Below are 42,500 nucleotides of genomic sequence, written 5' to 3' on the forward strand. Positions count from 1 at the left end.
TGAGGAGGCCGAGATGGACTTGCGACTGAGATCCTACAAAGGAAAACGCCCACAACTGGGCAAACGGGTATATGTGGACCCCTGCGCCACCCTGGTGGGAGACATAGTGCTCGGCGACGATGCCAGCATCTGGCCCCTAGTGGCGGCACGGGGGGACGTGAACCACATTCGCATCGGCGCCCGCAGCAATGTACAGGACGGCACTGTTCTTCACCTCAGCCGCAGGAGCACCGCCAATCCCGACGGTTATCCCCTGCTGATCGGGGAAGACGTCACCGTGGGCCACAAGGCCATGCTGCACGGCTGCACCATAGGCAACCGGGTGCTGGTCGGCATGGGGGCCATACTGCTGGATGGGGTGGTCGTCGAGGATGATGTGATGATAGGTGCCGGCTCTCTGGTGCCACCGGGCAAGCGGCTCGCATCCGGCTTTCTCTACATGGGGAACCCGGCCAAGCAGGCGCGGCCGCTCAAGCCGGCAGAGATTGCCTTTCTGAAGACCTCGGCCGACAACTACGTCCTGCTCAAGGATGAGTATCTGCAAGAGGCTTGAGACAGACAGAGAACGGAAACAAGAAGCCCGGCATGCTGCCGGGCTTCTCTACTTATATAGCTAGCCAATCACTGTGGTCAGGATCAGTGGGCCTGATCCCAGTTGTCACCGGTTCCGGCTTCCACCACCAGCGGCACATGCAGCTCGGCTGCCGCGGACATCTTCTCCTTGATGAGGGCGATGTACTCCTCCAGCTTCTCCTCGCGGATCTCGAACACCAGTTCATCGTGAACCTGCATCAGCATGTGGATGGAGCCATCGGTAATGCCCCGGATCCAGCCATCGACGGCGATCATGGCGCGCTTGATGATGTCGGCGGCCGTGCCCTGCATGGGAGCGTTGATCGCCGCCCGCTCCGCCGCCTTGCGCAGGCCGGCGTTGCGGGACTTGATGTCCGGCAGGTAGAGGCGACGGCCGAACAGGGTCTCGACATAGCCCTGGGCTTCCGCCTGCTGGCGGGTGCGCTCCATGTACTCCAGCACGCCCGGGTAGCGTTCGAAGTAGAGATCCATGTACTTCTGCGCCTCGGCACGGCCGATCCCCAGCTGCTTGGCCAGACCGAAGGCACTCATGCCATAGATGAGGCCGAAGTTGATCGCCTTGGCGCTGCGGCGCATGTCTGTGGTGACCGCATCGAGCGCCGCGCCGAACACCTCGGCGGCGGTCGCCTTGTGGATGTCCTTGCCCTCGGCAAAGGCGGTCAGCAAGCCCTGGTCACCGGAGAGGTGCGCCATGATGCGCAGCTCAATCTGGGAATAGTCCGCCGCCACCAGCTTGTAACCGGCGCTCGGGATGAAGGCCTGCCGGATCCGGCGCCCCTGCTCGTTGCGCACAGGGATGTTCTGCAGGTTGGGATCGGTGGAGGAGAGCCGGCCGGTCGCCGCCACCGCCTGATGATAGGAGGTGTGCACCCGCCCGGTCTGGGGCTTGATCATCAGCGGCAGCTTGTCGGTATAGGTGGACTTGAGCTTGGCGAGACCGCGGTGCTCCATCAGCAGGCGCGGCAGATCATAGGTCTCCGCCAATTCCGCCAGCACCTCTTCGGCGGTGGACGGGGCGCCCTTGGGGGTCTTCTTGAGGACGGGCAGCCCCAGCTTGACGAACAGTATCTCGCCGAGCTGCTTGGGCGAGGAGAGGTTGAACTCCTGCCCGGCCAGCTCGTGCGCCTGCCGCTCCAGCTCCGCCAGACGTACTTCGATCTCCTGGCTCTGCTGGTGCAGCAACTTGGGATCTATGGTGGTACCCATCAGCTCCATCCTGGCCAGCACCGGCAGCAGGGGCAGTTCGATCTCGGTGAATACCTTGGCAAGCGTGGGCTGTTTGCTCAGTTCGCCCCACAGCGTCTGGTGCAGGCGCAGGGTGATGTCGGCATCTTCCGCCGCATAGGGTGCGGCCTGCTCCAGTTCGATCTGGTTGAAGGTGAGCTGCTTGGCCCCCTTGCCGGCGATCTCTTCGAACGAGATGGTGTCGACGCCCAGATACTTCCTGGCCAGGGAGTCCATGTCGTGGCGGCTGGCGGTGGAGTTGAGCACATAGGATTCGAGCATGGTGTCGAAGGCGATGCCCTGCAGATCGATGCCGTGGTTCTGCAGCACGTTGCGATCGTACTTGAGGTTCTGGCCAATCTTTGGACGAGCAGGATCTTCCAGCAGCGGCTTGAGCTTGCCCAGCACCTGCTGTTCGGTCAGCTGGGTCGGCGCCCCCAGATAGTCGTGGCCGAAGGGAACATAGGCCGCCTTGCCCGGCTCGATGGCGAACGACACGCCGACCACTCGCGCCTCCATGTAGTCGAGACTGGTGGTCTCGGTGTCGAAGGCAAACAGTGGCGCCGCCTGCAACTGTGCCAGCCAGTCGTCGAACTCGGCCTCCTCCAGGATGCAGCGGTAGTCGGTTTCGATGACGGCAACAGGAGCAGCGGCATCATCAGCGACCTCTTCCTGCCCGGCGCCCTCTTCACCACCGGACTCCAGCTCCTTGATCAGGTTCCGCAGTTCGTACTCACGGTAGACCGCCAGCAGGGACTCCTTATCGATCGGGCCCAGCTCCAGCTCTTCGAGACTCTGCTCCAGCGCCACGTCGGTCTTGATGGTTGCCAGCTGGTAGGAGAGGCGTACCTGCTCTTCCTGCTCGCGGAACTTGTCGGCAAACGCCTTGGAGCCACGAAAGCCGAGGGCGGCGACCTTGTCCAGGTTGGCGGCGATCTGATCGATGCTGCCTATCCCCTGCAACAGCGCCTGGGCCGTCTTCTCACCCACCCCTGCCATGCCGGGAATGTTGTCCACCTTGTCACCCATCAGGGCCAGGTAGTCGATGATGAGCTCGGGGGGCACGCCGAACTTCTCGATCACCCCTTCCCGATCGGTCTTCACATCCTTCATGGTGTCGATCAGGGTGACATGGTCGGAGACCAGCTGCGCCATGTCCTTGTCGCCGGTGCTGATGAGCACGGGCAGCTGTTTCTCGGTCGCCTGGCGGGCGAGCGTGCCGATCACGTCGTCGGCCTCGACCCCTTCGACCATCAGGAAGGGGAAGCCCATCGCCTTGATCATCTGGTGAATGGGAGCGACCTGGCTGCGCAGATCGTCCGGCATGCTGGCGCGGGTCGCCTTGTACTCCGGGTAGATGTCGTCACGGAAGGTCTTGCCCTTGGCGTCGAACACCACGGCCACATGGCTGTCGGGGTATTGCTTGCGCAGGCTGCGCATCATGTTGGCCATCACCCGGACGGCGCCGCTTGGCAAACCGGTCGATGTGCGCAGATCGGCCTGCTGGGAGGCGAAGAAGGCGCGATAAAGATATGAAGAGCCGTCGACCAAGATAAGGGGATTGCTAGGGGCCATGAAATCGTCCTGCCAGGAATAAACAGTCGCTAGGATGCCACAGGGCCCGCGGCACACCAAGGGGCTGGCCGCCTCCCATTCGTACCATTAAGCACCCTCCAACCTGTGGATAACTCTGTGCTCAAAAATGGACTCATGGCTGCACCATGGTGGCAAAGCTGTGGATTAAAAACAAAAAGATCATATAAAACAGTGCATTGAGATCGTAAAAACAAACCATGAGGCCTTCATCATGATCTCGATCAATGTGGAAAAAAATTCAAGGGGGTCAACGAGGCAGGATCCAAAACGAAACAATCCTAGCACAGCAAGATGACTTGACCAGTGGAGGGCGAACGATAACCATACAAAAGTACAACAATCTACCCTGGCTCACATTTTCAACAACGAGGAGTCTGCCATGAAAAAAGTGGCCGTGATCTTGAGTGGCTGTGGCGTGTTTGATGGCGCCGAGATCCATGAAGCCGTCATCAGCCTGCTGGCACTGGCCCGTCAGGGCGCCACCACCCAGTGCTTCGCGCCCGACGTGCCTCAATTGCACGTCATCAACCACCTGACCGGCGAGGTGAGCGAGGGGGAGAGCCGCAACGTGCTGGTCGAGGCTGCCCGTATCTGCCGTGGCCAGATCAGGAATGTGGCCGAGCTGGATGCGGCCGATTTCGATGCCCTGCTGGTGCCCGGTGGCTTTGGCGCCGCCAAGAATCTGTGCGACTTCGCCGTCCAGGGTGCAAACTGCCAGATCCAGCCCGATGTGCTGAAGGCGTGCCAGAGCTTTGCCAGGGCCCGCAAACCGGCGGCCTACATCTGCATAGCGCCAGCCATGATACCCCTCATCTATGGCGCCGGCACCCTGGCCACCATAGGCCATGACGAGGGCGCCGCCAACGCCATCGAAGCCATGGGAGGCAGCCATCTCAACTGCCCGGTCAGCGAGTTCGTGGTGGATCAGGAACGCAAGGTCATCTCGACTCCCGCTTATATGCTGGCAAACAACATAGTGGAAGCGGCCGATGGCATAGAGAAGACGGTCAAGCAGCTGCTCACTATGTAGCACCCGGCCGGAAAACAAGCGGGCCGCTCAAAGAGCGGCCCGCTTTCATTCCAGTCAGTCAAGACGGGATCAGATGGCATCGCCCATCTGGTCCATCTTGCCCAGCAGGGCGCGCAGACGTTCCTGCCAGGCAACGTGCTCGTTGCGCAGCTGATGGTTCTCGTCTTGCAGCTTGTTGTTCTGCTCTTTCAGCTCGTCCAGCTCCATTTTCAGCAGGGAGATGTTGTCGACGGCGGATTGTACTTTGGATTCGAGTTGCTCAAGGACTTCTAGTGACATATGCATACCTGTATGTTCAATTGCGATGCCCCACAGGGGGCGATTCAAGCGCGTGAAGCCAGCATACCCTGATGCGCTCGGCACAAACAAGCCAACGCGTTGCAAAATGCGCCCTCCGTGCCGGTATTGCTTAAATATGCGTCGGATTTTCTCGCAGGGGGCAGGAACCGCGATCCGGGACGCCCGCCGCCGCGTCACGGCCCCCAGCGAACCGGATCCTCTCCCACCCTAAGCATCAGCCATGCAGGGCGATGAAGCCCCCCATCAGCAGACAGGCCACCCCGTACATCAGCAGTCCGTAGAGCAGGTTCCAGCGCAGCAGCAGCCCGGCGCTCAGGTTGTAGCGAGAGGCCAGCGCCAGGTTGGAGCCGGACAGCGGGCTGGTGCCGGTGGCGAGCCCCCACCCCAGAAGGAAGCACATGCCGAGCAGGCTGGGATCCGGTGACAGCGGCCACAACAAGGGGGCCACCCCCGAGATGCTGATGAGGGGATGCACGCCTATGATGGCGACCAGGAAGATAAGCAGCAGGGTGAGGGATGCCTCAAGCCAGCCGAAGTGGTTGAACAGCGGCAGACCGTGACCGGCACCGAAGTCGATGACAGAGAGGGCGCTGTTGATGCCGGCAGCCAGCAGGCCAGCCCCCAGAAACAGCACCAGCTGGCCGCCGATGGCGGGGAAACGCTCCACCACCTGTCGCTTGAGGGCCGCCCCGCGTCCCTGGCCTGGCATGAAGAGCAGTGCCAGCAAGGGGGCCACCAGCGCGATCACCGCCAGAATGCTGAGCCCGGGCCAGAGCCTGTGTATCAGCAGCACCAGCAGCGCCAGGGTCACCGGCAACCCCAGGGTCTGCAACCTCAGGGGATAGCCTTCGAAGTCTGCCACCCCGAGCCGCTCCACCTGCCAGGCCGTCAGTCCCATGGCCAGCAGGGCGGCAAGAATGCCAAACGGCAGTATGCTGGCCAGCTGCAGGCCGGGGGCGTAAGTGAGGGCCACCGCCATGGCGACGAAGAAGGGTGACCAGAAGGCAGCGGCGCAGAAGATCCGGCTCAGCACCATGACCTGGCGCCGCTCAAGGGTACCATTGCGCTCCAGCCGATCGCCGATGATGAAGAGCACAGAAAGGTTGATGACGGCACCGAGCAGGTTGAGGCTGGCCATGGTGCTCCACAGCCCCTTGCGACCGGACCAGGAGGCGGCGCCGGTCAGCAGACCCGAGGTGGCGAGGTTGAGGGTGCTGACGGCGGCAAACATGGTGAGCATGTTGATGTTGGGCAGCAGCCAATCCCCGGGACTGAGGCTGGCCCCGCGCCACCAGGAGAAGATCAGCAGCAGCAGTGCCGCCCCATAGAGCGCCAGTGCCTGACGACGGGCGGCGCCCACCAGCCAGGGCCAGGTGAGCAGGGAGGCGGCCCAGGCTGCGACGGCGGCCGGCCAGGGGGAGAATCCCAGATAGAGGTGCAGCAGGTTGAGCAGCCACATCCCCAGGATCAGATAGCCTGACCAGCGCTTGACCATACAACGGCCTCGGTCAGGGGATCAGAGACACTGATCCATGTCCAGGGAGGGTTTGTCGCACTCGGGTCGGCCCACTATCTTGGCGGGCACGCCGGCGACCGTGGTGTGGGGTGGCACCGGATTGATCACCACGCTGCCGGCCCCTATCTTGGCGCCGACCCCCACCTCTATGTTGCCGAGCACCTTGGCGCCCGCCCCTATCATCACCCCTTCGCGGATCTTGGGATGGCGGTCGCCACTCTCCTTGCCGGTGCCCCCCAGGGTCACGCTCTGCAGGATGGAGACGTCGTTCTCGATCACCGCGGTCTCCCCGACCACTATGCCGGTGGCGTGGTCAAACATGATGCCCTTGCCGATCCGCGCGGCCGGGTGCACGTCGACCCCGAACACTACTGAGATCTGGTTTTGCAGGTAGAGCGCCAGCGAGCGACGCCCCTGGCGCCACAGCCAGTTGGCGACCCGGTAGCCCTGGAGGGCATGGAACCCCTTGAGGTAGAGCAGCGGCGTCGAGAAGAGGTCGACGGCGGGATCCCTGTCCTGCACGGCGCAGATGTCGGCGGCCACAGCGGCCAGCAACTCGGGTTCGCTGCGCAGGGCCAGCTCGATCACCTCGCGCAGGGCAATGGCCGGCATTGTGGTGCTGTCGAGCTTGTTGGCGAGCTGGAAGCTCAGCGCCGAGCGCAGATCACTGTGATTGAGAATGGTGGAGTGAAAGAAGCTGGCCAGCATGGGCTCCTGGGCCGCCATGCTCTGCGCTTCCTGCTGAATTTTTTGCCACGTCTGGGCAACCAGATCATCCATGTTGCAGCCTACTGTTGTTCAGGGTGAGTGCCTTGTTGTTCTTTTGTCAGCACCGAGATGGGGTCCATGTGAATGATCACCTCCATCCGCTCAAAGGACTGGCGGACCGCCAGTTCAGCCTCGTCGGCTATCTGATGGGCCTGGACCAGGGGCAGTTGATCATCCAGTTCCAGATGCAGCTGCACGAAGCGGGTCGGCCCGGATTGACGGGTACGCAGATCATGTACGCCATGCACCCCCTCTACGGCACAGCAGAGCGCCATTATTCTCGCTTGTTCTTCCTCTGGCAACTGACGATCGAGCAGGGCCTGTACCGATTCGTAGCCAATATGGGCGGCCCCCCACACCAGGAATAGCCCGATCAGGATGGCAAACAGGCCATCGGCCCAGTGCCACCCCTGCCCCGCCATCACCAGCGCCACCAGGACACCGGCATTGAGCAGCAAGTCCGAGCGGTAGTGCAGCATGTCGGCCTTGATGGCCACGCTGTTGGTCTTGCGAATGACGAGACTCTGGAAGCTCACCAGCAGCAATGTCAGCAGGATGGAGCCGGCACTGACCCAGATCCCGGCCTCGAGCCGCACCACGGGAACCTGGTTCAGCATCGACGAGATGCCATGCATCATCAGCAGCAGGGCAGAGCCCGAGATGAAGGCCGACTGGATCAGACCCGCCAGGGACTCCGCCTTGCCATGGCCGAAGCGATGCTCCTCGTCGGCGGGGGCCAGTGCATACCGGATGGCCAGCAGGTTGATGATGGAGGCGCTCACATCCATGAAGGAGTCGGTGAGGGACGCCAGCAGGCTGGAAGAGTCCGTCATCAACCAGGCGATCAGCTTGCCCAGGATCAGCAGAGTGGCGGTGACGACCGCCGCCGTGCTGGCCAGGGTGACCCAGCGGGAATAGTGTTGGTGGCTCAAAACCGGCTTTCCTCTGACGCGTAAAAACTTATTATACCCTGACCCGAACCTCAGTTTGGCGTGCAAAATCAACGGAGTGACCCGAATGAACAAAATACTCCTGGTCGACGACGATCTCGAACTGACCCAGCTGCTCACCGAAATCCTGACCCTGGAAGGGTTTGACGTCACCGTCGCCGAGGATGGGGAGGAGGGGCTGCTGCGGCTGGCAGAGCAGGCATTCGATCTGGTGTTGCTGGACGTCATGATGCCCAGACTCAACGGGTTCGCCATGCTGACCAGGCTGCGCAAGACCCACGACACCCCTGTGCTGATGCTGACCGCCCGGGGCGACAGCCAGGACAGGGTCAACGGGCTCGAAGCGGGGGCCGATGACTATCTGGCCAAGCCCTTCGACGACAGGGAACTGCTGGCGCGGGTGCGCGCCATCTTGCGCCGCACCCAGAATCCCTCCCCCCAGCGCGGCACCTCCGACGAGCTGCGCTTCATGGATCTGGTGCTGCAACCCGGCCTGCAGCAGGCCCGCTGCGACGATCAGCTGCTGGAGCTCACCGCCACCGAGTTCGGCCTGCTGGAGTGCCTGCTGCGCAGCCCGGGCCAGATCGTCAGCAAGAACCTGTTGTCCGAACAGGTGCTTGGCAAGAAGCTCGAGCCCTTCGATCGGGCCATCGACATGCACCTGAGCAACCTGCGCAAGAAGCTGCCTGAACGCAGCGATGGCCAGCCCCGCTTCAAGACGGTGCGTGGCCGAGGCTACCTCTGGCTGGAGCAGGCATGAAACCGGCCCGCACCTTCAATGGCCTCTCCACCCAGATCTTCCTCTGGTTCTGGTTCATGCTGCTGCTCGTGCTGGCCGCCGTGGTGACACTGCCCACCCTGGATCCCCGCAACACCATCCCCCTGCCCGAGCACGAGATGGCCAGGATGAACAACAACCTGCGAGCGCTGCAGGCCGGTGCCGACCCGAACCAGGATTTCGATCTGCAACAGGCCATCACAGCGGCCGGGCTGTTGCCGGTAGACAACGTCTACCTGCGTGACGCCAAGGGCCAGATGCAATCCACCACCCGGCTGAGCAAGTTCGTCATCCGCTTCATGCTGGACGCCGACAACCCGGCCAAGCCCATGCTGGGCAGCGAACACCAGCGGGCCATCGCCGGCCCCTTCCAGATGCAGCATCACGGCCAGAGCTACCACGTCTACTTCGGGCTCAACGTCGAAAACTCCTATCTGTTCCTGTTTATCCAGATCTTGGATCACCCCATCCAGATCCTGGGCATCGCCATGCTGGTCAGCACCCCCCTCTGTCTGCTGCTGGCCTGGCGGCTGACCCGCCCCATACTGCAGTTGCAGCAGTCGGTCTCCCAGTTGGCGCAGGGCAAGCTGGAGACGCGGATCCCCAACCTGGGGCGGCGGGACGAGATAGGTCAGCTGGCGGATCATGTCAGCCACATGGTGGACACCCTCAAGCGCATGATCCAGAAGCAGAAACAGTTGCTGTCAGACATCTCGCACGAACTGCGCAGCCCCCTCACCCGCATTCAGCTGGCGCAGGCCTTGATCCGCCGCAAGCAGGGGGACAGCTCGGAGCTCGCGCGGATCGAGAGCGAAATCGCCCGGCTCGACAAGCTGATCGGTGACCTGCTGGATCTGTCCCGGGTCCAGCAGCACGTGGAAGCCCCGGTGACCCTGCCCCTGGCGGATCTGCTGGAGCCCATACTGGACGATGCCATGTTCGAGGCCAATCAGAATGGCAAGCAGCTCAGGCTGCCGCCGCTGCCGACCGAGTCGCTGCGGATGTGGCCAGAGCTGCTGGCGAGGGCCCTGGAGAACCCGCTGCGCAATGCGCTCAAGTATGCCCGCGAGTTCATCAAGGTGGATTGGTATCAGGAGGGACGGGAGTGGGTAATGACCATCAGGGATGACGGCCCCGGCGTGCCGGTGGAGCAGCAGCCCATGCTGTTCCTGCCCTTCTTCCGGGTCGACGATGCCCGCAACGCCAAGACAGGCGGCACCGGGCTCGGCCTCGCCATCGCCGCCGAGGCGATCCAGCGCCATGGCGGCACCATCAAGGCCAGCAACAATCACCCGACCGGGCTCGTCATCACCATACGCCTGCCCATGGTGTGAGCCACCCCTTTTCATCGGCACGGGCGCTGGGTATGCTGACGCCCGTTTCGCACCACCCCAGCCCCGCATCAGGATCCCGTCATGCTCGACATAGTGCTCTATCAACCGGAAATCCCGCCCAACACCGGCAATATCATCCGCCTCTGTGCCAACACCGGCTACCGGCTGCACCTGATAGAGCCCCTGGGTTTCGCCTGGGATGACAAGCGGGTGAAGCGGGCCGGACTCGACTATCACGAGTTTGCCGAGGTGAAGCGCTGGCCGAGCTATGAGGCCTTCCTCGCGGCCGTGGCCCCCAGGCGGGTGTTCGCCTGCACCACCAAGGGACGCACCGCTCACTCGGCGGCGCAGTTTGCCCCGGGGGATGCCCTGCTGTTCGGGCCAGAGAGTCGCGGGTTGCCGGCGGAGATCATAGAGAGCCTGCCGTTCGAGCAGCGGCTGCGCATTCCCATGTTGCCCCAGAGCCGCAGCATGAATCTGGCCAACGCGGTCGCGGTCTTCGTCTACGAGAGCTGGCGCCAGTTCGGCTATGAGGGATCCCTCTAGCCTCCGTCGGCGCGGCGACGCAGCCCATGAGACTCCGTCAGGCGGGCTCCCGGCCTTGACCCAGCAGGCGGCCGTCGCGCTCCAGGTGCCAGCATAGCCAGCCCAGGGTCAGACCCCGCCCTGTCATCAGCGCCGCCATGGCGGCCCACAAGGCCGCCACGCCCCATCCCTGGCACAACCACCAGATAGGGAAGAAGCCGGCAAACACCGCCACCAGCATGCTGTTGCGCATCTCCCGGGCCCGGGTGGCCCCGATGAAGACCCCATCCAGCAGGAAGCACCAGACCGCCAGCAAAGGCATGGCGATGAGCCAGGGCAGTTGGCGGTTTGCCTCGGCGATCACCGCAGGGATATCGGTGATATGGGCGATGAGCTGCCGCCCTCCCAGGGCAAACCCCAGGGCGAAGGCGAGCGCGATCAGCAAGGCCCAGCCCAGGTTGAGGACTATGGCCTCCCGCAGCCCCTGCCTGTCCCGCCGTCCTATGGCGCGCCCCACCATGGCTTCCACCGCATAGGCGAAGCCGTCCAGCCCGTAGGAGATCAGCATCAGGAAGTTGAGCAACACCGCATTGGCGGCCACCGCCACGTCCCCCAGCCTGGCACCCTGCAGGGTCATGAAGGCGAAACAGAGCTGCAGGCAGAGGGAGCGGATGAAGATGTCCCTGTTCAGCCCGAGCAGCCGCCGCACCGCAGGCCATCGCCACCAGCGCGACCAGGCGTCCTGCCACACCTCGGCCGAGAGATGGTGCAGGCGGCGGCTCACCAGCCAGAGCCCCACCCCGAGCGAGCTGTAGTCCGCCAGCAGGGAGGCGGCTGCCACCCCCCTGACCTGCCAGCCGAGCCCCAGCACGAACCAGGCATCCAGCACCATGTTGACCAGATTGCTCAGGATCAGCAGCAACATGGGGCTGCGCGCATCCTGCATGCCCAGCAGCCAGCCCATGATGACCAGGTTGCACAGGGCCGCCGGGGCGCTCCAGATCCGCACCGAGACATAGTCTCCGGCATAGCCCTGCACCTCGGGGGATCCCCCGCTGAGCCCTATGATGGCCGGCAAGAAAGGCAGCACCAGCAGCAACAGGGCCAGCCCCAGCCCGATGGCGAGGCCGAGCGCCCGCGCCAGGGTGTCCAGCTGCCCCTCGGCGCTGGCGGCGCCCTGAGCCTGGGCGGTCAGGCCAGTGGTGGACATGCGCAGGAAGCCGAGCAGCCAGAAGAGGAGGTTGATGAGGGTCGCCCCGACCGAGACGCCCCCGAGGAACCAGGCCTGACCAAGATGACCGATCACCCAGGTATCCACCAGGCCGAGCAAGGGGGTGGTGACGTTGGAGAACACCATGGGCAGGGCCAGGGCAAACACGGCCCGGTGGCGACGAGGATCCCTCAGCCAGGACGGCATCAAACCAAGCACGATAGGCGCCGGTGACTCACTCGTCGGCCAGCCGCACTATGCGTGCGAAGTCGGAGACCATGGTCTGCATGTCCACATGAGGCACCTCACCCGGGGCCACCTTGGGACGGAACATGGCCACCAGCTTGCCTTCGGGGCTGATCAGCACGATCGAGGCCGAGTGGTCGATGAGGTAATCCTTGCGCTCGCTCTCCACGATGGAATAGACGAGGCCAAGGTTGCGCACCAGGGGGAAGAGGGCACGGTGGGGGCCGGTCACTGCCTTGAACTCCGGATGGAAGAAGGCGGTATAGCTCTTGAGGCGGGGGCTGTCATCCCGCTGGGGATCCGCCGAGACGAAGACCACCTGGCTGCTGGGCGAGACCTTCTTCAGATCCGGGTAGATGGAACGCAGATCCGCCAAGGCGGTCGGGCAGACATCGGGACAATAGGTGTAGCCTATGAACAGGAAGGTCCAGTGCCCCGCCAAGTTGGCGGCGGTGAAGGGCTTGCCATCCCCATCCGTGAGGGTGAAGGGGTTGATGTCACGCCCTACCGGATAATAATCCGCCTGCGCAGGAAGTGAGGGTTGGCTCCAGTAATAAGCCGCCATTATGCTGCCGACGAAGAGCAACAACAGCAGGGAAAAACGTGGTTTAACCATATAAAACAGAACCTTGCTAGTTCAACCAGCCGGATGGCGGGGCCAATGAGGGGCTATTGTAACCCGCCCGGCCCCGTTCCTGCCTAGTCCTGAGTCCGGATCCCGGGCAGGAAAGGGCCCCGTAGGGAGGAAACTGCAGCTATCTCCGGGCAATGGCGGGGATAAAGAAAAGCCCCACACCGGGTGGGGCTCACACACTGTTCGGGGGACGGGCTCAGGGCCGCAGTCTGCGCTGCCCCTGGGGGCGCCGGATAGTGGCGCGCAGCGGGATGACCGGGGCCGTCCAGGGGGCATCTGGCAAACCTATGTCGTGGTGGCGGCGGAACAGACGAACCAGGCGGACAATCTTGTCCTTGGGGCACCCCAGCCAGATGGTCCAGCCATCGCCCTTGTGATACACCCAGAGCGCATAAAACCACGTCATCCGACTGCCCTTGATGAATCGGGTGATGGAGGATGCGGGGGTTGCGGTTGCGGCCGGACCCGGATCCCACGGCGAGCTTGAAGCCATACCTGTCCTCCTTGCTCAACAGGCCACGCCGACCAGTGCGAATGCCATCGGGATGGCAGACCAGGCACCGTCGCGTACTGACTGTATTGAGTCGTCCTGCTGCCTGACGACTCTCCCTGTCCCGCACCGCCCCAGCCGTGATGCATCCCTGCGATCCATGCTGACCTGGCGGCACACTCAAGGTCATGGCGGTTATCCGGCCATGACACTGCGGGCCTTCTCAAAGGATATATCCGAAATGCATGATCCGTGGCGGTACTGTTTGCGGTGGATCTGGGCGGCGGCAATGGCGGGGATCGGGGAGGAAAGAACGGCGGGAAAAAACGGCACAAACGAAGGGGCCTCCCGCAGGAGGCCCCTCGGCATGTCCGATGCTTACATCCAGTCGGCGTTGCGAATGACCCCGACCGCCAGCCCTTCGATAGTGAGGTGCTGGCTGGAGAGATCCACCTCGATGGGGGAGAGATCCTCGTTCTCCGGCAGCAGCCACACCTGGCTACCCTTGCGCTGGAAGCGCTTGACGGTGACGTCTTCATCGAGACGCGCCACCACCACCTGGCCGTTGCGCACCTCCTGGGTCTTGTGCACCGCCAGCAGATCCCCGTCCATGATGCCGATGTTCTTCATGCTCATGCCCTGCACCCGCAACAGGAAGTCTGCCCGCGGATGGAACAGGGCGGGATCCACCTGATAGTGGCTCTCTATGTGCTCCTGGGCCAGGATGGGCTCGCCGGCCGCGACCTTGCCGATCAGCGGCAGGCCGTTCTCTTCTGGCGCGGCCTCCTCTTCCTCGAGCAGCAGGCGGATGCCGCGGGAGGTGCCGGGCATGATCTCGATGACCCCTTTCTTGGCCAGGGCCTTCAGATGTTCCTCGGCCGCATTGGCCGACTTGAAGCCAAGCTTCTGGGCGATCTCGGCGCGAGTCGGCGGCATGCCGGTCTCGCTCATGTTCGCCTTGATAAGCTCCAGCACTTCAGCCTGGCGGGGGGTAAGGGGTTTCATAGCATTGGCACCTGTCTTTTTATACAGCACACTGGCAGTATATACAGTGCTGTGGCCAAGGCAAGGCGTTGCTGATATTTGTCCCCGCCTTGTCGCAAAAATCCCGCACCTTCTATCCTGAAAAGGCACTCATCCTACCTCTCGGCGACAAGCCGTCGGTGATTTGCTATGCTCACGCCGCATTTTTTTGGAGAGCAGACGCACATGTCCCTTGGACAGAACATTTCCAGAGCCATCCTGCAATGGCCGGTCAGTGGCTTGGTCAATCACAAGAGCCTGCCGGAAAATCCCATCACGGAGCTCAAGCTGGATCCGGCCAGACCCATCGTCTATGCCCTGAAAACCAGCTCGATCACCGACCTGATGACCCTGCAACAGTGCTGCGAGGATCTCGGCCTGCCCGGCCCCTTCACGCCGCTGGAGCTGGGTGGACAGTTGCTGCCGCGCTACGTCTGTCTGGATCGTCCGCCTCCCCTGTTTGGCAAGCGCAACAAGCCGCTGCCCTTCCTGCAGGAGTTCCACCAGCTGCTGGACTTGCACAAGCAGGATCCCGAGCTGGATATCCAGGTGGTGCCCGTCACCCTGTTCTGGGGCCGCGCCCCCGGCCGGGAAGGGGAGGAAGCCTCCGGCTGGAACATCATCAGCAGCCTGGCCCCGAACCGGCTCAAGAAGGCGCTGATCGTGATCCTGAAAGGGCGCGAAAACCTGGTGCGCTTCTCCCCGCCGCTCTCATTGCGCTACATGGCAGACAAGCACGGTACCGACGAGGCCATCGCCCACAAGCTGGCACGGGTGGCACGTACCCACTTCAGCCGCCAGCAGCTGGCGGCCACCGGTCCCAAGCTGCCGAACCGCAACCTGCTGTTCAAGCAGTTGCTGGATTCGAGCGTGATCCAGCAGGCCATCGAAGAAGAGGCCAGACGCGAGGGCATCAGCCTGGAGAAGGCGCAGAAGCGCGCCCATGGCTACATGGACGAGATCGCCTCCAACTTCTCCTTCCGGCTGATCCGCCTCGGGGAAACTTTCCTCGGCTGGCTCTGGAACAAGCTCTACCGCGGCCTCTCGGTCAACGGTGCCGAGCAGGTGCGCCAGCTCGCCCAGGAAGGGCACGAGATAGTCTACGTCCCCTGCCATCGCAGCCACATGGACTACCTGCTGCTCTCCTACGTCATCTATCACCAGGGCATGGTGCCGCCCCACATAGCGGCAGGCATCAACCTGAACTTCTGGCCGGCGGGCCCCATCTTCCGCCACGGCGGCGCCTTCTTCATCCGCCGCACCTTCAAGGGCAACCCGCTCTACAGCACTGTGTTCCGTGAATATCTGAACCTGCTGTTTGCCAAGGGCTACTCGGTGGAGTTCTTCACCGAGGGTGGCCGTTCCCGCACCGGCCGCCTGCTGCCGCCCAAGACCGGCATGCTGGCGATGACCCTGCAAGCTATGATGCGCGGGCTGGACAGGCCGGTGACCCTGGTTCCCGTCTATCTGGGCTACGAGCATGTGATGGAGGTCAACACCTACCACAACGAGCTCAAGGGGAGCCGCAAGGAGAAAGAGAGCTTCCTGCAGGTGCTGGGCATACTGCGCAAGCTGCGCAACTATGGCCGTGGCTTCGTCAACTTCGGCGAGCCGCTGACCCTCAACAGCTACCTCGGCGAGCAGGTGCCGCACTGGAAGGAGAGCATCGGCAAGGAGGAGCGCCCGGAGTGGATGGCCTCCACCGTCAATCAGCTGGCCGAGCTCTTGATGACCCGGATCAACGATGCCGCTGCCGTCAACGGCCTGACCCTGAGTGCCCTGGCACTGCTGGCCGCCGAACGCCATGCCCTGACTCGGGACGAGCTGCAGGCACAGCTCAACACCTATCTGGATCTGCTCAAGCAGGTACCTTACAGCCCGCAGAGCACCATGCCGGACGAGGATGCCAGGACCCTGCTGGATCAGGCCATGGAGCTCAACAAGTTCGAGGTGAGCGAGGACAAGCTCGGCCAGATCATCAGCCTCGACCGCTATCAGGCGATCCTGCTGACCTACTATCGCAACAACATACTCCACCTGTTCGCCCTGCCCTCCCTGGTGGCGGCCTTGATCGAGCGCTGCGAGGGGATCTCCCGCAGCGAGATAGTCGCCCGCTGCGTCGACATCTACCCGCTGCTCAAGACAGAGCTGTTCCTGCGCTACGAAGAGGAGGAGCTGCCGGAGCTGGTCGATGCCCTGCTGGCCGAGCTGCAACGCCAGCAGCTGATAGAGGCGCGCGATGGCGGCTACTGGGTCAATCCGGGCAACCAAATGCGCCTGCTGCTGCTGGCCGAGAGCATTCAGGAGACACTGCAACGCTACGCCATAGTGCTGACCCGCATGCTGGCCCAGCCCCACATAGAGGCGGAGCAGCTGGAGGCGGACGGTCTGATGATGGCGGAGCGCCTCGGCACCCTGCACGGCATCAACGCCCCCGAGTTCTTCGATCCCAAGCTGTTCAGCACCCTGATCCACACCCTGCGCAGCGAAGGCTATCTGGATCCGGGCTGCAAGCCGGATCTCGGCCGCTTCCAGGCCCTGGCCGACAACATAGTGCCGCTGCTGAGCAACAAGATCCGCCGTACCATACAGGCGGGCAACCGGCTCTGATCCTCGTCTTACAGCCAACAAAAAGGCCGCATCATGCGGCCTTTTTCATAGATGGACGTTTCTCACAGGTAGTGAGCGATCACCCCGAGCAGCACCAGGGCCCCCACATAGTTGTTGTTGAGAAACGCCTGGAAGCAGGCCTCCCGCTGGCGCTCCCGGATCAGCCGCTGCTGATAGACGAACAGGGCCGCCGCCCCCAGCAGACCCCAGTAATAGCCGGATCCCAGCGCCATCAGCTGACCCACCCCCAGCAGGATGAGCAGGGTCGCCAGTTGCAGCACGCCGATGATCCGCTTGTCGTGACGGCCAAACAGGATGGCGCTCGACTTGAGCCCGAGCTTGAGATCATCGTCCCTGTCCACCATGGCGTACTGGGTGTCGTAGGCGATGGTCCACAGCAGGTTGGCGAGAAACAGCAGCCAGGCGACGGGCGGCAGGGCATTGGCCTGGGCCGCATAGGCCATGGGAATGGACCAGGAGAACGCCATCCCGAGCACCAGCTGAGGGATGGGAATGAAGCGCTTCATGAAGGGGTAGCAGACCGCCAGCAGCAGGCCGGCGAACGACAGCCCTATGGTGAGCGGGTTCAGGGTCAGCACCAGGGCGAACGAGATGAGCGCCAGCACGGCGAACAGGATCAGCACCTCCCGCGCATCAACCCGGCCCATGGGCAGCGGTCGCCCGGCGGTGCGTTTCACGTGGCCGTCGAAGTTGCGATCCGCATAGTCGTTGATGACACAGCCTGCCGAGCGCATCAGGAAGACCCCCACCACGAACACGGTCAGGATCCAGGGATCCGGCAGGCCGCCGGCCGCGAGACAGAGCGCCCACAGGGTCGGCCACAGCAGCAAGAGGGTGCCGATGGGCTTGTCGATGCGGGCCAACTGCACATAGGCCAGTCCCCGCTCCTTGGTTAACAGCTTCACTCCAGCTCCTTATGCAATGGCAGCGAATGAGACGATAGCGAGGGCAGGAAGAGTTCGTGGACCAGCAAGGGCCACTGCCCCAGATAGAGACGGGAACGGCGCCCCCAGACGGTGGCGGCCTGGCACCAGGGATTGCTCGCGATCTCGAAGCAGGCCAGTTGCAGGTGATCGCGCCGCGCCGGTGCATCGCCGAAGATGCGCTCCCCCAATGGCTGCTCCCCCAGATCCTGCAAACCGCTCCCTTGCAGCGCCGCCTCGGCAAACAGGGTCCAGCCCAGAATGGCCGGTCCGGCGTCACCGTGCAATATGACCTCGCGGCAGATCCCCACGGGATCCGCAACGGCCACCAGCGTCTGCTCGTCCGACCCCAGCGACACGCTGCGATTGCCGAGCAGTTGCACCGAGAGGTGACTATTGTAGCGCCGCAGGCGCCGGGTCATGGAGTCGGCCTCCAGCAACCAGGGACGCAGTGCCTCGGGAGGCTCACACTCTGCGGGTGCCCGCCAGGGGACGAGCTGGATGAGGGGAACAGTCAACTCGGACTTCACAGCTTCACCATCCGGAGATTTCCGTTGTCAGGTTAAAATCCCGTTTATTATCCGTAAATCAATGGCGAATTGTAAGAACATCCGTGCTTGACGGCCCCGATGGCAGCATCAAAAATGGGGCATCCGTTGCTGCCGAGCCATCTAGATGAAGATCTTCAGAATTCTGCTGGTGTTATCCCTGGGTTGTACCCTGTTGAACACCCACGCCTTCGCCAACGAGGAAGCGGCCGCCGATCCGGCCTCCGCCGCCGTCCAGCCGGGATTCGCCTATCATGCGCTGGATCCGGACATCATCACCAACTACCTCGGCGATGGCAAAACCCTGGGCTATGTGCGGGTGACGGTGGAGCTGATGGCCGAAAATGCCGCCGACCTCAAGTTGCTGGAGCAGCACGACCCCCTGATCCGCGACGCCATCATCCGCCTGATTGGCAGCAAGACAGGCGCCCAGATCAAGTCGCTGGTGAGCCGGGAAGATCTGCGCAAGGAGTGCGAGGCCAAGGTCAACGAACTGCTGGTCAAGGAGACCGGCAAGAAGGCGGTACGCGAGCTCATCTTCACCAAGTATCTTTATCAGTAATGAACAGCGAGCAGGGTGCCGACCGGCAGTCTGCTCTCCCTACTGCTCCCATTCACTGTCGAGGAAGTCATCGTCATGGGCCACAAGACGCTGTGTGAATGGCGCCGTCACGAGATCCCCGCCGATCTCAAGACACTGCGCAAGATATTGCGCAAACCCAAGTTTGTATGCGGCAAGTGCGCCCGCAGCGCCAATGACAAAGAGTACCTGTGCCAGCCGCTGCGGCTGAAGGAGAAAGGGGAATGAGTTCCCCCACTGCTCGTCGCTCAAGGGTCTGAAGAAGAAGGGGGCGCCCTATTGATCGGTCCAGCCCTGACGCCCTTGCGCAAACAGTCTGCGGGCCTGGGCATCATTGGGGCAGACGCCGCGGTACTCCTCCCCCGATCGCCCGGCCAGATAGAGGTGCTCCGGGCGGCAATACCAGGCCAATCCCTTCTGGCGACCCTGCTCCCACATGGCGACATCCACCTTGGTCCCGCACTGGGTCTGATGGAATGCCACCCGATCGGCGGCGAAACCCAGCTTGCCGTCTCCTTCCCCCACATCGCTCCACACCTTTTCGCAGGGATCGTCCGAGTTGGAGACACAGCCCCCGAGCAGGGTGGCACAGAGCATGATGACGAGTGAGCGCATAATCATCCTTGGGCGTTGTTTGAGTGGTTTATGGCGTCTCTGGCCTGACAGGCATCCCTCTTCCCACAGCGCCATTTGAGCAGTTCATTCTAACCAGAGCCTCGCCCGGCCACCAAGGGGCTTGCTGCCGAACGCACAAAAAATCGGGCGGGCCACCAGGCCCGCCCGCATGCGTTACAGGGAATCACTGATCGTCGAGAGGGTCGTAGTCCTGCCAGCCCTCGTCGTCCAGCTCCTCCAGCTCGTCTTCCCAGGATTCCGGCTCCCACTCATCGTCGAGCTCGAAATCCGGCGTCTGCGTACCCATGCTCATTCTCCTTGGATAGTGCACCGGCCTTCAAAGTCTATCCAGAAAAATGGGGCTCGCCAGTGGACCCGGTCAGAGCTTGATCAGGGTGCGACCCGCTACCCGACCCTGGGTGATTGCCTCGGCGGCCTCCACCACCTGCTCCAGCCCGATCTCGGTCACCGCTTGGGCGAAGAAGCTGGCGGGCAGATCCCGCGCCAGTCGCTGCCAGGCCAGTTGACGGCGCGCCAGCGGGCACATCACAGAGTCGACCCCCTGCAAGCGCACGTTGCGCAGTATGAAAGGCATGACGCTGGTGGGCAGATCGAAGCCGCCCGCCAGCCCGCAGGCTGCCACGGCGCCGCCGTAATTCATCTGGGCCAGCAGCTTGGCCAGCACCTGACTGCCGACGGTGTCGATGGCACCGGCCCACTGCTGTTTCTCCAGCGCCTTGGCGGGTTCCAGCAGTTCGCTGCGCGGCACTATGCGGCTGGCACCCAACGCGGTCAGCATGGCGCCCTGCTCCTCGGGACGGCCGGTCAGGGCCGCCACCTGATAACCCAGCGCAGCCAGCAGGGCCACGGCGGTGGAGCCCACCCCGCCTGCGGCGCCCGTCACCAGGATCTCGCCGCTCGCAGGAGTAACGCCCGCCTCTTCCAGCGCCAGCACGCAGAGCATGGCGGTGAGGCCGGCGGTGCCGATGCACATGGCCTGCCGCTCATCCAGCCCGGCCGGCAGCGGCACCAGCCAGTCGGCCTTGACCCGCGCCTGCTCGGCCATGCCGCCCCAGTGTCCTTCCCCCACGCCCCAACCGGTCAGCACCACCTTGTCACCGCTCTGGTAGCGGCTGTCGGCCGACTCCAGCACTGTGCCGACGAAGTCTATGCCAGGCACCAGCGGCCACTGGCGCACTATCTTGCCCTTGCCGGTGATGGCCAGCCCGTCCTTGTAGTTGAGGGAGCTATAACTCACCGCCACCCGTACCTCCCCTTCCGGCAATTGGCTCTCGGCCAGTTGGGTCAGGGTTGCCTTGGTCTTGCCGTCTTGGTTATCCAGTAACAGAGCCTTGAACATGCTTTCCTCTCAGGGTTGGAGCGCCGGCATCAGGTGCTCTGGCGCTTGTGCGATTCAAATTCGATGGTCTGGGTACCGTCTTGCAGTACCTCGCCAGCCAGTTTACGCAGGATCATCTCCGCAGCCATGTCGCCCATCTTGCGACAGGGGATCTGTACCGACGTCAGGGCAGGATAACAGGCCTGTACCACATCCGAATCATCGAAGCCGCCAACGGCCTGCTGATCACCTTCCTGCCGGTATTCCTGCTGCCGGTGCTGGGGGATCTCGGCTTTGCCAACACCACCTTCAGCGATGCCGACTTTGGCGTGGTGGGCATACTGCTGGGCCTGATAGTGCGCTGATGCCACCTCATCCTGGCAAGCAACAGGCGCGGTCTATGGGCCGCGCCTGTTGCTTGCGGCAGCCCCCACCCCCATCGACGCCGAAAATATGTGCAAACACAGTGCGTTGGATCGGATTTTCAGCCCACAGCGGCAGCATCTGACGGGGGAGTGCGATATGCTGGTGCGCTGACGTTCCACCCCGACCTCACCCGAGGCCCCTTCCATGAAATACCTGGTAGTACAAACCAAACAGATAGGAGATGTGCTGATCTCCACCGCACTGTGCAACAACCTCAAGCAGCACGACCCCGCCGGGGAGGTTCACTATCTGGTCATGGATTACTGCGCGGGGATGGCAGAGGGGAATCCCTACATAGATCGCTTGATCGTCATCGAGAAGGCGCGCCGCAACGAGTGGCGCTACATGAAAGAGCTGCTGCTGGGCATTCGCCGCGAGCGCTACGATGTGGTGATCAACAGCCAGGGCCAGATGATAGGCCTGCTCACCTGCCTCATCTCGGGGGCAAAACTGCGGATCGGCTTCGACTCCTTCCCCTGGCGACTCGGCCACAACCGCATAGTGCGCTTTCGCCATGACACCGAGCATCAGGGCAACAGCACTCTGGTGGATGACAGATTCTCTCTGCTAAAGCCTCTGGGGCTCGCCAAGGAGGATCGCAACTACTATCTCTGGCTGAGTGAAGAAGAGAAGCAACGGGGACGGGAAACACTGCGGGCCGCCGGCATAGATCCGGGCAGGCCGCTGATCGCCATGGGGGTCAACTCCCTTGGGCACTACAAACGCTGGCCCATCAACTGTTTCGCCGAGGTCGCGCGCTGGCTCATCGAGCAGCACAACGCCCAGATCCTGATCTACTGCGGGCCGGGGGAGGAAGAATACAACCGCAGCCTGAAGCCCTTGCTGCCCGCCGCGCTGCAGGCGAGCGTATTTGACCGCATACAGACCCGCTCGGTGCGGGAGCTCGCGGGCATTTTCGCCCATTGCCAGCTGTTCGTCGGCAACGACACTGGTCCGCGACATATGGCACAGGCGCTGGACATACCGCTGCTGACCATAGTCTCTCCCCTGGGTCACTCCGCCATTGCCAACCCTGTTTCTCATCCCCGCTATCGATTCATCGATACCAATCACCAGCACCCCGAGCAGGAAGTCCTGGCCGTTCAACACCAGTTGAGCATGCTCTGGGACCAAGTGACGCTGCCCCACGGCAAACCGGAAGAGCCGACTCCCGACCCAATACCAGTCAGGTAATCGGCAGCGTCAGATCGTCACTTCCTCAGACGGAAGAACTCCTTCTGCCACTCATAGAGATACCCGGACCACCCCTTGGCCTTGGCCCGCAGGAATACGAGGCCGGATGAGCGCTTCCAGCTGTGCTGGAACCAGTGCGTCATATAGCGCTCCGTGGCGGGCTCAAAATGAATGGCTTCCCCCTGATAGTTGTAGAAGTAATGAACGGGGGCGATCAGGGCGGCATCGCCGGAGTGCGCCAGCTTGTCTGACACCAGTCTGGTCATGATCTCGGGCCCCATGTACATGGGAGAGGACATGATCTCCTCTTCGTAGAAGCGGACCAGCTCGGACAACATCACCGACTCTTTCCGGGCGTAGATGACTGCGGTGCCGACCAGCCGATCGGACTCGTAGCCTGCGCCAAACGCCACTGATTCGAAGAGCGGGAAGGGATCCTGGTTGATGGTGACATCGGTATCCAGATAGAGGCCCCCTTCCTGAGCGAGGATCTTGAGGCGCAGGTAATCGGTCACGAAGGCCAGCAAACCCCGGCGGTAGCACTCCCGGGCAAAGGTGCACTCCTGGATCCAGCGCTTTATCTGCGGGTCCGTATCCAGCCACAGCTTGTAGTCGTACCCCTGCTTTCGCCAGTCGTCAATGCACACATGGGCCAGGGGAGGCAGCCGGTTGCCCAGCCAGATGGCATGAATGGTTTTATTGGTCTCGCTCATGACTTGCCCCCACAGTGCTTCATGTTCCACAGCGTCATTCTGATGAACCGGTAGCAGCGGTACAGCTCACGGGTCAATTTGAACCCCAGCGGCACCTTTTTCAGTTCGACCTGATTCTGGATGTCGCTGCCCATGTCCCGCGGGCTGTAGATGGCATAGGGGATAAGGCCAGTACAGATGAGACCGGTACGATAGGACTCGCCGATGAAGTTGTCGACCGAGCAGAGCCATCGCTTGCTGTGTGACAGCAGGCGGCGGGCCCCCTGGGGCGAGATGCTGTAACCCGTGGTCCAGCAGGAGTTGTTGTGCCAGAACATCAGTTGCATGTTGTCTATGGTGGTCAATGCGGTGGCCGACCCGACCTGGGGTTCCACCTTCACATACTCATACTGCTCGTGGACCTTGGGCAGGGTCCCCAGCACCTCTTCAAAATACTGGGTAGGCAGGAAGTCATCTTCCAGAATGAGGATGGGCTCATTGAGTTCGACGCACTTTTCCCACAACAGGAAGTGGCTGGCATAACAACCCTTCTCCCCCGGGGTCAACGGCCGGCTCCTGAAACGGATCCTGTGCTGGTCATCCGGCAAGGCCTGCAACCGCTCGGGGAGACCCTCAAAGCCATTCACCGCATTGAAAAACTCGAAATCGATGTCCCTGGCCGCCAGGACGGACTCCACGCGGCTGCGCCGCTCGACGGCCCGTTCCAGACTAATGACGTAAATTTTCATGACCTTCCTTTGCAAACTGCTTCAGTTCTTCATGCAATGCAGCCGAGTAGATGGCGCCCATGAAGACGCTGAATACCCACTGCCCGGAGCGCATGTAGAAAAAGGATTCAAAGTTGTTGATGATGAGCCAATAGATGATGAAAGAGATGGTCAGCATCTTGATGAAACGTGAAGAGTACGAACAGGACAACACCTGCCGAGCCACGGTGAAGAGTGTGCCATAGAGCACCAGGAATCCGGCGATGCCCCAGCACACCAGGGTCTCCATGTTGGAGTTGTGCAGATGGCGGAACTCCCGGGTGATGTAATCCGGCAGAGTCTTGGACAGGGTAATGACCAGTGACTGACTGCCATAGCCGGTGCCGAAGAGCGGGTGTGCCAGGAACCACTGGATGGCCTCCAGCCAGGTCTTCAACCTCACCCCTATGCTGAAATCCCGCACCTCGGCCCAGTTGCCCGTCAAGATGGCATGCACATCCCCTTGATGCACAAAGCCTGACAGCAGCCTTTCCCTGATGAATGAGACCTGATAGAGGGCCAGCATGGTCGCCAGCAAGATGGCGTAGGTCATGACCACCTTGCGTGTTGGCCAATGGTCACCCCCCCCCAGCAAGGGGAGAATAGCCAGGGAGACCGAGATGGCCAGCCAGGACTGGCGGGATTGCAGAATGATGGAGAAAACGCCGAACAGCACTATGCCGAGCAGTATGCCCCCGTTGGCCAGCGACAGTTTCCTGAATTTAGAGGTGAGCAGCAACAGGACAAAAAACAGAAAGCAGGCGCCCGCGATCAGGGATCCGTGCTGGGCATTGCGGTAATTGAAATCCACCCTGGCACCGTCGAGCCCCGTCTCGAAGATGGAGAAAAAGGCCGAGTGATAGGCAAAGGTGAAGACGACCCCGACGCAGAAGGTCAGCAAGGTGATGACGATGCGCCGCGGCTCCCCTTTCAGCCAGTATGCGAGGCCGATGAAGAAGAAGAGGTAGGCCATCGACTTCACCGAAGGGTACTTGAGGGCATAGTCATGGACATAATATCGCGATGACACCCAGCTCAGGCACTGTACCACCACGGCCAGACAGAGCAGTTGAAAGACTCTGTTTTTGATGAAGAAAGCCCTGTCCACATAGAATGCCAGCAGAGTCGCGAAGACGATGATGGTCTGGCAGACATCGGCAATCAGCTGTATCGAGTCCTTGAACAGTGTGTAACCCAGAATATTCAGGAAGATGAAGTTGCCGAACGCCTTGCCATGAAAAAAGCCGAGAAAATCGTGATTCGTCGACAGGGTCTGATCTTTCATCCCGAGCAATGTGTATTTTCCCATCAAGATTTTCTGAAGACATAGTTGCCACGGATCTTGCGCCACAACCCGAACATGTCGGTACGGGGGAAGATGGCGATCCGGCGGATCTGGAGCGGATCCCGATGCATGGCCCTGGGGCCGCTGTTGGTGGCCACAGCATAGCGGTAACCGGCGGCACTGGCCTCGGCTTTCGCGCTCTCGTTCAAATCCCCGTAAGGGTAGGCAAACGACATGAGCGGATGGCCCAGCAGCCGTTCCAACCTCTCCTTGTTGGCCCGGATCTCGCGCGCCTGCTGCTCGGGCTCCAGCGTGCTGAGGCGCGGGTGCGTCAGGGTATGGCCACCGATCTCCACGTGACCGGAGGCCACCAGCGCGCGGATCTCATCGCCATTCATCAGGGCCACCGGCGTATCAGGGTGGGTCGGATGCTCCACGTCCCAGCGATTGTGATCCTCGCCGGTCACTATGTACACCACCGCCTTGTAACCATATTTTTCAAGCAGCGGCAGCATGCGGGTAAGGTTGTCCCGATAGCCGTCGTCGACGGTGATCATCAGGTACTTCTTGCCATGCTGCAGTCGATGGATGAAGCCCTTGTCCGCCAGATCCGCAAACGTCAGCGTCTCGTAACCCAGCCACTTCATCAGCTTGAGGTGTTTCTCGAACATGGCAACCGGGAGCCAGGTGCCGTGAACTCCCTTCTCGTTCTCGTGCTCGATGAAGCGGTGATACATGATGACCGGCATCTCCCGGCGCAGGGTCTCGACCACGGCGTCTTGATAGATGGACTCCAGCCCTGTCACGACGCCTTGCAAGTCATACTCTTGCAAAACACGCTGGCGAACGGATTCCGGCACCGTCCTGCTGGCCAGCGCCGGGGCTATCTGCCCCTTCAGCGCGGCAAAATCGATCGCCAGATCCTGGGGCCCAATGTCGCCGAAGTTGCTGGCCAGCGCCTCGTTCAGATTCTGTTCGGTCACCAGCCCTATGGCCTTGGCCTCGCCGATGGCGAAGGCGGGGCGGCCGCACAGCAGGGCCTCCATCGCCACCCGGCCAGCGCCGATCACCAGATCGCACTGCGCCAGCAGGGCGGGCACATCGTCCACATAACCGACGAAATCGACCCTGTCCTGGAAGCGGGCAAATCGCTCCGGCACCCGGGTACCGCTGACGACACGGACTTGGCAGGCGTCCAGATCCAGCACCTCGTCCAGCAGGCGATAGCAGAGCTCCCCCTTGGGGCCGCTCAGTCGCCCTATGATGGCGATCACCGGCCTGACGTTGTCCGGTGCCGGCACGGGTTGGAACCTGTCGGTCTCTATGCCGTTGCGCAGCACCTGCACTATGGCGGGATCCACCCCCAGGTTGTCGATGATCTGGCGGGCGATATCCTCGCACACCGCCACCGCCCGATAGCCGAGCGCATGGAAGGCCTTGCGGGAGGCATGCACCGGCTGACGGCCATGAACTGTGGTGATCATGGGGGTGCCGGTCAGCTTGCAGGCCACATAGCTGCTCCAGCCGGAGGCGCGGGAGTGGGCATGAACCAGCTGGATATGGTGCTTCCTGATGAGATAGATGAGGTAAAACACATGCCAGAAACGGCGCAGTATGCTGCGCTTGTTGAACCTCAGCTTGAATACGGGCCCTTGCGTGGGCTTGGTCAGGGTATCTGACACGTAAAAGACGTTGTGACCACGCCGGGTCAGCTCGTTGCCGACCGTGGTGGCATAGACCTCAGCTCCCGTGACTTCGAGCTGGGAGAGTGCCATCAATATGTTCATGCAAGCGCATCCGATCGACGGGCGGCCAGGGCCGCCCGTCAGAGGGGGATCAAGCCCGGTTCAACCAGGCCATGTAATCGGCCACGCCTTCGGCGACAGTCTTGAACTCGCCGTCATAACCGACGCCACGCAAGCGGGTCAGATCGGCCTGGGTGAAGCTCTGATAGCGACCCTTGAGGTGATCCGGGAAGGGGATGTACTCGATGGCGCCTTGCTGGTGATGCTTGATCACGGCCTCGGCCACGTTCTGGAACGGCTCGGCACGGCCGGTACCGCAGTTGAAGATGCCGGAGTGCTGCGGGTTCTGCCAGAACCAGAGGTTCACCTTGCAGACGTCGTCCACATAGATGAAGTCGCGCATCTGGCCACCGTCCGGGAAGCCGTCGCAGCCCTCGAACAGCTTGGGATTGTCACCCTGCTTCACCTGGTTGTTGAGGTGGAAGGCGACGGAGGCCATGGAGCCTTTGTGCTGCTCGCGCGGGCCGTAGACGTTGAAGTATTTCAGGCCAACGACCTGGGAGTCGATCTCCGGCAGCCAGCGGCGCACGTATTGATCGAACAGCTGCTTGGAGTAGCCGTAGACGTTCAGCGGCTGCTCGAACTTGGGATCTTCGATGAAGTTGTCGTTGCGGCCACCATAGGTCGCGGCGGAGGAGGCATAGATGAAGGGAATTTCCCGCTCGATGCAGTAGTGGAACAGATCCTTGGAGTACTCGTAGTTGACCTCCATGATGAACTTGCCGTTCCATTCTGTAGTCGCGGAGCAGGCACCTTCGTGGAAGATCACCTCGATGCCGCCATCCCACTCTTCAAACTCGTCACCGGAGACGATCCGCGCCTGGAACTCGTCCTTGTCCATGTAGTCGGCGATGGTGAGATCGACCAGGTTGACGAACTTGGTGCCGTCGGTCAGGTCGTCGATGACCACGATATCGGTCCGTCCTTGAGCGTTCAGCTGCTTGACCAGATTGCTGCCGATAAAGCCAGCACCGCCAGTTACTACGATCATGGAGTTTGCCTCGCGTACGTTGATGGCCCCGTGTGACTGCCTGTTAAAGCTGTGTATAGTGGGCCAATTTGAAATTGCCGAAAAGTTTATCACGGGCCGCCAGGGGATTCGACCTCGGCGCACAGGGCCCGGCAGAGGGATCAGTGATGAAGACCAGAGACAGGATCATCCACAGCGCCACCGAGCTGTTCAACGATCAGGGTGAACGCAACATCACCACCAACCACATTGCCGCCCATCTCGGCATCAGCCCGGGCAACCTCTATTACCACTTCCGCAATAAAGAAGACATCATCCACTCCATCTTCGATCAATACGCCCGCCACCTGAGCGAGAGCTTCACTCCGGCCCGCAGCCACGAGATCAAGCTGGAAGATCTGATGGGTTATCTGGATGCCATCTTCTATCTGATGTGGCAGTTCCGCTTCTTCTACGCCAACCTGCCGGACATCCTGAGTCGCGACGAACCCTTGCAGCACAAGTACCTCAAGGCCCAGGAGCAGCTGCGCGCCGCCGTGGAAGCGCTGCTGAGAAGCCTGCGCGAGGGCGGCATCATAGACGTCAGCGACGAAGACCTGCCGGATCTCGGCCAGACCATCAAGATGGTGGTCACCTGCTGGATCCCCTTCCAGATTGCCCAGGCGCCCCATACCCGAATCACCAAGCCCTTGCTTTATCAAGGGGTCTTGCGGGTGCTCTTCCTGCTGCGCCCCTATGTGCAGCCCCAGGTGATCGCCCAGATCCGCCAACTGGAGCAGCACTACCACCAACTGGCCCAACCAGCAGGGTGAGATCTGTTTCACAATTGTTGAATATCAGCATAATAATTTGAATTGGTGCGCAACGATTGCAGTAAAATGTTGCCCATTCCAGGGTCTGTCGACGTTTCGTCACGACCGCGACGACGTCAGTCCGTGCACCTCGCACGGCCCAAGATCCTGATAACACAGTCGACACAGTCAATGAGGACCGAGGATGTCTAACGGATTCTATCGTCACCTGGCCGAACAGCTCGAACAGGTCAAGGCGGAAGGGCTATACAAGCAGGAACGCATCATCACCTCGGCTCAGCAGGCCCAGATTGCGGTGGGCGGCGAGCAGGTTCTGAACTTCTGTGCCAACAACTACCTGGGGCTGGCCAACCACCCGGATCTTATCGCCGCCGCCCATCAGGGGCTCGACAGCCACGGCTTCGGCATGGCCTCGGTACGCTTCATCTGCGGTACCCAGGACCAGCACAAGGCGCTGGAGCAGAAGCTGTCCGCCTTCCTCGGCACCGAGGACAGCATCCTCTACTCCTCCTGCTTCGATGCCAACGGCGGTCTGTTCGAGACCCTGTTCGGCGCCGAAGACGCCATCATCTCAGATGCACTCAACCACGCCTCCATCATCGACGGCGTGCGGCTGTGCAAGGCCAGGCGCTATCGCTACGCCAACAACGACATGGCCGAGCTGGAAGCCCAGCTCAAGCAGGCCAATGCCGACGGCGCCCGCTTCAAGCTGATCGCCACCGACGGCGTCTTCTCCATGGACGGTGTCATCGCCGACCTCAAATCCATCTGCGATCTGGCCGACAAATACGACGCCCTGGTGATGGTGGATGACTCCCACGCGGTGGGCTTCATCGGCGAGAACGGCCGTGGCACCCACGAATACTGCAACGTGCTGGACAGGGTCGACATAATCACTGGCACCCTGGGCAAGGCGCTCGGCGGAGCCTCCGGCGGCTACACCTCCGGCAAGAAAGAGGTCATCGACTGGCTGCGTCAGCGCTCCCGTCCCTACCTCTTCTCCAACTCCCTGGCCCCCTCCATCGTCTCGGCCACCATCAAGGTGATCGACATGCTGGCCGACGGCCACGCGCTGCGTGCCCGCCTGAAAGAAAACAGCGAGTATTTCCGCACCCGGATGAGCGCCGCCGGCTTCACCCTGGCCGGTGCCGATCACGCCATCATTCCGGTCATGCTGGGGGATGCCAAGCTGGCCGCCGAGATGGCGAGCCGTATGCTGGCCGCCGGCATCTACGTGGTGGGCTTCTCCTTCCCCGTGGTGCCCAAGGGCCAGGCCCGCATCCGTACCCAGATGTCTGCCGCCCATACCCGCGAACAGCTGGACAAGGCCATCGATGCCTTCATCCGCATCGGCCGCGAGCTCGGTGTGATTTGATCACATGGCTAGCTGATTAAAACGGGGGCCAAGGTTGGGCCCCATTTTATTACCCTCTGTACCCGGCACTGTGCCGTGAGGAAACTGTCATGAAAGCACTCTCCAAACTCAAATCCGAAGCCGGCATCTGGATGACGGACGTCCCGGCTCCCGAGCTCGGCCACAACGATCTGCTGATCAAGATCCGCAAGACCGCCATCTGCGGCACCGACATGCACATCTACAACTGGGATGAGTGGGCCCAGAAGACCATCCCCGTGCCCATGGTGGTCGGTCATGAGTACGTGGGAGAGGTGGTCGCCGTCGGCCAGGAAGTACGCGGCTTCGCCATCGGCGATCGCGTCTCCGGCGAAGGCCACATCACCTGCGGCCACTGCCGCAACTGCCGCGCCGGTCGCACCCACCTGTGCCGCAACACCATAGGGGTCGGCGTCAACCGCCCGGGCTCCTTCGCCGAATACCTGGTGATCCCGGCCTTCAACGCCTTCAAGCTGCCGGACAACATTCCCGACGAGCTGGCCGCCATCTTCGACCCGTTCGGCAACGCCGTGCACACCGCCCTCTCCTTCGATCTGGTGGGTGAAGACGTGCTCATCACCGGCGCCGGTCCCATCGGCATCATGGCTGCCGCCGTCTGCCGCCATGTGGGTGCTCGTCACGTGGTGATCACCGACGTCAACGAATACCGGCTGGAGCTGGCCCGCAAGATGGGCGCTACCCGCGCCGTCAACGTGGCCAAGGAGAAACTCTCCGACGTGATGGACGAGCTCGGCATGACCGAAGGCTTCGACGTGGGGCTGGAGATGTCCGGCGTTCCCAGCGCCTTCCAGGACATGATCGACAAGATGAACCACGGCGGCAAGATCGCCATGCTCGGCATTCCCCCCTCCACCATGGCCATCGACTGGAACAAGGTGATCTTCAAGGGACTGTTTATCAAAGGGATCTATGGCCGCGAGATGTTCGAAACCTGGTACAAGATGGCCAGCCTCATCCAGTCAGGTCTGGATCTCAGCCCCATCATCACCCATCACTTCCACATCGATGACTTCCAGCAAGGCTTCGAAGCCATGGGGTCAGGCAAGTCCGGCAAGGTGATCCTGAACTGGGATTGATATGGCCTCAGCCGTGCCAGAACACCTGCCAGCAACGCGCTCTGGATGCCATGCACCCCGGGCGGGGCGACCAACTGGCAAGGTGAGCCGCAACGGAGATAAGTGAGTTTTTTTCACTGCTGACTGAAGAAACCCGGCGAAAGCCGGGTTTCTTTTTGCACTGGCCTGGCCTGCAGCCCCTCCCGCTGCAGAAACTTTGTTCGCAGATTGCTTAACACTTCACACACAAGCGTTTAAATGCTTGTAACTATTCGGTTATAATCCCGTCGTTTTCTAGGGATAATAAGAGCCTGCTGGGAGTACATGAGCGTGTTGAAAAAACTGAGCTATTTGCTGGCTGCCGGGATGGCGGCCGCCACCCTGTCCGGCGCCGTCTTTGCCGCCGATGAGATGTCGACGGAAGCCATCGCCGAGCGCATAGCCCCGGTCGGTCAGGTCTACACCGCCAAGGATCTGGAAGGCATTGCGACGGCCGCGGCCGCCCCTGCTGCTGCCTCGTCCGGTCCCCGTGATGGCGAGACAGTGTTCAAGGGCGCCTGCTTTGCCTGCCATGATACCGGCGCGGCCGGCGCGCCCAAGCGCGGGGACAAGGCGGCCTGGGAACCACGCATCGCCCAGGGGTTCGACACCCTGCGCAAGCATGCCATCGAAGGCTTCACCGGCAAGGCTGGCATGATGCCGGCACGGGGCACCTGCGCGGCCTGTAGTGACGAAGAGATCGAAAACGCCATTCACTACATGATCGACAAGCTCTAAGTGGTTGAAAGGGCTCCTATTGCAGCCCTTTCAATCCAATCACTTCCGACTACGCTTGTAGGTAAGTTTATTCGGGAGTATTGCATGTCAGTTCAGCCCCTCACACCGCCAGTTCCTCCCCCCTTGCTGGCGGTCGTTTCTTCCATCATGGATTTCCCCGCGCCCGGCATTGCCTCCCCTGAGGACTACGCCAGACTGGTAGTGCAGCTGGGCAGACTCTGCCCCCTGCAGCACTTTGCCATGCTGGGACTGGCCGATGGAGGCCTGCACTGGCTGTATGAACATCAGCTGCCCGAGGCGTTCAAGCAACAGCTGGGGCGTGAAGAGCCCCGTCTCACCGAACAGCTCACCCGGCTCGATGAACACCAGGGATGGTGCGTGCAGGCGGTGGAGCACTATGAGGTGCAATGGCTGCTGGCCCGCTGTGCCCCCGAACAGACCCCGACCCTGAGATTGCTGCTGGAGTGTCTGGCCAAGCGCCTGCACGAAACCCAGACCGGCATCCAGCTGGCGGGGCAGGCCTCCCCCCTCATGCAACGGGATCCCCAATGGCAGCAGAAGATTGAAAAAATCAGCCGTATCATGCGGTTGGCCCACAACCTGCCGCAGCATGCCCTGCTTTCCCAGCTAGAGGCCGTGCTGCGCCAGATGCTGGCCGTCAGTGACATGCTGCTGGTCCGCCTCGACAACCAGCGGCTGGAGAAACTCTATCCGATGCGGCTCGCCTACGATGACGACGTCATCAGGGCCCTGTGCCACAGCACCAACAGCATAGAGCGCAGCGCGGCCGGGTTGTTCTGGTACAGCCTGCCTCTGCGCCAGCAGCAACAGTATTTCGCCCACCTCATCATCAATACTGCCCAGCCCCTGGAGGCCGATGACAGGCTGTTCCTCGACTTCCTGCGCCACCAGTTGACCCTGCTGCTTGAGCTCAAGAGAGTCAGACAGCAGCTGGATGAACTCAACTCGGAAGAGTCCATCAACCAGCGGCTACAGCAGCTGCGCCAGACCAACCTGCGGCTGCAGAAACGGCTCAGACATCATCAGGAGCTGGAGCGGCGACTCCAGTTCAATGCACTGCATGACCCGCTTACCCAGCTGCCGAACCGGGCCCTGCTGATGAACCACCTTCACCATGCCATGACCCGTTACCGCCGTTACCAGACGGCCGGCTTCACCCTGATCTTCGCGGACGTGGATCATTTCAAGCAGGTCAATGACGCCCTGGGCCACAGTGCCGGCGACCAGCTGCTGCAGGAGCTGGCCAAGCGTCTGCAGAGCTGCATCCGGCAAAATGACATGGTGGCCAGGCTCGGGGGCGACGAGTTCGTCATCTACCTGGACAACAGCCAGCAGGAGGAGGACGTCAGCCCAGTACTCAATCGCATTCTAGGCCGCATCGCCCACCCATTCCGGCTACAGGGCAATGATCTGACCGTCACCGTCAGCCTGGGGGTGGCCAGCGTGTCGGAGCAGACCACGGACATCAGCGAGCTGCTGCACCAGGCCGATCTCGCCATGTACCAGGCCAAGCGCAATGGTCGCAGTCGCATCGTCATGTACTCCGACGCCTGCATGGAACACTCGGGCTCCCCAGAGGAACGGCTGTTCAGGGCATTGCGGGAAGGCAGGATAGTGCCCTACTTCCAGCCGGTGATCAGGCTGAAGGAGAGTCGCCTGGTGGGGCTGGAGGTGATGGCACGCTGGATCACCGAGGAGGGAGAACTGAAGGATGCCTTCGACTTCATTCCACTGGCCGAGCAGTGCGGCCTTATTCAGGATCTGGATCGCCAGATCCTACGGCGAACCTGCCAGCAGCTGAAGAGCTGGCTGCAGCTCTCGGACGGCGGCCGCTTCAAGATAGCGCTCAACCTGTCCGGCAAGCACCTGGCCAGCCGCGAGCAGATCATGGCGCTGGTCCACATCATGGAAGAGGAGGGGGTGATACCCGGCTACTTCATTTTCGAATTCAACGAGCGGGAGCTCTCCAGACAGAGTGCCGACTCCCTCACCTCGCTCCATGAGCTCAGGGCAAAGGGGATCCAGATCAGCCTGGATGACTTCGGGACCGGCTTCTCCTCCCTCAATGCCCTGTTCCACTTCCCGGTGGACTACATCAAGGTGGATGACAGCTTCACCCATCGCATGCTGAACTCCCCCAAGGACCTGGCGCTGATCCGCGCCATGCGGGACATCTGTCAGGATCTCGACTTTACCCTGGTGGTCGAAGGCATAGAGAACCAGCAGCAGTTGCAGAAGCTCATCGAGCTGGGCTGCGCCCTGGGACAGGGGCGCCACATCTCCCCACCTTTGCCAGGATCCGACATCATACCGCTGCTCACCCAGGCAGAGCCCCCGGCCAAGCCTTCACTCAATCCTTCTTGAACAGGGCCCTCAGGTTGGCGACCCCGACCTGCCCTTTCTGCTGGCGCTCCTCGGCCGTCACCTTCTTCTGGTTTTCCCACTCCAGATCGTCCTGGGGCAGCTCCAGCAGGAAGCGGCTCGGCTCGGGACGCACCGACTCACCATACTGACGCCGCTCCTTGCACAGCGTGAAGGTGAGTTCGGTCTGGGCCCGGGTGATGCCCACATAGGCGAGGCGACGCTCCTCCTCCACGTTGTCCTCGTCGATGCTGGTCTGGTGGGGCAGCAAGCCCTCTTCCATACCCACCATGTAGACATAGGGAAACTCCAGCCCCTTGGAGGCGTGCAGTGTCATCAGCTGCACCTGATCCGCATCGTCCTCTCCCTCGTTGCGCTCCATCATGTCCCGCAGGGTGAGACGGGTGACCACCTGGGCGAGCGTCATCGCCTCCTCCAGCTCGTCCCCCTCCAGCATCTCGGTGATCCAGCGATAGAGGGTGGAGACATTCTGCATCCGCATCTCTGCCGCCTTCGGGCTGGGGGAGGTCTCGTAGAGCCACTCCTCGTAGTGGATCTCCTTGATCATGTCCCGCACCGCCTCCACCGGGTTGCCCCGCTGCGCCTGATCACCGAGCCGCACCAGCCAGTTGGTGAAGGCCTGCAACGCACTCAGACCACGGCCGGAGAGGTGCTGCTCCAGCCCCAGCTCGAAGCTGGCGGCAAACAGGCTCTTGCCGCGCTGGTTGGCGTACTGCCCCAGCTTCTCAAGCGTGGTGGGGCCGATTTCCCGGCGTGGCAGGTTGACCACCCGCAGGAAGGCGGTGTCCTCGTCCGGATTCACCAGCAGCTTGAGGTAGGCCATGATGTCCTTGATCTCGGTGCGGGAGAAAAACGAGGTGCCGCCGGAGATGCGATAGGGGATGCGGTTGGTCATCAGCGCCTTCTCGAAGATGCGCGACTGATGGTTGCCCCGGTAGAGGATGGCGTAATCCTTGAACCGGGTGCGATTCATGAACTTGTGGCCCATCATCTCGGCGGCGATCCGCTCCGCCTCGTGCTCCTCGTTCTTGGCGAACAGCACCTTGACCGGCACCCCGTAGTCGAGCTCGGAGAAGAGCGCCTTGTCGAACACATGGGGGTTGTTGGCGATCAGTATGTTGGCGCATTTCAGAATGCGCCCCTTGGAGCGGTAGTTCTGCTCCAGCTTGATCAGCTTGAGGCTGGGGAAATCCTCGTTCAGCAGCACCAGGTTCTGCGGCTTGGCACCGCGCCAGGAGTAGATGGACTGGTCATCATCCCCCACCACTGTGAAGCGGGCACGCTCGCCGACGATCTGCTTCACCAGCTCGTACTGGCTGGTGTTGGTGTCCTGATACTCGTCGACCAGCAGGTAGCGGATCTTGTTCTGCCAGCGGGTACGCACCTCCTCGTTGTTCTTCAGCAGCAGGGTCGGCATCACGATGAGGTCATCGAAATCCAGCGCGTTGTAGGCCACCATCTGGCGGTGATAGCGCTCGTAGAGCTGGGCCATCAGCACCTCTTCCGGCCCCCGGGCGATGCGCATGGCCCGCGCCGGCAAAATGAGGTCGTTCTTCCAGTTGGAGATCTGGGTGATGAGGGCCGAGAGCTTGTCCTTGTCGTTGTCGAGCTCCGCCTCTGTCAATTCTTTCAGCAGCGCCAGCTGGTCGGTGTCGTCGAACAGGGAGAAGTTCGCCTTGAGGTTCAGGCTCTTGTGCTCGCGACGTATGATGTCGAGCCCCAGGGTGTGGAAGGTGGAGACCATGAGTCCCCGCGCCTCCTTGCGACCCAGAGTCTGGCCGACCCGCTCCTTCATCTCCCGCGCCGCCTTGTTGGTGAAGGTGACGGCCGCTATGTTACGGGCGTTATAGCCGCACTGTTGTACCAGATAGGCGATCTTGTTGGTGATGACGCGGGTCTTGCCCGATCCGGCACCCGCCAGCACCAGGCAAGGGCCGGAGACAAACTTGACCGCTTCGTTCTGATTGGGGTTGAGCTTCATGGGCCGGATCTCTTGGCTTATGATGAGGGGCGGCATTGTAACAGAGATCCCGCGGGCAGCCGAAACCGGACACAGGACCCCGCCACTTCGCCTTGTGTTTGCCCGTCATTTTCCGGATCATGGCCGACTTTTCCAGAGGAGATGAGGGGAGCATGAATCAGCAACAGCACGCTCAATTGCGTAGCCAGTTTCCAGCCCTGGCGCAGGAGGTGAACGGCCACCCTCTGATCTATCTGGACAACGCCGCCACCACCCAGAAACCCCAGGCCGTGCTGGACGCCATAGCTCACTACTACCGGGCCGACAACGCCAATGTGCACCGCGCCGCCCATGCCCTGAGCGGCCGCGCCACCCGCGCCTTCGAGGCAGCCCGCGAGACGGTCGCCCGCTTTATCAACGCACCTAACAGCCGGGAAGTGATCTGGACCCGCGGCACCACAGAGGCGATCAATCTGGTGGCCCACAGCTGGGGGATGAGCGAGCTCAAGGCGGGGGACGAGATCGTCCTCAGCACCCTGGAGCACCACGCCAACATAGTCCCCTGGCAACTGATTGCCGAACGCACCGGCGCCCTTATTCGGGTCATTCCGCTGGATAAGCGCGGGGATCTGGATATGGAGGCTTACCTGGCCATGCTGGGGCCGCGCACCCGACTGGTGAGCGTGGCCCATGTCTCCAACGCCCTCGGCACCGTCAACCCGGTGAAGGAGATAGTGGCGGCCGCCAAGGCGGTGGGTGCCCTGACCCTGATCGACGGCGCTCAGGCGGTTGCCCATCTCGAGGTGGATGTACAGGCCATCGGCTGCGACTTCTATGCCTTCTCCGGCCACAAGCTCTATGGCCCAACCGGCATAGGCGTGCTGTGGGGTAGAACCGAATTGCTGGAGCGGATGCCGCCCTGGCAGGCGGGGGGCGAGATGATCGACAAGGTCAGCTTCAGCGGCACCACCTTCAATACCCTGCCCTTCAAGTTCGAGGCGGGCACCCCCCATATTGCTGGCGCCATCGGCCTCGCCGCCGCCATCGACTTTATGATGGAACAGGACGGGGGCTCATTGGCCAGCCATGAAGCGGCGCTGACCGATTATCTGGTTGCCGGACTGCAACAGGTGCCGGGTCTGCGCCTCATAGGTGAACCGGCACAACGGGCAGGGGCAGTCTCCTTCCTGCTCGATGAGATCCACCCGCAAGATGCCGCCACCCTGCTCGACATGCAGGGCATAGCGCTACGGGTCGGCCATCACTGCGCCATGCCATTGATGGAGAGCTTAGGGATCGGCGGCACCATGAGGGCCTCGCTGGCCTGCTACAACGATCGGGATGATGTGGATGCCCTGCTGGCAGCCCTGCACAAACTCAGTGACTTCTTCTAAGGCAGACAACCGAATGAGTGACCTCGCAACCTATACCCGGATAGGCCTTGAGCCCAACGCCGACAGCATCCGCCAGCAGTTTGCTGCGGCCCACGGCTGGGAGAACCAGTACCGACTCATCATCCAGCTCGGCAGACAGCTACCCGTACTGCCCGCCGAGTGGCAGACCGAAGAGCACCGCCTGAAAGGCTGCGAGAGCCAGGCCTGGCTGAAGGGAGAGAAAAGCGAGGATGGTTGCTGGCACTTTTCCTGCGACTCCGACGCCCGCATAGTGCGCGGCCTCATCGTTATAGTGCTGGCGGCGCTTAACCACCAATCTGCTGAGGTTATTCAGGCCTTTGATATAGAAGCCTATTTCAGCGAGCTTGGGCTGGAGAAACACCTGAGCCCGTCACGGGGTAACGGGCTCAGGGCGATCGTGCTGGCGATCCGGGAACAGGCTGTTTAACCCACCTTGCTCAGTGGTCGATTAGGCTTCGCTAATCGACCCTACGGCTTCATTCCCTGCCTCTTTCTCGGCGCGAGCGCCCCGCTCGGCAATCTTCTTCAATACCCGGGAGGCCGCCACCAGACCGAAGGTCGCCGTCACCGGCGTCACGGCGCCGAAGCCGGAGGCGCAATCCATCTTCATGTTGCCGTCGCTGGCCGCCTTGGCCTGACAGGTACCGCCATTGCCATCGGGATAGCTCAACTGCTCGGTTGAGAAGACACACTCCACCCCGAATTTACGCGCCGGATTCTTGCTGAAGTTATGCAACCGGCGCAAGTCGGAGCGCACCTTGGCCGCCAGCGGATCCTGGATTGTCTTGGCCAGATCCGCCACTGTGATTTGGGTCGGGTCCATCTGCCCGCCTGCGCCGCCAGCTACTATCACCGGGATCTTGTTGCGCTTGCAGAAGGCAATCAGCGCCACCTTGGCCTTGACCGAATCGATGGCATCTACCACATAGTCAAACTCCCGCTTGATATGCTCTGCCAGGTTGTCGGCGGTGACGAAGTCATCCACCTCGATCACCTCGCAATCCGGGTTGATGGCACGAATGCGCTCGGCCATCACTTCTGTCTTGAGGCGGCCGACCGTGCCCTGCATGGCGTGGATCTGACGATTGGTGTTGGTGATGCAGATGTCATCCATGTCGATCAGGGTGATCTGGTTGATGCCGGCACGGGCCAGCGCCTCGGCCGCCCAGGAGCCAACTCCGCCAATCCCCACCACACAGACCTTGGCCTGACTGAAGGAGCCAAGAGCGCTCTGACCATAAAGACGGGCAATGCCCCCGAATCGCTGTAGATATTCTGCTTTCATACCACCACCTTGCTTGAGGGCGGCCATTATAGCGGCAACCACGGTCAGCGGCGATGATCGGGTGATAATGGTGTGGATACGAGGGGGAAATGAGTGCTGCGTCGGCATGCTTTAAACGAAAAAAAGCCCAGTCTTTCGACTGGGCTTTCTAAATAGTGGCGGAGCGGACGGGACTCGAACCCGCGACCCCCGGCGTGACAGGCCGGTATTCTAACCGACTGAACTACCGCTCCGCATTCGGTTAGCTTGCGCTAAATCTTTTGCCGCTTCTATGAGGTGTCATCCTCGCAGCCAGTGATGTGATGTTGCACATCGCTGTTTAATTGGGTGCCTGGCAGTGTCCTACTCTCGCATGGCGAATGCCACACTACCATCGGCGCTACCGCGTTTCACTTCTGAGTTCGGCATGGGATCAGGTGGTTCCACGGCGCTATGGCCGCCAGGCAAATAACTTCAATCTCGGAAAGCTGACGTGAGTAACGACATTCATCTTGGAAGATGGTCGCTATCACTGAATTTGAGTAGTTCGTTCATTCGCTACAAGGCCCAGAACACTTCTTGGGTGTTGTATGGTTAAGCCTCACGGGTAATTAGTATGGGTTAGCTCAACACGTCGCCGCGCTTACACACCCCACCTATCAACGTTGTGGTCTCCAACGGCCCTTTAGGACCCTCAAGGGGTCAGGGATGACTCATCTCAGGGCTCGCTTCCCGCTTAGATGCTTTCAGCGGTTATCGATTCCGAACTTAGCTACCGGGCAGTGCCACTGGCGTGACAACCCGAACACCAGAGGTTCGTTCACTCCGGTCCTCTCGTACTAGGAGCAACTCCCTTCAATCATCCAACGCCCACGGCAGATAGGGACCGAACTGTCTCACGACGTTCTGAACCCAGCTCGCGTACCACTTTAAATGGCGAACAGCCATACCCTTGGGACCGACTTCAGCCCCAGGATGTGATGAGCCGACATCGAGGTGCCAAACACCGCCGTCGATATGAACTCTTGGGCGGTATCAGCCTGTTATCCCCGGAGTACCTTTTATCCGTTGAGCGATGGCCCTTCCATTCAGAACCACCGGATCACTATGACCTACTTTCGTACCTGCTCGACCTGTCCGTCTCGCAGTTAAGCTGGCTTATGCCATTGCACTAACCTCCTGATGTCCGACCAGGATTAGCCAACCTTCGTGCTCCTCCGTTACTCTTTGGGAGGAGACCGCCCCAGTCAAACTACCCACCAGGCACTGTCCGCGAGCCCGATTCAGGGCCCTGCGTTAGAACATCAAACATACAAGGGTGGTATTTCAAGGACGGCTCCAGCGCAACTGGCGTCACGCCTTCAAAGCCTCCCACCTATCCTACACATGTAGGTTCAATGTTCAGTGCCAAGCTGTAGTAAAGGTTCACGGGGTCTTTCCGTCTAGCCGCGGGTACACCGCATCTTCACGGCGAATTCGATTTCACTGAGTCTCGGGTGGAGACAGCATGGCCATGGTTACACCATTCGTGCAGGTCGGAACTTACCCGACAAGGAATTTCGCTACCTTAGGACCGTTATAGTTACGGCCGCCGTTTACCGGGGCTTCGATCAAGAGCTTCGCTTGCGCTAACCCCATCAATTAACCTTCCGGCACCGGGCAGGTGTCACACCCTATACGTCCACTTTCGTGTTTGCAGAGTGCTGTGTTTTTGATAAACAGTCCCAGCCATCTGGTCACTGCGACTCCCAACTGCTCCATCCGCAAGGGACTTCACTGTCAAGAGCGAACCTTCTCCCGAAGTTACGGTTCTATTTTGCCTAGTTCCTTCACCCGAGTTCTCTCAAGCGCCTTGGTATTCTCTACCCGACCACCTGTGTCGGTTTGGGGTACGATGACTTGTAATCTGAAGCTTAGAGGCTTTTCCTGGAAGCAGGGCATCAATGGCTTCACCACCGTAGTGGCTTCGTCTCGTGTCTCAGTGTTGTGTCTCCGGATTTGCCTAGAAACACCACCTACGCACTTTCACCAGGACAACCGTCGCCTGGCCCACCTAGCCTTCTCCGTCCCCCCATCGCAATTACAAGTCGTGCAGGAATATTAACCTGCTTCCCATCGATTACGCCTTTCGGCCTCACCTTAGGGGTCGACTCACCCTGCCCCGATTAACGTTGGACAGGAACCCTTGGTCTTCCGGCGAGGAGGCTTTTCACCCCCTTTATCGTTACTTACGTCAGCATTCGCACTTCTGATATCTCCAGCATACCTCTCGATACACCTTCGCAGACTTACAGAACGCTCCCCTACCACTCACACATAAGTGTGAATCCGCGGCTTCGGTGCCTGGTTTGAGCCCCGTTACATCTTCCGCGCAGGCCGACTCGACTAGTGAGCTATTACGCTTTCTTTAAATGATGGCTGCTTCTAAGCCAACATCCTAGCTGTCTGAGCCTTCCCACATCGTTTCCCACTTAACCAGAACTTTGGGACCTTAGCCGGCGGTCTGGGTTGTTTCCCTCTTCACGACGGACGTTAGCACCCGCCGTGTGTCTCCCGGATATTACTTACTGGTATTCGGAGTTTGCATGGAGTTGGTAAGTCGGGATGACCCCCTAGTCCAAACAGTGCTCTACCCCCAGTAGTATTCGTCCGAGGCGCTACCTAAATAGCTTTCGGGGAGAACCAGCTATCTCCGAGTTTGATTGGCCTTTCACCCCCAGCCACAGGTCATCCCCTAACTTTGCAACGTTAGTGGGTTCGGTCCTCCAGTTGATGTTACTCAACCTTCAACCTGCCCATGGCTAGATCACCCGGTTTCGGGTCTACACCTTGCAACTAGACGCCCAGTTAAGACTCGGTTTCCCTACGGCTCCCCTATACGGTTAACCTCGCTACAAAATGTAAGTCGCTGACCCATTATACAAAAGGTACGCAGTCACCCCGAAGGGCTCCCACTGCTTGTACGTACACGGTTTCAGGTTCTATTTCACTCCCCTCACAGGGGTTCTTTTCGCCTTTCCCTCACGGTACTGGTTCACTATCGGTCAGTCAGGAGTATTTAGCCTTGGAGGATGGTCCCCCCATATTCAGACAGGATGTCACGTGTCCCGCCCTACTCGATTTCACATCAAGGTTGTTTTCGTGTACGGGGCTATCACCCTGTATCGCCGGCCTTTCCAGGACCGTTCCACTAACTTCCAAGAAGCTTAAGGGCTAATCCCCGTTCGCTCGCCGCTACTGAGGGAATCTCGGTTGATTTCTTTTCCTCGGGGTACTTAGATGTTTCAGTTCTCCCGGTTCGCCTCGTTGCACTATGTATTCATGCAACGATACCCAAGTTATCTTGGGTGGGTTTCCCCATTCGGAAATCTGTGAGTAATAGCGTCTCTTACCGACTTCTCACAGCT

General features: G+C 61.2%; 38 protein-coding genes, 1 tRNA gene and 2 rRNA genes (1 of these 41 running past the window's edge). 16 read left to right on the forward strand and 25 right to left on the reverse strand.

Annotation, left to right across the window (positions count from 1 at the left end; translation table 11 throughout):
* Positions 1-13 precede the first annotated feature (13 nt).
* Positions 14-553 carry a gamma carbonic anhydrase family protein gene (locus WIR04_RS20105; RefSeq protein WP_338889299.1) on the forward strand — a complete coding sequence of 180 codons (540 nt, stop codon included), beginning with the start codon at positions 14-16 and terminating at the stop codon, positions 551-553.
* 83 nt (positions 554-636) lie between these two features.
* On the opposite strand, the gene polA is transcribed toward WIR04_RS20105, so the two are convergent.
* Positions 637-3,393, reverse strand: coding sequence for a DNA polymerase I (polA, locus tag WIR04_RS20110; protein ID WP_338889302.1), 2,757 nt, complete (start codon positions 3,391-3,393; stop codon positions 637-639).
* Positions 3,394-3,793: 400 nt separating this feature from the next.
* Here polA and elbB point away from each other — a divergent pair, with 400 nt between their 5' ends.
* Positions 3,794-4,444 carry an isoprenoid biosynthesis glyoxalase ElbB gene (gene elbB / locus WIR04_RS20115; protein ID WP_025325278.1) on the forward strand — a complete coding sequence of 217 codons (651 nt, stop codon included), beginning with the start codon at positions 3,794-3,796 and terminating at the stop codon, positions 4,442-4,444.
* A gap of 69 nt (positions 4,445-4,513) precedes the next feature.
* On the opposite strand, the gene WIR04_RS20120 is transcribed toward elbB, so the two are convergent.
* The 4 genes from WIR04_RS20120 to WIR04_RS20135 all read right to left on the reverse strand — a co-directional run bounded on the left by WIR04_RS20120 (position 4,514) and on the right by WIR04_RS20135 (position 7,960).
* Complete coding sequence (locus tag WIR04_RS20120) at positions 4,514-4,723, reverse strand: cell division protein ZapB (RefSeq protein ID WP_025325277.1); 210 nt, start codon at positions 4,721-4,723, stop codon at positions 4,514-4,516.
* Between the two features lie 235 nt (positions 4,724-4,958).
* Entirely contained in the window at positions 4,959-6,239 is a 1,281-nt protein-coding gene (locus WIR04_RS20125; protein WP_290072142.1) for a hypothetical protein, read from the reverse strand.
* 21 nt (positions 6,240-6,260) lie between these two features.
* On the reverse strand, positions 6,261-7,040 hold the full coding sequence (cysE, locus tag WIR04_RS20130; protein WP_025325275.1) for a serine O-acetyltransferase: 780 nt from the start codon (positions 7,038-7,040) through the stop codon (positions 6,261-6,263).
* An 8-nt stretch (positions 7,041-7,048) separates the two neighbouring features.
* Positions 7,049-7,960 (reverse strand): cation diffusion facilitator family transporter, encoded by a 912-nt coding sequence (locus WIR04_RS20135; protein WP_338889312.1) that lies wholly within the window; start codon positions 7,958-7,960, stop codon positions 7,049-7,051.
* 85 nt (positions 7,961-8,045) lie between these two features.
* On the opposite strand from WIR04_RS20135, the gene WIR04_RS20140 reads away from it, so the two are divergent.
* The 3 genes from WIR04_RS20140 to trmL all read left to right on the forward strand — a co-directional run bounded on the left by WIR04_RS20140 (position 8,046) and on the right by trmL (position 10,636).
* On the forward strand, positions 8,046-8,738 hold the full coding sequence (locus WIR04_RS20140) for a response regulator (RefSeq protein ID WP_025325273.1): 693 nt from the start codon (positions 8,046-8,048) through the stop codon (positions 8,736-8,738).
* On the forward strand, positions 8,735-10,090 hold the full coding sequence (locus WIR04_RS20145; RefSeq protein ID WP_025325272.1) for an ATP-binding protein: 1,356 nt from the start codon (positions 8,735-8,737) through the stop codon (positions 10,088-10,090). Before WIR04_RS20140 ends, WIR04_RS20145 begins: the two co-directional genes overlap by 4 nt.
* Before the next feature lie 81 nt (positions 10,091-10,171).
* On the forward strand, positions 10,172-10,636 hold the full coding sequence (gene trmL / locus WIR04_RS20150; RefSeq protein ID WP_025325271.1) for a tRNA (uridine(34)/cytosine(34)/5-carboxymethylaminomethyluridine(34)-2'-O)-methyltransferase TrmL: 465 nt from the start codon (positions 10,172-10,174) through the stop codon (positions 10,634-10,636).
* A 37-nt stretch (positions 10,637-10,673) separates the two neighbouring features.
* Here the strand turns inward: trmL and dinF are convergent, their stop codons facing one another.
* The 4 genes from dinF to lexA all read right to left on the reverse strand — a co-directional run bounded on the left by dinF (position 10,674) and on the right by lexA (position 14,200).
* On the reverse strand, positions 10,674-12,032 hold the full coding sequence (dinF, locus tag WIR04_RS20155; RefSeq protein WP_338889316.1) for an MATE family efflux transporter DinF: 1,359 nt from the start codon (positions 12,030-12,032) through the stop codon (positions 10,674-10,676).
* 28 nt (positions 12,033-12,060) lie between these two features.
* Complete coding sequence (locus WIR04_RS20160) at positions 12,061-12,687, reverse strand: SCO family protein (RefSeq protein WP_338889318.1); 627 nt, start codon at positions 12,685-12,687, stop codon at positions 12,061-12,063.
* Between the two features lie 214 nt (positions 12,688-12,901).
* Complete coding sequence (locus WIR04_RS20165) at positions 12,902-13,111, reverse strand: hypothetical protein (protein ID WP_234567867.1); 210 nt, start codon at positions 13,109-13,111, stop codon at positions 12,902-12,904.
* 462 nt (positions 13,112-13,573) lie between these two features.
* Complete coding sequence (gene lexA / locus WIR04_RS20170; protein WP_025325267.1) at positions 13,574-14,200, reverse strand: transcriptional repressor LexA; 627 nt, start codon at positions 14,198-14,200, stop codon at positions 13,574-13,576.
* Between the two features lie 204 nt (positions 14,201-14,404).
* Between lexA and plsB the strand changes: the two genes are divergently transcribed.
* Complete coding sequence (gene plsB, locus WIR04_RS20175; protein WP_338889326.1) at positions 14,405-16,828, forward strand: glycerol-3-phosphate 1-O-acyltransferase PlsB; 2,424 nt, start codon at positions 14,405-14,407, stop codon at positions 16,826-16,828.
* A gap of 62 nt (positions 16,829-16,890) precedes the next feature.
* Here plsB and ubiA read toward each other — a convergent pair whose 3' ends face one another.
* Together ubiA and WIR04_RS20185 are read right to left on the reverse strand one after the other, a co-directional pair.
* Complete coding sequence (gene ubiA, locus WIR04_RS20180; RefSeq protein WP_025325265.1) at positions 16,891-17,754, reverse strand: 4-hydroxybenzoate octaprenyltransferase; 864 nt, start codon at positions 17,752-17,754, stop codon at positions 16,891-16,893.
* Positions 17,751-18,302: a chorismate--pyruvate lyase family protein gene (locus tag WIR04_RS20185; RefSeq protein WP_338889329.1), complete on the reverse strand. Its 552-nt coding sequence runs from the start codon at positions 18,300-18,302 to the stop codon at positions 17,751-17,753. The genes ubiA and WIR04_RS20185 overlap by 4 nt, the downstream gene beginning before the upstream one ends.
* Before the next feature lie 145 nt (positions 18,303-18,447).
* Here WIR04_RS20185 and WIR04_RS20190 point away from each other — a divergent pair, with 145 nt between their 5' ends.
* Together WIR04_RS20190 and WIR04_RS20195 are read left to right on the forward strand one after the other, a co-directional pair.
* Complete coding sequence (locus WIR04_RS20190; protein ID WP_025325263.1) at positions 18,448-18,882, forward strand: flagellar basal body-associated protein FliL; 435 nt, start codon at positions 18,448-18,450, stop codon at positions 18,880-18,882.
* A 15-nt stretch (positions 18,883-18,897) separates the two neighbouring features.
* Entirely contained in the window at positions 18,898-19,128 is a 231-nt protein-coding gene (locus tag WIR04_RS20195; protein ID WP_338892670.1) for a hypothetical protein, read from the forward strand.
* Positions 19,129-19,176: 48 nt separating this feature from the next.
* On the opposite strand, the gene WIR04_RS20200 is transcribed toward WIR04_RS20195, so the two are convergent.
* The 4 genes from WIR04_RS20200 to WIR04_RS20960 all read right to left on the reverse strand — a co-directional run bounded on the left by WIR04_RS20200 (position 19,177) and on the right by WIR04_RS20960 (position 21,225).
* Positions 19,177-19,521 carry a DUF2799 domain-containing protein gene (locus WIR04_RS20200; RefSeq protein WP_420883437.1) on the reverse strand — a complete coding sequence of 115 codons (345 nt, stop codon included), beginning with the start codon at positions 19,519-19,521 and terminating at the stop codon, positions 19,177-19,179.
* Positions 19,522-19,699: 178 nt separating this feature from the next.
* Positions 19,700-19,822, reverse strand: a complete 123-nt coding sequence (locus WIR04_RS20205; RefSeq protein WP_080675028.1) for a hypothetical protein — start codon at positions 19,820-19,822, stop codon at positions 19,700-19,702.
* A gap of 72 nt (positions 19,823-19,894) precedes the next feature.
* Positions 19,895-20,875 carry an MDR family oxidoreductase gene (locus WIR04_RS20210; protein WP_338889336.1) on the reverse strand — a complete coding sequence of 327 codons (981 nt, stop codon included), beginning with the start codon at positions 20,873-20,875 and terminating at the stop codon, positions 19,895-19,897.
* A gap of 29 nt (positions 20,876-20,904) precedes the next feature.
* Complete coding sequence (locus WIR04_RS20960) at positions 20,905-21,225, reverse strand: substrate-binding domain-containing protein (protein ID WP_420883438.1); 321 nt, start codon at positions 21,223-21,225, stop codon at positions 20,905-20,907.
* Positions 21,226-21,424: 199 nt separating this feature from the next.
* Here WIR04_RS20960 and WIR04_RS20220 point away from each other — a divergent pair, with 199 nt between their 5' ends.
* Complete coding sequence (locus WIR04_RS20220) at positions 21,425-22,474, forward strand: glycosyltransferase family 9 protein (RefSeq protein ID WP_338889341.1); 1,050 nt, start codon at positions 21,425-21,427, stop codon at positions 22,472-22,474.
* A gap of 17 nt (positions 22,475-22,491) precedes the next feature.
* Here WIR04_RS20220 and WIR04_RS20225 read toward each other — a convergent pair whose 3' ends face one another.
* The 5 genes from WIR04_RS20225 to rfaD are packed head-to-tail and all read right to left on the reverse strand — an operon-like array spanning position 22,492 to position 28,014.
* Positions 22,492-23,187, reverse strand: coding sequence for a glycosyltransferase family 32 protein (locus tag WIR04_RS20225; protein ID WP_338889344.1), 696 nt, complete (start codon positions 23,185-23,187; stop codon positions 22,492-22,494).
* Entirely contained in the window at positions 23,184-23,915 is a 732-nt protein-coding gene (locus WIR04_RS20230; protein WP_338889346.1) for a glycosyltransferase family 25 protein, read from the reverse strand. Before WIR04_RS20230 ends, WIR04_RS20225 begins: the two co-directional genes overlap by 4 nt.
* The gene (locus WIR04_RS20235) at positions 23,896-25,242 is read right to left on the reverse strand and encodes an O-antigen ligase family protein (protein ID WP_338889348.1); all 1,347 of its coding nucleotides are present in this window, start codon (positions 25,240-25,242) and stop codon (positions 23,896-23,898) included. The genes WIR04_RS20230 and WIR04_RS20235 overlap by 20 nt, the downstream gene beginning before the upstream one ends.
* Complete coding sequence (locus tag WIR04_RS20240; RefSeq protein ID WP_338889350.1) at positions 25,242-27,005, reverse strand: polysaccharide deacetylase family protein; 1,764 nt, start codon at positions 27,003-27,005, stop codon at positions 25,242-25,244. The genes WIR04_RS20235 and WIR04_RS20240 overlap by 1 nt, the downstream gene beginning before the upstream one ends.
* 49 nt (positions 27,006-27,054) lie before the next feature.
* Positions 27,055-28,014, reverse strand: a complete 960-nt coding sequence (rfaD, locus tag WIR04_RS20245; RefSeq protein WP_025325251.1) for an ADP-glyceromanno-heptose 6-epimerase — start codon at positions 28,012-28,014, stop codon at positions 27,055-27,057.
* 146 nt (positions 28,015-28,160) lie between these two features.
* Here rfaD and WIR04_RS20250 point away from each other — a divergent pair, with 146 nt between their 5' ends.
* The 5 genes from WIR04_RS20250 to WIR04_RS20270 all read left to right on the forward strand — a co-directional run bounded on the left by WIR04_RS20250 (position 28,161) and on the right by WIR04_RS20270 (position 34,436).
* A complete protein-coding gene (locus WIR04_RS20250) occupies positions 28,161-28,805 on the forward strand; it encodes a TetR/AcrR family transcriptional regulator (protein WP_025325250.1) in 645 nt (214 codons plus the stop codon).
* Positions 28,806-28,989: 184 nt separating this feature from the next.
* On the forward strand, positions 28,990-30,180 hold the full coding sequence (locus WIR04_RS20255; protein WP_338889353.1) for a glycine C-acetyltransferase: 1,191 nt from the start codon (positions 28,990-28,992) through the stop codon (positions 30,178-30,180).
* Positions 30,181-30,269: 89 nt separating this feature from the next.
* Positions 30,270-31,295 carry an L-threonine 3-dehydrogenase gene (tdh, locus tag WIR04_RS20260; RefSeq protein WP_025325248.1) on the forward strand — a complete coding sequence of 342 codons (1,026 nt, stop codon included), beginning with the start codon at positions 30,270-30,272 and terminating at the stop codon, positions 31,293-31,295.
* Positions 31,296-31,598: 303 nt separating this feature from the next.
* A complete protein-coding gene (locus WIR04_RS20265) occupies positions 31,599-32,051 on the forward strand; it encodes a c-type cytochrome (protein WP_005327368.1) in 453 nt (150 codons plus the stop codon).
* Between the two features lie 84 nt (positions 32,052-32,135).
* Positions 32,136-34,436 carry a bifunctional diguanylate cyclase/phosphodiesterase gene (locus WIR04_RS20270; protein WP_338889356.1) on the forward strand — a complete coding sequence of 767 codons (2,301 nt, stop codon included), beginning with the start codon at positions 32,136-32,138 and terminating at the stop codon, positions 34,434-34,436.
* Here WIR04_RS20270 and rep read toward each other — a convergent pair.
* Complete coding sequence (rep, locus tag WIR04_RS20275; RefSeq protein WP_338889358.1) at positions 34,423-36,435, reverse strand: DNA helicase Rep; 2,013 nt, start codon at positions 36,433-36,435, stop codon at positions 34,423-34,425. The genes WIR04_RS20270 and rep overlap by 14 nt on opposite strands.
* Positions 36,436-36,587: 152 nt before the next feature.
* Between rep and WIR04_RS20280 the strand changes: the two genes are divergently transcribed.
* Together WIR04_RS20280 and WIR04_RS20285 are read left to right on the forward strand one after the other, a co-directional pair.
* Entirely contained in the window at positions 36,588-37,808 is a 1,221-nt protein-coding gene (locus tag WIR04_RS20280; RefSeq protein WP_338889361.1) for a cysteine desulfurase, read from the forward strand.
* Between the two features lie 13 nt (positions 37,809-37,821).
* The gene (locus WIR04_RS20285; protein ID WP_338889363.1) at positions 37,822-38,256 is read left to right on the forward strand and encodes a SufE family protein; all 435 of its coding nucleotides are present in this window, start codon (positions 37,822-37,824) and stop codon (positions 38,254-38,256) included.
* A gap of 21 nt (positions 38,257-38,277) precedes the next feature.
* Here the strand turns inward: WIR04_RS20285 and tcdA are convergent, their stop codons facing one another.
* The 4 genes from tcdA to WIR04_RS20305 all read right to left on the reverse strand — a co-directional run.
* Positions 38,278-39,114 (reverse strand): tRNA cyclic N6-threonylcarbamoyladenosine(37) synthase TcdA, encoded by an 837-nt coding sequence (tcdA, locus tag WIR04_RS20290; protein ID WP_338889366.1) that lies wholly within the window; start codon positions 39,112-39,114, stop codon positions 38,278-38,280.
* A gap of 156 nt (positions 39,115-39,270) precedes the next feature.
* A tRNA-Asp gene (locus WIR04_RS20295) sits at positions 39,271-39,347 on the reverse strand.
* Positions 39,348-39,443: 96 nt separating this feature from the next.
* Positions 39,444-39,558: ribosomal RNA gene (rrf, locus tag WIR04_RS20300) — 5S ribosomal RNA — on the reverse strand.
* A 125-nt stretch (positions 39,559-39,683) separates the two neighbouring features.
* Positions 39,684-42,500, reverse strand: a 23S ribosomal RNA gene (locus WIR04_RS20305); it runs 73 nt beyond the window's last position.

The organism is Aeromonas rivipollensis, from assembly GCF_037811135.1.
GTDB lineage: Bacteria > Pseudomonadota > Gammaproteobacteria > Enterobacterales > Aeromonadaceae > Aeromonas > Aeromonas rivipollensis.

Excerpts from the sequence above, each read along its gene's own strand:
- WIR04_RS20105 (WP_338889299.1), top strand. The coding sequence starts at position 14 with ATGGACTTGCGACTGAGATCCTACAAAGGAAAACGCCCACAACTGGGC.
- polA (WP_338889302.1), bottom strand. The coding sequence starts at position 3,393 with ATGGCCCCTAGCAATCCCCTTATCTTGGTCGACGGCTCTTCATATCTT.
- elbB (WP_025325278.1), top strand. The coding sequence starts at position 3,794 with ATGAAAAAAGTGGCCGTGATCTTGAGTGGCTGTGGCGTGTTTGATGGC.
- WIR04_RS20120 (WP_025325277.1), bottom strand. The coding sequence starts at position 4,723 with ATGTCACTAGAAGTCCTTGAGCAACTCGAATCCAAAGTACAATCCGCC.
- WIR04_RS20125 (WP_290072142.1), bottom strand. The coding sequence starts at position 6,239 with ATGGTCAAGCGCTGGTCAGGCTATCTGATCCTGGGGATGTGGCTGCTC.
- cysE (WP_025325275.1), bottom strand. The coding sequence starts at position 7,040 with ATGGATGATCTGGTTGCCCAGACGTGGCAAAAAATTCAGCAGGAAGCG.
- WIR04_RS20140 (WP_025325273.1), top strand. The coding sequence starts at position 8,046 with ATGAACAAAATACTCCTGGTCGACGACGATCTCGAACTGACCCAGCTG.
- WIR04_RS20145 (WP_025325272.1), top strand. The coding sequence starts at position 8,735 with ATGAAACCGGCCCGCACCTTCAATGGCCTCTCCACCCAGATCTTCCTC.
- trmL (WP_025325271.1), top strand. The coding sequence starts at position 10,172 with ATGCTCGACATAGTGCTCTATCAACCGGAAATCCCGCCCAACACCGGC.
- dinF (WP_338889316.1), bottom strand. The coding sequence starts at position 12,032 with ATGCCGTCCTGGCTGAGGGATCCTCGTCGCCACCGGGCCGTGTTTGCC.
- WIR04_RS20160 (WP_338889318.1), bottom strand. The coding sequence starts at position 12,687 with ATGGTTAAACCACGTTTTTCCCTGCTGTTGTTGCTCTTCGTCGGCAGC.
- WIR04_RS20165 (WP_234567867.1), bottom strand. The coding sequence starts at position 13,111 with ATGACGTGGTTTTATGCGCTCTGGGTGTATCACAAGGGCGATGGCTGG.
- lexA (WP_025325267.1), bottom strand. The coding sequence starts at position 14,200 with ATGAAACCCCTTACCCCCCGCCAGGCTGAAGTGCTGGAGCTTATCAAG.
- plsB (WP_338889326.1), top strand. The coding sequence starts at position 14,405 with ATGTCCCTTGGACAGAACATTTCCAGAGCCATCCTGCAATGGCCGGTC.
- WIR04_RS20190 (WP_025325263.1), top strand. The coding sequence starts at position 18,448 with ATGAAGATCTTCAGAATTCTGCTGGTGTTATCCCTGGGTTGTACCCTG.
- WIR04_RS20200 (WP_420883437.1), bottom strand. The coding sequence starts at position 19,521 with ATGATTATGCGCTCACTCGTCATCATGCTCTGTGCCACCCTGCTCGGG.
- WIR04_RS20205 (WP_080675028.1), bottom strand. The coding sequence starts at position 19,822 with ATGGGTACGCAGACGCCGGATTTCGAGCTCGACGATGAGTGGGAGCCG.
- WIR04_RS20210 (WP_338889336.1), bottom strand. The coding sequence starts at position 20,875 with ATGTTCAAGGCTCTGTTACTGGATAACCAAGACGGCAAGACCAAGGCA.
- WIR04_RS20220 (WP_338889341.1), top strand. The coding sequence starts at position 21,425 with ATGAAATACCTGGTAGTACAAACCAAACAGATAGGAGATGTGCTGATC.
- WIR04_RS20225 (WP_338889344.1), bottom strand. The coding sequence starts at position 23,187 with ATGAGCGAGACCAATAAAACCATTCATGCCATCTGGCTGGGCAACCGG.
- WIR04_RS20230 (WP_338889346.1), bottom strand. The coding sequence starts at position 23,915 with ATGAAAATTTACGTCATTAGTCTGGAACGGGCCGTCGAGCGGCGCAGC.
- WIR04_RS20235 (WP_338889348.1), bottom strand. The coding sequence starts at position 25,242 with ATGGGAAAATACACATTGCTCGGGATGAAAGATCAGACCCTGTCGACG.
- WIR04_RS20240 (WP_338889350.1), bottom strand. The coding sequence starts at position 27,005 with ATGAACATATTGATGGCACTCTCCCAGCTCGAAGTCACGGGAGCTGAG.
- rfaD (WP_025325251.1), bottom strand. The coding sequence starts at position 28,014 with ATGATCGTAGTAACTGGCGGTGCTGGCTTTATCGGCAGCAATCTGGTC.
- WIR04_RS20250 (WP_025325250.1), top strand. The coding sequence starts at position 28,161 with ATGAAGACCAGAGACAGGATCATCCACAGCGCCACCGAGCTGTTCAAC.
- WIR04_RS20255 (WP_338889353.1), top strand. The coding sequence starts at position 28,990 with ATGTCTAACGGATTCTATCGTCACCTGGCCGAACAGCTCGAACAGGTC.
- tdh (WP_025325248.1), top strand. The coding sequence starts at position 30,270 with ATGAAAGCACTCTCCAAACTCAAATCCGAAGCCGGCATCTGGATGACG.
- WIR04_RS20265 (WP_005327368.1), top strand. The coding sequence starts at position 31,599 with ATGAGCGTGTTGAAAAAACTGAGCTATTTGCTGGCTGCCGGGATGGCG.
- WIR04_RS20270 (WP_338889356.1), top strand. The coding sequence starts at position 32,136 with ATGTCAGTTCAGCCCCTCACACCGCCAGTTCCTCCCCCCTTGCTGGCG.
- rep (WP_338889358.1), bottom strand. The coding sequence starts at position 36,435 with ATGAAGCTCAACCCCAATCAGAACGAAGCGGTCAAGTTTGTCTCCGGC.
- WIR04_RS20280 (WP_338889361.1), top strand. The coding sequence starts at position 36,588 with ATGAATCAGCAACAGCACGCTCAATTGCGTAGCCAGTTTCCAGCCCTG.
- WIR04_RS20285 (WP_338889363.1), top strand. The coding sequence starts at position 37,822 with ATGAGTGACCTCGCAACCTATACCCGGATAGGCCTTGAGCCCAACGCC.
- tcdA (WP_338889366.1), bottom strand. The coding sequence starts at position 39,114 with ATGAAAGCAGAATATCTACAGCGATTCGGGGGCATTGCCCGTCTTTAT.